General features: G+C 70.6%; 43 protein-coding genes and 2 pseudogenes. 23 read left to right on the top strand and 22 right to left on the bottom strand.

Going from position 1 to position 53968, the window contains the following annotated elements; genetic code table 11:
* The 3 genes and pseudogenes from VGS97_RS18580 to VGS97_RS18590 all read left to right on the top strand — a co-directional run.
* Window positions 1-495, top strand: a pseudogene (locus tag VGS97_RS18580) (hypothetical protein); the annotation flags it as partial.
* Window positions 492-710, top strand: a complete 219-nt coding sequence (locus VGS97_RS18585; RefSeq protein WP_326854842.1) for a hypothetical protein — start codon at window positions 492-494, stop codon at window positions 708-710. The pseudogene VGS97_RS18580 and the gene VGS97_RS18585, both read left to right, overlap by 4 nt.
* A 32-nt stretch (window positions 711-742) precedes the next feature.
* Window positions 743-964, top strand: coding sequence for a hypothetical protein (locus tag VGS97_RS18590; RefSeq protein ID WP_326854843.1), 222 nt, complete (start codon window positions 743-745; stop codon window positions 962-964).
* A gap of 493 nt (window positions 965-1457) precedes the next feature.
* Here the strand turns inward: VGS97_RS18590 and VGS97_RS18595 are convergent, their stop codons facing one another.
* Window positions 1458-1757 carry a hypothetical protein gene (locus VGS97_RS18595; protein ID WP_326854844.1) on the bottom strand — a complete coding sequence of 100 codons (300 nt, stop codon included), beginning with the start codon at window positions 1755-1757 and terminating at the stop codon, window positions 1458-1460.
* Between the two features lie 95 nt (window positions 1758-1852).
* Window positions 1853-2617: a GntR family transcriptional regulator gene (locus tag VGS97_RS18600; RefSeq protein ID WP_326854845.1), complete on the bottom strand. Its 765-nt coding sequence runs from the start codon at window positions 2615-2617 to the stop codon at window positions 1853-1855.
* Window positions 2618-2734: 117 nt separating this feature from the next.
* Between VGS97_RS18600 and VGS97_RS18605 the strand changes: the two genes are divergently transcribed.
* Together VGS97_RS18605 and VGS97_RS18610 are read left to right on the top strand one after the other, a co-directional pair.
* Window positions 2735-3166: an ATP-binding protein gene (locus VGS97_RS18605; RefSeq protein ID WP_326854846.1), complete on the top strand. Its 432-nt coding sequence runs from the start codon at window positions 2735-2737 to the stop codon at window positions 3164-3166.
* Complete coding sequence (locus VGS97_RS18610) at window positions 3163-3360, top strand: hypothetical protein (RefSeq protein ID WP_326854847.1); 198 nt, start codon at window positions 3163-3165, stop codon at window positions 3358-3360. The genes VGS97_RS18605 and VGS97_RS18610 overlap by 4 nt, the downstream gene beginning before the upstream one ends.
* Window positions 3361-3417: 57 nt before the next feature.
* Here VGS97_RS18610 and VGS97_RS18615 read toward each other — a convergent pair whose 3' ends face one another.
* The 7 genes from VGS97_RS18615 to VGS97_RS18645 form a co-directional block, all read right to left on the bottom strand.
* On the bottom strand, window positions 3418-4344 hold the full coding sequence (locus tag VGS97_RS18615) for a tyrosine-type recombinase/integrase (protein WP_326854848.1): 927 nt from the start codon (window positions 4342-4344) through the stop codon (window positions 3418-3420).
* Window positions 4345-4431: 87 nt separating this feature from the next.
* Window positions 4432-4896, bottom strand: a complete 465-nt coding sequence (locus VGS97_RS18620; RefSeq protein WP_326854849.1) for a bifunctional nuclease family protein — start codon at window positions 4894-4896, stop codon at window positions 4432-4434.
* A gap of 156 nt (window positions 4897-5052) precedes the next feature.
* Complete coding sequence (locus VGS97_RS18625) at window positions 5053-6255, bottom strand: MerR family transcriptional regulator (protein ID WP_326854850.1); 1203 nt, start codon at window positions 6253-6255, stop codon at window positions 5053-5055.
* A gap of 116 nt (window positions 6256-6371) precedes the next feature.
* Window positions 6372-6902, bottom strand: coding sequence for an FHA domain-containing protein (locus VGS97_RS18630; RefSeq protein WP_326854851.1), 531 nt, complete (start codon window positions 6900-6902; stop codon window positions 6372-6374).
* A gap of 240 nt (window positions 6903-7142) precedes the next feature.
* On the bottom strand, window positions 7143-7535 hold the full coding sequence (gcvH, locus tag VGS97_RS18635; protein WP_326854852.1) for a glycine cleavage system protein GcvH: 393 nt from the start codon (window positions 7533-7535) through the stop codon (window positions 7143-7145).
* Window positions 7536-7733: 198 nt separating this feature from the next.
* Window positions 7734-10229, bottom strand: a complete 2496-nt coding sequence (locus VGS97_RS18640) for a mannose-1-phosphate guanyltransferase (RefSeq protein WP_326854853.1) — start codon at window positions 10227-10229, stop codon at window positions 7734-7736.
* 188 nt (window positions 10230-10417) lie between these two features.
* The gene (locus tag VGS97_RS18645) at window positions 10418-11008 is read right to left on the bottom strand and encodes a CDP-alcohol phosphatidyltransferase family protein (RefSeq protein ID WP_326854854.1); all 591 of its coding nucleotides are present in this window, start codon (window positions 11006-11008) and stop codon (window positions 10418-10420) included.
* Window positions 11009-11324: 316 nt separating this feature from the next.
* On the opposite strand from VGS97_RS18645, the gene VGS97_RS18650 reads away from it, so the two are divergent.
* The 3 genes from VGS97_RS18650 to VGS97_RS18660 all read left to right on the top strand — a co-directional run bounded on the left by VGS97_RS18650 (window position 11325) and on the right by VGS97_RS18660 (window position 16370).
* A complete protein-coding gene (locus tag VGS97_RS18650; protein ID WP_326854855.1) occupies window positions 11325-12338 on the top strand; it encodes an aldose 1-epimerase family protein in 1014 nt (337 codons plus the stop codon).
* Between the two features lie 311 nt (window positions 12339-12649).
* Entirely contained in the window at window positions 12650-13189 is a 540-nt protein-coding gene (locus tag VGS97_RS18655) for a MarR family winged helix-turn-helix transcriptional regulator (protein ID WP_326854856.1), read from the top strand.
* Between the two features lie 430 nt (window positions 13190-13619).
* Window positions 13620-16370 carry an ATP-binding SpoIIE family protein phosphatase gene (locus VGS97_RS18660; RefSeq protein WP_326854857.1) on the top strand — a complete coding sequence of 917 codons (2751 nt, stop codon included), beginning with the start codon at window positions 13620-13622 and terminating at the stop codon, window positions 16368-16370.
* A gap of 30 nt (window positions 16371-16400) precedes the next feature.
* On the opposite strand, the gene VGS97_RS18665 is transcribed toward VGS97_RS18660, so the two are convergent.
* Window positions 16401-17894 carry a hypothetical protein gene (locus VGS97_RS18665; RefSeq protein WP_326854858.1) on the bottom strand — a complete coding sequence of 498 codons (1494 nt, stop codon included), beginning with the start codon at window positions 17892-17894 and terminating at the stop codon, window positions 16401-16403.
* 385 nt (window positions 17895-18279) lie between these two features.
* Here VGS97_RS18665 and VGS97_RS18670 point away from each other — a divergent pair.
* Window positions 18280-18624 (top strand): annotated as a pseudogene (locus VGS97_RS18670) (RNA polymerase-binding protein RbpA); the annotation flags it as partial.
* A 383-nt stretch (window positions 18625-19007) separates the two neighbouring features.
* Here VGS97_RS18670 and VGS97_RS18675 read toward each other — a convergent pair.
* From VGS97_RS18675 to VGS97_RS18690, 4 genes are all read right to left on the bottom strand, one after another.
* Window positions 19008-19811, bottom strand: a complete 804-nt coding sequence (locus tag VGS97_RS18675) for a polyprenol monophosphomannose synthase (RefSeq protein WP_326854859.1) — start codon at window positions 19809-19811, stop codon at window positions 19008-19010.
* Between the two features lie 24 nt (window positions 19812-19835).
* On the bottom strand, window positions 19836-21548 hold the full coding sequence (gene lnt / locus VGS97_RS18680; RefSeq protein WP_326854860.1) for an apolipoprotein N-acyltransferase: 1713 nt from the start codon (window positions 21546-21548) through the stop codon (window positions 19836-19838).
* A 140-nt stretch (window positions 21549-21688) separates the two neighbouring features.
* Entirely contained in the window at window positions 21689-23419 is a 1731-nt protein-coding gene (locus tag VGS97_RS18685) for an amidohydrolase (protein WP_326854861.1), read from the bottom strand.
* A 130-nt stretch (window positions 23420-23549) separates the two neighbouring features.
* A complete protein-coding gene (locus VGS97_RS18690) occupies window positions 23550-24683 on the bottom strand; it encodes an FUSC family protein (protein WP_326854862.1) in 1134 nt (377 codons plus the stop codon).
* A gap of 142 nt (window positions 24684-24825) precedes the next feature.
* Here VGS97_RS18690 and VGS97_RS18695 point away from each other — a divergent pair, with 142 nt between their 5' ends.
* Window positions 24826-25731: a LysR family transcriptional regulator gene (locus VGS97_RS18695; RefSeq protein ID WP_326854863.1), complete on the top strand. Its 906-nt coding sequence runs from the start codon at window positions 24826-24828 to the stop codon at window positions 25729-25731.
* Between the two features lie 13 nt (window positions 25732-25744).
* On the opposite strand, the gene VGS97_RS18700 is transcribed toward VGS97_RS18695, so the two are convergent.
* Both VGS97_RS18700 and VGS97_RS18705 read right to left on the bottom strand, forming a co-directional pair.
* Complete coding sequence (locus VGS97_RS18700; protein ID WP_326854864.1) at window positions 25745-26494, bottom strand: NAD-dependent deacylase; 750 nt, start codon at window positions 26492-26494, stop codon at window positions 25745-25747.
* Between the two features lie 215 nt (window positions 26495-26709).
* Complete coding sequence (locus VGS97_RS18705) at window positions 26710-27177, bottom strand: Lrp/AsnC family transcriptional regulator (protein ID WP_326854865.1); 468 nt, start codon at window positions 27175-27177, stop codon at window positions 26710-26712.
* 80 nt (window positions 27178-27257) lie between these two features.
* Here VGS97_RS18705 and VGS97_RS18710 point away from each other — a divergent pair, with 80 nt between their 5' ends.
* Window positions 27258-29084, top strand: a complete 1827-nt coding sequence (locus tag VGS97_RS18710) for an HSP90 family protein (RefSeq protein ID WP_326854866.1) — start codon at window positions 27258-27260, stop codon at window positions 29082-29084.
* Window positions 29085-29088: 4 nt separating this feature from the next.
* Window positions 29089-31740, top strand: coding sequence for a tetratricopeptide repeat protein (locus tag VGS97_RS18715; RefSeq protein WP_326854867.1), 2652 nt, complete (start codon window positions 29089-29091; stop codon window positions 31738-31740).
* A 179-nt stretch (window positions 31741-31919) separates the two neighbouring features.
* Here VGS97_RS18715 and VGS97_RS18720 read toward each other — a convergent pair whose 3' ends face one another.
* Genes VGS97_RS18720 through VGS97_RS18730 form a run of 3 tightly spaced genes read right to left on the bottom strand, consistent with a single transcriptional unit; the run spans window position 31920 to window position 34942 of the window.
* Window positions 31920-32432 carry a mycothiol transferase gene (locus tag VGS97_RS18720; RefSeq protein ID WP_326854868.1) on the bottom strand — a complete coding sequence of 171 codons (513 nt, stop codon included), beginning with the start codon at window positions 32430-32432 and terminating at the stop codon, window positions 31920-31922.
* A gap of 11 nt (window positions 32433-32443) precedes the next feature.
* Window positions 32444-33640: an MFS transporter gene (locus tag VGS97_RS18725; protein WP_326854869.1), complete on the bottom strand. Its 1197-nt coding sequence runs from the start codon at window positions 33638-33640 to the stop codon at window positions 32444-32446.
* A 57-nt stretch (window positions 33641-33697) separates the two neighbouring features.
* Window positions 33698-34942, bottom strand: a complete 1245-nt coding sequence (locus VGS97_RS18730) for an FAD-dependent oxidoreductase (RefSeq protein WP_326854870.1) — start codon at window positions 34940-34942, stop codon at window positions 33698-33700.
* Between the two features lie 107 nt (window positions 34943-35049).
* Here VGS97_RS18730 and VGS97_RS18735 point away from each other — a divergent pair, with 107 nt between their 5' ends.
* Complete coding sequence (locus tag VGS97_RS18735; protein ID WP_326854871.1) at window positions 35050-36204, top strand: site-specific integrase; 1155 nt, start codon at window positions 35050-35052, stop codon at window positions 36202-36204.
* A gap of 174 nt (window positions 36205-36378) precedes the next feature.
* On the opposite strand, the gene VGS97_RS18740 is transcribed toward VGS97_RS18735, so the two are convergent.
* The 3 genes from VGS97_RS18740 to VGS97_RS18750 all read right to left on the bottom strand — a co-directional run bounded on the left by VGS97_RS18740 (window position 36379) and on the right by VGS97_RS18750 (window position 40319).
* Window positions 36379-37698, bottom strand: a complete 1320-nt coding sequence (locus VGS97_RS18740) for a DUF475 domain-containing protein (RefSeq protein WP_326854872.1) — start codon at window positions 37696-37698, stop codon at window positions 36379-36381.
* Between the two features lie 192 nt (window positions 37699-37890).
* Entirely contained in the window at window positions 37891-39042 is a 1152-nt protein-coding gene (locus tag VGS97_RS18745; protein ID WP_349262184.1) for an acyl-CoA dehydrogenase family protein, read from the bottom strand.
* Window positions 39043-39230: 188 nt separating this feature from the next.
* A complete protein-coding gene (locus VGS97_RS18750) occupies window positions 39231-40319 on the bottom strand; it encodes a S1C family serine protease (protein ID WP_326854874.1) in 1089 nt (362 codons plus the stop codon).
* Window positions 40320-40560: 241 nt separating this feature from the next.
* Here VGS97_RS18750 and VGS97_RS18755 point away from each other — a divergent pair, with 241 nt between their 5' ends.
* From VGS97_RS18755 to VGS97_RS18800, 10 genes are all read left to right on the top strand, one after another.
* Complete coding sequence (locus tag VGS97_RS18755; RefSeq protein WP_326854875.1) at window positions 40561-41982, top strand: aspartate aminotransferase family protein; 1422 nt, start codon at window positions 40561-40563, stop codon at window positions 41980-41982.
* Window positions 41979-42944 carry a squalene synthase HpnC gene (hpnC, locus tag VGS97_RS18760; protein WP_326854876.1) on the top strand — a complete coding sequence of 322 codons (966 nt, stop codon included), beginning with the start codon at window positions 41979-41981 and terminating at the stop codon, window positions 42942-42944. The genes VGS97_RS18755 and hpnC overlap by 4 nt, the downstream gene beginning before the upstream one ends.
* A 20-nt stretch (window positions 42945-42964) precedes the next feature.
* Complete coding sequence (hpnD, locus tag VGS97_RS18765) at window positions 42965-43864, top strand: presqualene diphosphate synthase HpnD (RefSeq protein ID WP_326854877.1); 900 nt, start codon at window positions 42965-42967, stop codon at window positions 43862-43864.
* Window positions 43861-45267: a hydroxysqualene dehydroxylase HpnE gene (gene hpnE, locus VGS97_RS18770; RefSeq protein WP_326854878.1), complete on the top strand. Its 1407-nt coding sequence runs from the start codon at window positions 43861-43863 to the stop codon at window positions 45265-45267. The genes hpnD and hpnE overlap by 4 nt, the downstream gene beginning before the upstream one ends.
* Window positions 45267-46280, top strand: coding sequence for a polyprenyl synthetase family protein (locus VGS97_RS18775; RefSeq protein WP_326854879.1), 1014 nt, complete (start codon window positions 45267-45269; stop codon window positions 46278-46280). Before hpnE ends, VGS97_RS18775 begins: the two co-directional genes overlap by 1 nt.
* A gap of 23 nt (window positions 46281-46303) precedes the next feature.
* Complete coding sequence (shc, locus tag VGS97_RS18780) at window positions 46304-48265, top strand: squalene--hopene cyclase (RefSeq protein WP_326854880.1); 1962 nt, start codon at window positions 46304-46306, stop codon at window positions 48263-48265.
* Window positions 48262-49962: a 4-hydroxy-3-methylbut-2-enyl diphosphate reductase gene (ispH, locus tag VGS97_RS18785; protein ID WP_326854881.1), complete on the top strand. Its 1701-nt coding sequence runs from the start codon at window positions 48262-48264 to the stop codon at window positions 49960-49962. Before shc ends, ispH begins: the two co-directional genes overlap by 4 nt.
* 5 nt (window positions 49963-49967) lie before the next feature.
* Complete coding sequence (gene hpnH, locus VGS97_RS18790) at window positions 49968-50969, top strand: adenosyl-hopene transferase HpnH (RefSeq protein WP_326854882.1); 1002 nt, start codon at window positions 49968-49970, stop codon at window positions 50967-50969.
* A gap of 253 nt (window positions 50970-51222) precedes the next feature.
* Window positions 51223-52389, top strand: a complete 1167-nt coding sequence (locus tag VGS97_RS18795; protein WP_326854883.1) for a trypsin-like serine peptidase — start codon at window positions 51223-51225, stop codon at window positions 52387-52389.
* Between the two features lie 202 nt (window positions 52390-52591).
* Window positions 52592-53968 (top strand): HNH endonuclease signature motif containing protein, encoded by a 1377-nt coding sequence (locus VGS97_RS18800; RefSeq protein ID WP_326854884.1) that lies wholly within the window; start codon window positions 52592-52594, stop codon window positions 53966-53968.

Consider the following 53968-nt stretch of genomic DNA (forward strand, 5'->3'; position numbering starts at 1 on the left):
CGCGCGGCGTTCGCAGCGCGCGGCGTGCCTGAACCGCACTGGTGGGTGGCCGGGTACGACGGCATCGCTGAGATCCCGGCCGGCGCGATCGGCAAGCAGTACGCGGACAACACGGCGCTCGGCCAGCCGTGGGACCTCTCCGTTGTCGCCGACTACTGGCCCGGCGTCGACCAAGCGCCGGCCGACCCACCGAACCCGACTGTCAGAAGGAACGACATGCATGCCGATCTCCAGCTCAACCACCCCATAGTGCTGACCAACCCGGCCGCGGTGCTCGGCGGGACGTCGCAGCTGCTGCTCGCCTCGGACTTCGGCGACGCCACCGTGCGTATCGCCACGTTCAGCCTGAAAAGCGGGTCGTGGATGGTGCTGCCGCCCGCGAGCATCGGCCGACTGGCGGGCGCGTACAAACTGGCGCTCCCACCGGACACGAACAAGGTCTCAGTGGAGCTGACCAGTGGCACGGGCGCGGTGGGACTGGACGTGTTCGCGTGAGCGCGCTGCCGGCCGCGGACCTGATGCAGTTCAGCGTCCCGTACCCGGTGCTGCTCGCGGAGTATCAGGACCGTGTCGGGGTGCTGACGAACGAGAACGTGATGCTGCGGGCGACGATCGCGCACATGCAGAGGACCGCGACCGCGCAGACGGCGGCGCTGGCCGGCTTGTCGACTGCCGACGTACTGCCACAGTCGGCTGGCTCCGAAGGCTGAGATGAGAGGGGGGTGGGTTGTCCAATGAGCCCGTGCGGCGCTACGAGTTCGATCTTTACCGTGCGGACATCGCCCGCCGCCTTAAGCGCTTGGAGCAGTACGCCGACGACCATGACAAGGAACACGACCAGGACGAGGAAAACGCAGCACAAGAGGCCAGGGAGAAGAGCCGATGGACGCGGTCGCAAATCGTCGCGGTGATCGCCGCGGCGGCCACGCTGCTGGGGTTGTGGTTGCAGGCCACGGCCCGGTGACACCGCGGAGCCTAGTGTTGACGTGGGTGGTTCTCGGCGGGGCGGCGGCAGCACTGTTCGTGTACCAGTGGGCGCACCCCGGCACGGCTGGTATTCCGCGGGCGATGGGTCCCTCCCCGGCCGTCTCGTCGAGCGCCAGACCTATCCCCGTCGTAGTGTTGCCGCGGCCGCGGCCGTCCGGTTCGCCGGGCGCGACCGTGGTGCGCGCCCTGGTTCCCATGGTCAGCGCTGCGGCCCCTGCCGACATGAAATCGGCTGTGCCGGGTTCGCCTGCTGCGTCTGCGAGTCCAACGGGAACTGCGAGTGCGGTCCCCAGCGGCAGCCCTTCGTCCACGCCGTCACCGTCGGCGCCGCGGCCTCCCCTTGTCGCGGGCGTCATCACTGTCGTCGCACCGCTACCGCGCAGCGGCCACCTTGCGGTGAAAACCGCTCTGGTGATCCCCGCGGCGCCCCCGTGGCCCAGCCTCGACATCGAGCTACCGCGACCGGTCGGTTACCGGTAGATGATGGTTTTCTTGCCCTTGATTGCGAGTGGTATCCACACGAAAAGCCACGCGCCACCGGTGAGGATCGTCAGCCAGAAATGCAGCGTGTGGTTGACGCCCTGGCGTATCACGACAGGCCGTCCTCCGGCGTTCTGCACGACGTTGACTGTCACGGGTGGCTGCTGCACGTACACGTACTGCGGCGTCGGCGGCTGCTGGTACGGGTAGTTCTGCGGCTGCTGTCCGTACGCGCGTTGCTGCATGCCGGGATGCTCGTCCTCGGGCTGTTCGTATGGGTACTGCGACATGGTTCCCTCCCCGGGTGATGTGAGGGCACCGTAGCGCAGAGTCCTGATCACGCGCAGCGAAACGCTCCGGACTGGATTGTCCGGGGCGTTCGGCTTCAGGGTGTCTCGCCGACGGGGATCTCGTATACCGCGTGGTAGTTGGGCGGCAGCACGATGTTCGCCGTCTCCACGGGTGTCTGGTTGGCGTAGTAGGTGCGTTCGATCACGATGACGGCGATGCCGGAGCGCAGGCGCAGCTGCTGTGCTTCGGCGATTGTGAGCGTGCGCGGGACTAGTTCCTCGGTGGCCCGGGTGATGTGGATGTCGATGGCGTCGAACCGGTCGACGACGCCCTTGCCGCGGTGGGCGCCCTCTTCGGGGAGCATGATCTCGGTGCCGCTGGTAATGGACAGTGGTTCCCACGAGGTCGACAGGTAGGTCGGGCTGTCGTTGGCGGTAAACGTGTAGGCGGTGCGCATGACCCGTTCGCCATCGGAGATCTGGAGGCGGTCCGCGATGGCCGGAGGCGCGGTTCCGGGTGCGGACGTTGCGCGCCAGGATCCTCGGCGCCCCGCGGCGGCCATCTCTGCGCGCCAGGGTGAGCCTTTGCCGGCGGCGTCGCGGTACCAGTGCCGGACCATGCGCACGATGGAGGGCCGGTCGCGCACGAACGAGCCGGAGCCGGGTTTCGAGGTGGTCAGTCCTTCGTTGAGTAGGACTTTGGTTGCCTCGTAGGCGGTTCGCTCGCTGACCTCGTAGCGGGTCATGAGTTCGGTGAGACTGGGCATTTGGGCGCCGGGCGCGAGTGTGCCGTCGATGATCTGTGTGCGTAGGTCATCGGCGATCAGCTCGTATTTCGGCGTCGTGGCGATCGGTCTCACCCCAGCTCGTGGTGATTTCTCTAGGCATAGCTTGACGCAGTCCTGTACAGGGGTGCAAGCTCTGTACAGGACTGCCGCGCCTATGGCGCAAACGTGGCTTCTACCTGGGGATTCGCCATGCCCGAAAGCTTGTTGCGCACGCTACCCGGCCTTCCGCCGTCGGTACGGGAAGCGCGAAGCGAGCTGCGCGGATTCCTTGCCGACCATACACGAGTGGACGCCGCTGAGCTGATTCTCTCCGAGTTCGCGACCAACGCGGTGCTGCACTCGCGCAGTCGCGAACTCGGCGGCGTCTTCGAGATCCGACTCGAACTGACACCCGGCACGCTGCGGATTGAGGTGCTTGACGAAGGCGAGCCGACAACCGTGGACCTGGCGCCCGAAGACGAGGCGCTCGCCCCGGGTGAAGATCCCTCGTTCCCGTACGGCGAAAGCGGCCGAGGGCTGCTGCTCGTCGACGCCCTCGCGGACAAGTGGGGGCACGATTCCACCCCTGAGGGACGACTGCTGTGGTGGGCCGAGCTGTGGACAACGGAGGAACGACGATGACCGCACTGCTCAAGGCGCACGCCGAGCTGAAGGTGGCGCTGGAGCCGCTGGGGGTGGAGGTGGGTGTGGAGACGCTGAGCATCTGGCGCGACCGGGAGCGGCTCGGCGCGGACCCGCTGCCTGCCGTGGCGTTGCGACGGCTGGCAGCGCTCGCCGAAAGGCTGGCCCAGCAGCACAGTCAGCAGGGGGAGTGAAAAGGGTGCGCTGGCAGCGCTCGATGTTGCACTTGCGCTCCCAAGACTGGCTGAACGCTACAGTTCACCGACATTGAGCCGTCGGGCCTCGTCCAGGGCCCGGCGTGCGGCGCGGGCCTTCGAGTAGCGCTGCACCATCGACGGGTCGGACCAGCCGGCCACACGCATCAGGCCGCCCTCACTGCCGCCCTTGTCCAGCCATCGGTCGGCGAAGGTGTGACGGAACCGGTGGGGGTGGACGTTGGCGACGCCTGCCGTGCGGGCTCGCACCTTGAGCGACTTCCATAGGGCGTTGTAACCGAAGGTGTTATCTCGCTGCCCGAGCCACAACTGGGGGCTATCGGCAAGGGGGTGCCTTCGACGGGCCCGCAAGTATCGGTCCAGCGCCTCGCAGGTGCTGGGGCCGAGCGGGATAAAGCGCTCCTTGCCGCCCTTGCCGTGGACCAGCGCGAGGCCTTCGGCCACGCGCACGTGCTCGCGCTGCATCCCGACGATCTCCTTCGCGCGGCCGCCGCAATCGAGCAGGATGTGCACGATCGCTGCGTCGCGCAGGTCCATCAGGCGCCGCCCCTGGCAGGCCTTGAGGATCAGGGCTAGCTCGTTGGCGGTGAAGGGCTCGACGACCTGTTCGTCGATCTGAGGCCGCTCGATCCCGGCCAGGTCGTACGGGCCAGTCTCGCGCTCCTTCGCGGCCCACTTGGCGAAGGAGCGGATCGCCACCAGGTGGGTTCGTGCGGTGGCTCCGGCGTGCTCGTCGCACAGCTCGGCCAGGTACTCGGTGACCATCGTATGGCCCAGTCCTGGAGCGATGCCGCCCTGTCGGCACCACGCGAGGTACAGCCCGATGTTCTTGCGGTAGGTCTTGATCGTCGCGGGCGATTTCTTCGCCGCGCGCAGCGAGATCTGCCAGGACTCGACCAGCGAGTCCGGATCAGTCAGGGCATGCGGGTCCGTCTCGTCGACATCCGGGTGCTGCGTCTGCATGCACCGACGGTAGCGAATATTTCTACTAGAGGTCCTGTAGTCGCCGGATCTCGGGCTGAGCGATGGCCGATCATGGCTCTGACCTGCCTAAGCCTCGAAATCCTCCGGCGAGATCTGGTCGAGGAACTCGCGAAAGCGCTCCACCTCGTCCTCCTGGTCGTCCGGCAGCAGGATGCCGGCCTCGGCCAGCACCTCCTCCGCGGCGAAGATCTTCGCGCCGCAGCGCAGCGCCATCGCGATGCCGTCGGAAGGCCGGGCGGAGACCGTGACGCCGCCGTCGAACACCATCTCGGCGAAGAAGGTGCCGCCGCGCAGCGAGGTGATCCGCAGCGCGGTGAGCTTGCGGCCGAGGGCCTTGAGGGCGTCCCGGAACAGGTCGTGGGTCAGCGGCCGGGGAGGCGCGGCCCCCTCGAGCGCGGCCGCGATCGCGCTCGCCTCAACCTGGCCGATCCAGATCGGCAGGAACCGCTCCCCCGAGCTCTCCCGGAGCAGCACGATCGGCAGATTGGACGGCAGTTCGACGCGAACGCCGACAACGTCGAGTTCGTTCACGATAGACACCCTAGCGCGCACCGGAGCACACAACCGCTCCGGGGATGTTCCAGTTCGGCGATCATCGGTTGCGGGCCCTTCGAAGTCAACCGGCGAGCAGGCGTGCCTGGTGGCGTGACCGCGCGTTCGCAGCCGGGCAGGCCGCGAGCTGCGGTGTCAGCCCCGCAGCAGGGCGGCCCGGACGAGCGCGGCGTGCAGCCGGACGGCGGCTGCCGCCGCCTCGGCGCCGCGGCCGGACGCGGCGAGCAGCGCGCGTTCCCGGCGGGCCGGGTCGCGGACGGTTCCGGCCGACGTGGCGGCGGCGATCAGCTCGGCGACCCGGGCCGCAGAGGCGGCCACGGCACGCAGATGCCGGGGCTCGACGCCGAACTGGGCGAGCTCGGCCGAGGCGCGGGCGACCAGCAGGTCCGCCCCGCCCGCCGACTCGGCTCCGGGCAGCACGCCGTACTCCACCAGGCCGTCGACCCAGGCGCGATCGGTGCGCGCGGCGGCGGCGAGCTGGTCCCGGTCCAGCGCCACCTCGCCGAGATCGGGGGTGAAGAACTCGGCGTCCGGCCACCGTCGGTCGGCCCGGCGGGTGCCGGGGGACGGTGCTGAAGCACTGTTCGGCGAAGCACTGCCGTTCGATGAGACGCTGCCGTTCGATGAAGCGGCGACAGCCGACGGCACGGTCACGGCTGTCGTCGACACGGTGACGGCTGTCGCGGTGTGGTCGAGCCCCCGCGCGGTGGCCCGGGTTCCAGGCGCCGGGTCGGACCGCTCTCCGGAGCGTTCGTCAGGGTGCTGACCACTGCCCGCCGCGCCCGCCGGGGCGGGGTCGAAAAGCGTCATCGCAGAGGGCTGCGTGCGGCTCGTCCCGGCCGCGCGGGACGCCGGGACGCGGGAGGACGGCATTCGGACCGCACGGGCGCTCGTACGGGCGGCAGCGGGGCGCTGCACGGCGACAGCAGCGGCGTGGGCCTGCGCGCTACCCGGCGCGTAGACCGCCGGATGCGCCAGCGGCGACTCGGCGCCGGACAGGTCCGCCGGATCGGACATGGGCCGCGGCGCCCCGAGATAGTCGGACAGCACGAGCCTGATCAGGTCGAGGTCCGCCTCGGAATACCGGCGGTAACCGGCCGGGCTGCGCCCGGCGGTGAACTTGCCGGCGGCTTCCAGGCGGCGCAGTGCCGGGACAGTCAGGCCGGGGAATTCGCCGGACAGTCGCGCGGCCGCCTCGCCGATCGTCAGCGCGCGCACACTGTTCGGGGGCTGCGTCTGCGCGCGTGTCCCGGACCGCTGCCGCCCGCCCGACCGCCCGCGCAGCTCGGAATCACCGCTCACCCCGCCGCCGTTCGCCGACCCGCGCGCGCCCGCCATGGTGTCTCCCGGTCCTCGTAGTCCCAGGTGTACTCAGTGCCCGTTCAGGCAGCGTCCAGTATGGCCGCCGCCACTGACAAAAAACCGGACCGGTCCGCGGGCGTGTCCCGCCGCGCTCAGCGGGCGCCGGTGAGGAACACCAGGCGGTACTTGCCGATCTGCACCTCGTCGCCGTCGGTGAGCAGGATTTCCTCGATCCGCTCGCGGTTGACGTACGTGCCGTTGAGCGAGCCGACGTCGCGCACCAGGTACCCCTGCGCGGCGCGGGTGAACTCGGCGTGCCGGCGGGAGACCGTCACGTCGTCGAGGAAGATGTCACTGTCGGGAGCGCGCCCGGCCGAAGTGACCTCGGCGTCGAGCAGGAACCGGCTGCCGGCGTTCGGCCCGCGCTGAACGACCAGCAGCGCGTTGCCTCCGGTCAGGCTCTCGGTCACACCCGCCCGCGGCTCGGCCAGCTCGACGCCGATCGGCTCGCCGGAGTCGGTCAGGTTCACTGCGCTCAGCGCGAGCGTGGAGGTGACCTCCGCGGGCCGCTCACCGCCGGGCTGGTCCGCCGGCACCGCCCCGGTCACCAGCGGATTGCCGCAGTTGGAGCAGAAGCGGCTGCCCTCGGAGTTGGCGTGCCCGCAGCGGGCGCACAACGGCATCGATCCGACCTCCCGCCGCGGCTCCGGCGCGGCAACTCGTGGCTGGCTGGGGGCGCCGCCGGGAACAGGGGGCGGCGACGCATCGAAACCTAGGCGTCCGTCCGGTCCCGGGTCAACCGACCCGCCGGGCGCCACGGAGCTCCGGATATCACTCCGGCCGCGTCCGAACCGACCGAACAGCGCCACTCGTCCTCCGCCCGCCTTCCCCGTCCGGCCGACTTCTATTTCTTCCCTGTTTCCCTATTTCGCGACCACGGCGCGATAGCCCGCCGCGTCGAGCAGGCCGTCCAGCACCTCCGGGCCGGACACCTCGACCTCGAACATCCACCCGTCGCCGTAAGGGTCGGAGTTCACCAGTTCGGGGTTCGCGTCGAGCGCGGCGTTGATCGCGGTGACGGTACCGCTGACCGGCGCGTATACTTCGCTGACCGACTTGGTCGACTCCAGCTCGCCGCAGGGCTCGCCCGCCTGGATCTGCGCCCCGGCGTCAGGCAGCGTGACGAAGACGATGTCGCCGAGCGCGTCCTGCGCGAAGTCGGTGATGCCGACGCGCAGCACGGTGTCGGAGGCCGGGTTCACCCACTCGTGCTCGGCGGTGTAGTTGAGGTGCTCGGGAATCTCGGCCGTGGCCACAGTGCTGCTCCGTCGTATCGAGTTTCGGAGGCCGCGTCTTCCGGACACGGGTCTCCCCTGCGCTGAGCTGGTGTCGCGACCATACACGGTGGTCCGTCCGGTCGACCACACGGCTCGGACGCCCGCGCTTTCCATGCCCTTTGCGGTATGGACGCCTGTGCTTCGCCGAATGGTTGACCGGACGAACCGGTCCTTACGTCAGACGCCCGCCTGTTCCACGACGGCTGCCCACAATCCGAGCAGTTCGTCGGCGGACTCGGGGTCGGGCCCCTCGGCCCACAGGTGCGTGACCGCCTCGGCCGGGTCGGGCAGCACTAGTGTCCACCGGCCATCCGACTCCACGATGCGTACGCCGTCGGTGGTATCAAGTGCACGATCCTGTGCTGCCTCGACGACGGTGCGCATAACCATGCCCTTGGCCGCCCACGGCGTCGGTACGTCCATCCGACGTACGTAAGCACGCGGGATACGCGCATCGGCCTGAGACAGCGTCAAATGCGTGCGGGCGAGCAGGCCGAGCAACCGCGCGAACGCGGCGATGCCGTCGAGCGAGGCATGGAACTCGGGGATCACGAAGCCGCCGCGGCCGTCCCCACCGAAGACCACGCCGGGGCTGGCGGCGATCCGGGTCAGCTCGTCGGGGGCGGTCGAGACCCACTCGATGCCGACCTTGTGGAAGTCGGTGACCCGCTGCGCCACGCGCGTCGAGGTCACCGGCAGCGCGATCCTGCCGGACTGCCGCTCGGCCGCCACCAGGTCCATCAGCACCAGCAGCGCCCGCTCGTCGTCGATGCGCGCGCCGGTCTCGTCCACCAGCCAGATCCGCTCGCCGACCGGGTCGAACCGCACGCCGAGCGCGGCGCGTGCGGAGGAGACCAGCTCGCCGAGCCGGCGCAGCGCGGCGGCCTGCTCGGCGGGCGACTCGGTGGGGTGCGCCTCGTCCATGCCGAGGTTGACGGTGAAGGCGTCCACGCCGATCCGGCCGAGCAGCGCGGGCAGCACCAGGCCCGCCGAGCCGCCGCCCGAGTCCACCACCACCTTCAGGCCCGAGTCGGCCACCCCGGACACGTCGACCCGGCTCATCAGCTCCTGGACGTAGCTCTCGAAGATGCGCGACGGGGTGTTGAGGTCGCCGATCTCGCCGGGGAACGCCCGGCGGAACTCGGCGCGCGAGAACACCCGGTCGAGCTTGCGCTGCCCGCCGGGCGAGAGGTCGGCGCCGGTCGAGTCGAGGAACGAGATCTCGACCGAGTCGGGCACGCCCGGGGTGGTCCGGATGGTGACGCCGCCGACCGTGCCGCGCGCCGTTTGCAGGCGGGCCACCGGCATCGGCACGCACTCCAGGTCCCGCACGTTCATGGCGCTGGAGGTCAGCGCGGCGATCACGGCGCGCTTGAGTGCGCGCGCGGCGCGCGAGCCGTCGCGCGCGCAAGTCACCGTCGCGCCCTTCTTCAGCGTGGTGGCGTAGGCGCTGGCGAGCCGGACGGCCAGTTCCGGGGTGATCTCGACGTTGACCACGCCGCTGACCCCGCGCGGGCCGAACAGCGAGCGCTGGCTGCGCTGCTCCCAGATCACGTCGGTGTTGACGACCGCGCCGGCCTCGACCGTCTTGAACGGGTAGATGCGCACCCCGGCGGCGAGGATCGACTCCTCCTCCAGCAGGCACTCGTCGCCGACGACCACGCCGTCCTCGATCCGGGCGGCGCGCATCACGTCGGTGTTCTTGCCGATGACGCAGCCGCGCAGGTTCGTCTGCGGGCCGATGTAGACGTTGCCGTGGACGACCGCGCGGTGCAGGAACGCCCCGGCCTTCACGACCACGTTGGAGCCGATGACGGTGTGCTCGCGGATCTCGACCCCGGCCTCCACCTTCGAGTAGTCGCCGATGTAGCACGGGCCCTTGAGCACCGCCGCCGGGTCGATCTCGGCGCCCTCGGCGACCCAGACCCCGGGCGCGGTCTCGAAGCCGTCGATGTCGACGTCGACCCTTCCGGTCAGCACGTCCGCCTGGGCCTTGATATACGACTCGTGCGTGCCGACGTCCTCCCAGTAGCCCTCGGCGACGTAGCCGTAGACCGGCTTGCCCTCCTTCAGCAGCTGCGGGAAGACGTCGCCGGACCAGTCGACCTGCTCGCCGGGCTTGATGTAGCCGAGAACCTCGGGCTCCATCACGTAGATGCCGGTGTTGACGGTGTCCGAGAAGACCTGCCCCCAGGTGGGCTTCTCCAGGAAGCGCTCGACCCGGCCGTCCTCCGCGGTGATGGTGATGCCGAACTCCAGGGGGTCGGGCACCCGGGTCAGGCAGACGGTGACCAGCGCCTTCTTCTCCCGGTGGTACTCGATCAGGGCGCTGAGGTCGATGTCGGTGAGCGCGTCACCGGAGATGACCAGGAAGCTGTTGCCCGCCAGCTGCGCCTCGGCGTTCTTCACCGATCCGGCGGTGCCCAGCGGGGTGTCCTCGTTGGCGTAGTACAGGTTCATGCCGAGTTCTTCGCCGTCGCCGAAGTAGTTGCGCACCAGGGAGGCGAGGAACTGGACGGTGACCACCGTGTCGGTCAGCCCGTGCCGCTTGAGCAGGCGCAGCACGTGCTCCATGATCGGCCGGTTCACCACGGGGAGCAGGGGTTTCGGCATCGAGGAGGTCATCGGTCGCAGCCGGGTCCCCTCACCCCCGGCCATCACGACTGCCTTCATCGTCGTGCAGACCTCTTTCGCTTTGTCAAGGCGCGCATTGGCGCGCGGGGCGGGCCCCCGTCGCACCCAACCCTTCCCCGTTCGATCTCGGTTAATCAGGGCGGATATGTAGCCAAAATCACGCGGACCGGCCCGGCGTCACGCATTGCGCGGCGCGATGCGCCGTCACTCGGTAACCTACCGGTTACTCATTGCGCAGCGCGCACGACCCGGCGCACTTGAATCACATAGAGCCCGGCGGCCAACCAGTAGAGCGCCGTGCCCCAGATGGCGAACGCCCAGCCGACCTCGCCGGCCACGTCGTGCAGCAGGCCGGTCCCGTCGCCGAGCAGCAGCAGCGGGAAGGCGTAGAGCAGGTTGAAGGTCGCCGCCTTGCCGAGGAAGTGCACCGGCGGCGGGCCGTAGCCGTGCCGCCGCAGGACCGCCAGCGGGATGCCCATCAGCAGGTCCCGGCCGACCAGCAGCGCGGCCAGCCACCACGGGATGATCTGACGCGCCGCCAGGCCCGCGAGCGTGGCCAGGATGTAGAGCCGGTCGGCCGCCGGGTCGAGCAGCTGGCCGATCCGGCTGACCTGGCCGAAGGCTCGGGCGATCTTGCCGTCGAGGTAGTCCGTGGCGCCGCTGACGACCAGCAGCAGCAGCGCCCAGCCGTCGTAGCGCGGCCCGTCGAAGACCGGTTGCAGGATCAGCCAGAGGAACAGCGGCACGCCGAGCAGTCTCAGCACGCTGAGCGCGTTGGGAATGGTCCAGACCTGGTCGCCCGGCGACGGCTCCGTCATGACAGCAGAGTCTAGGGCTTGTCTTCTCGGCGTCACGGAGGCGGTCAGCGCACGTAATGGCGCCGTCGATGGGGTGTCGATGCGGGATGCGGAACACCAAAGGCGGGCAAAGCTTGTGCCAAAGCCCGAGCAATGGGGTTCCGGGCAGACGGGACGGGTCGTAGCGTTATTCCCGAACCGGCCGGCAGATGACACGTCCATCGGCGGTCGCGAGCACAGAGCACAGCCGTCCGCGCGTCCACGCTTCTCCCCCCTTGGCGTGGCCCGCGGGCGGCTGTCGTCATGTCGCGCCCGGGGTGTGGAAGAGTATTCGCTCATGAACGCAGCGAAGACGACGGCCGGGGCGGTTGGAGTCGGCTCGGGGGTTGACATCGACACGGCGGCCGGTGTCGAGCCGCGAGTCGGACCCTCGGGGCGGCAGTTCACGATCGAGGGCGGCGGCTACCGCGCCGTGGTCACCGAGGTGGGCGCGGGGCTGCGTGAGCTGGTCCACCACGGCCCGCAGGGTCCGCGGCCGCTCGTGCTGGCCTACGGGGCGCACGAGGCGGCGCACAGCGGAGCCGGGCAATTGCTCGCGCCGTGGCCCAACCGGGTGGCGGACGGCCGCTACCGCTTCGACGGCGAGGAACGGCAGCTGGACCTGAGCGAGCCGTCGCGGGGCAATGCCATCCACGGGTTGGTGCGCTGGTCCTCATGGCGGGCCGAGCGGCACGACCCGGACCGGGTCGTGCTGGCGCACCGCCTTTTCCCGCATCCGGGTTATCCGCACACGCTCGAACTGACGGCCGCCTACTCGCTGTCCGAAGCAGGGCTCGAAGTCGAGGTCGCCGCGCGGAATATCGGCGCCGCCGCGGCGCCGTACGGATACGCCGCGCACCCTTATCTGATTCCGGCGGTGCACACCGCCGCCGGCGCCGTTGACCAGTGGACTTTGCATCTGCCGACCGAGCATCGGGTGGAATCCAACGAACGGATGAACCCGATCGGCCTTTCGGACGTTGACGCGAGCGGATACGACTTCCGCGCGCCGCGGCAACTCGGCGCCACGGTTCTGGACACCGCGTTCGGAGGCCTGCAACGTGAATTGGACGGCATCGGCCGGGTCCGGCTGAGCGAGCCGGGCGGCGCGGCCGTCACCCTGTGGATGGACCGCGGGCTGGACTGGATCCAGGTGTTCACCGCAGATCCGCTGGCCGGGGACTGGCGCCGGGCCGCCGTCGCGGTCGAACCGATGAGCTGCCCGCCGGACGCCTTCAACAGCGGCACGGATCTGATTCGCCTTGAGCCTGGTGTTGCGGTTGGCCACCGGTGGGGAATTCACGCGGGTTGAGGTGCATCCGCATGTGCACGCCGGGCCGAACTGACGGAGCGTCAGGGTAACAACTCGCAGGCCGTCTCGTCCAGTGTCTTGATCTCATGCTCGCTGATATCAGTGTTTTTTCTGACTATGGTTCCTGGCTGCTCCATTCGGGTTTATCATGGCCTGGAGAGTGAGCGATGGCGCTGCCCAGCGCTCTCCCCCGCACCGCACGGACGGGGCGACTGAGCAGGTGGGCTAGCGGAGCGACGGCTGTCCAGCGCCGTCAAAGCTCTGCGACGACGCTTTCCGGAGTAGCGCATCAGGATGCGAAGGGGTCAGTAATGAGTACAGCGACGAAGAAAACCACCCTGTTACCGGCCTCGGGCGGCCGGTCGGCGCGGCGCGCCAGGGCGGTTGCCGAAGCGGAACAGGTACGGGCGGCGGAGGCTTCATACCGGCCGGCGAACGGCTACCTGTCTTGGTTGTTGACGCGGGCGAACCGGGAGCTGGGCCGGCAGATCGACCGCGTGCTCGACGAAGTGGACCTCACCGAGGCGCAGTACGGGGTGCTCCAGGCGTTGATCCACCTCAAGAGCGCCTCCTCGGCGACGCTCGCCCGCTCGGTGCAGGTCACCCCGCAGGCGATGGTCGGCCTGGTCGCCGCGCTGGAGCGCAAGGGGTACATCGCGCGCACCTCGCACCCGGGCGCCGGGCGGGTCATCACCACCACGGTGACGCCGCTGGGGCAGGAGGCCTTCGACACCGCGAAGCGCCGGATCCGCAGCCTGGAGCGCAACGTGCGCAAGACGCTGACCGACGAGGAGTACGACCTGATCGTCGAGAAGCTGGAGCGGCTCAGCACGATTATCGCCGAGGTCTGATCCACCCGCACCACGCGAGGGCAACGCTTCCGGCCGCGCCGCGCATCGCTCGTCCCCCAGTCGAGGCGATACGCGGCGCGGTCCGCCGTTTCCGGCGCCCCGGGGCCGCCGTCCTGGGAGCTGCCGTCCGGGGATTCGCCGGCCCGCGGCCCCGTTCTCACTTCCGCCACAGGTACCGCCGCGGGTTCACCTGCGATCGCGAATTTTCGCGCTGATCCACTGAAAGCACCTCTCGCCAGGCGCCGCTCGGGCGATGATGATGGGAAGTCCCGCGGTGCCCGTTCGCACGGCGGGATCCGGAGGAGCACGGACACCGGCCACGAGCAGGCGGCCCGCGGCGCGCGCCGGTTGGATCGGCGGCGTCCCGGGAACACTGTCTCCACGTGGCTGTTCCCCGATCGGGCGGAGGCGAGGCGCGCAGGTGGACCCCGTGGCTGGCGGTGTCGGACCCGGAGTGCACCGCGCCGCGCTCGCGGCCCGTTCGCCGGAGGCGGTGTTCTCGCCGGAGCGGATCGCGGCGCTGGCCGCGACCTTGACGCACAGCGGCGACCAGGCGGCGTCGATGGAGGGCGCCGCGCGGCACGCGGTGGCGGCGATCCGCGCCGCCTTCCCGACGCCTGACGGCGAGTCGGCCATCGTCCTGGTGCGGATATTCCAGACCACGATGTGGGAGCAGCTGACCCCGCAGCTGCGCTCGTACGCGATGGCCCGGATCACGCCGGGGGTCACGCCGCAGGGCACCCGGTGTCTCGCGCTGCTGGCCACCATCGGCGACCGGCCGACCTGGTGCGACCGGCACGCCTCACGCGACCACCAGGCGCTGCCGCTGACCGGGACGGACGTGATCCGCCGGGTGCCGCTCGCACTGACCGTGCTGGACCACCTGGTCGGCGCGGACGCGCAGCGTTCCGCTCACCGGGACGCCGCGCGCGTGGCGGTGCACCTGGTTTCCGACGCGGCCGGTTCACCGCTCGTGCCCGCGCAGTGGCTGGTCGACGGGTACGGCGTGACCGCGGCGCTCGGGCTCGGCGGGATCCTGCCGAGCGGCGAGGTGTTCACCACGGTGATCTTCTCGCGGGTGCCGATCGACGCGGCGACGGCGCAGCACTTCGGCACGGCGACCGAGGCGCTGCGCACGGCCATGGCGCCGTTCGCGCACCGGCCGCTGTTCGATCCGGCGCCGCCGGTGGCCCGCGTGGTGCCGCGCGGCGACGGGGACGCGGGCTTCGACGAGCGGCACAGCGCCAGCCCGATCCTGCCGCCGGCCGCGCCGCACGACTCGGCGGGCTGGTCGGTGCGCCCGCGGCCGTCGGTCGAGGCCGCGCTGCGCGAGCAGCGGGAGCGGCTGGTCCAGGAGTCCCGGATCGTCGAGACGCTGTACTCGGTCGGGCAGTCGCTGGCCCGGCAGCTGGATCTCGGCAAGCTGGTGCGACAGGCGATCGAGGCCGCCACGAGCGTCGTGGGCGCGCGCTTCGGCGCGTTCTTCTACACGGTGCGCGGCGAGGACGGCGCGAGGCGTCTGCGGCACGCGCTGGCCGGGCTGCCGCCGCAGAGCTTCGAGCGGCTCGGACAGCCGCAGGGCACTGCGTTGTTCGCGACCGATCCCCCGAGCCGCTCGACGTTCCGCAGCGCGGACGTGACGCGCGACCCGCGGTACGGGATCACCCCGCCGCACCACGGGATGCCGGCCGGCCATCCGCCGGTGCGCTCGTACCTGGCGGTGCCGGTGATCGCGGCCAACGGCGAGGTGCTGGGCTCGTTCTACTTCGGCCATCCGGAACCGGCGGTCTTCACCGAGCGGGACGAGCAGCTGGCGCAGGGCATCGCGGCGCAGGCGGCCAGCGCGATGGAGAACGCGCGGCTGTACCGGCACGAGCGCACCACGGCGATGCGGTTACAGCGCTCGCTGCTGCCCGCCGCTCCTTCGCGGCTCGGCGACCTTGACGTGGCCACCGCGTATCTGCCCGGGGAGCAGGGCGCCCGGGTCGGCGGGGACTGGTTCGACGTGATCCCGCTGTCCGCGGACCGGGTGGCGCTGGTGATCGGCGACGTGATGGGGCGCGGGCTCGGCGCGGCGGCGGTGATGGGGCAGCTGCGCGCCGCGATCCAGGCGTACGCGGTGATGGACCTGCCGCCGGCCCAGGTGCTCGACCAGGTCAACCATCTGGTGTGCCGGCTGCCGCGCGAGCAGATCGCCACCTGTGTGTACGCGGTGTACGACCCCTGCGACGGCACGGTGCGGTGGGCGAACGCGGGGCACCTGCCGCCGGCCCTGGTCTCCCCGGACGGCTCGGTGGCGCTGCTTGAGGCGGATCTCGGCATGCCGCTCGGCGTGGAGGGTGCGGTGTTCGCCGACATGGCCAAGCCCATGCCGGAGGGCGCCAGGCTGCTGCTGTACACGGACGGCTTGGTGGAATGCCGCGACCAGCCGCTCCAGGACCGCCTGACCCGGCTGCGCACGGTGCTCGGCGAGCTGTGCAGACCCGAGTCGGCGGTGAACGTGCAGGACGGCGCGGCACGGCTGGCCGAGCAGATGCTGACCGGTGCGGAGCACGACGACGTCGCGGTGCTGTTCGTCGCGGCGCGTCCCGCGGCGACGCAGAAGGCCGCGGTGACGCTCTCCCCCACGCCCGAAGCGGCCCGCGCGGCACGCCAGTTCGCGCGCCGGACGGCGCAGGCCTGGGGCACGGACGAACTGGTCGATCCGATCCTACAGATCGTCAGCGAACTGGTGACGAACGCGGTGGAGCACGCGCACACGCAGATGGAGCTGCGGATGCGCCTGCGGCCCGGCTCGGTGCTGATCGAGGTGGCCGACGCGGACGGACGGCTGGCCCGGCCGACGCCGACCGGCTCCAGCGACGAGCGGCACCGGGGACTGGTGATCGTGCAGACGTTGTCGGCCCGCTGGGGCGTGCGCTCGACCGGCTCGGGCAAGGTCGTCTGGGCGCAGATCGCGAACCCCTACGAGGACCTGGCAGATGGTCGGCGCGACGTACCCGCCCCGACACAGCCGGTGGATGTCATCACGGTGACCACCGACTCCGCGCACGCCGGCGCGCAGGCGGCCGACACGGCGAATGCCGACGGAGCGGCCACCGCCGGAGACGACGAGGAGCGGCGGCAGGCGGAGGCGGTGGCGCGCACGGAGGCCGAAGCCGAGGCCACCATGGCACGCTGAGGAAGCGGCGCGACGGGACGCAGGGAGCCGTCAGAACTCTGTCGTACCGGCCGGCAGCAGCGGCCGCAGTTCCTCGCGTACGCGGCGCTCGATGACCGCGAGGTAGAGATTGGCGTCCTCGTCGGCGAAGCGGTCGGTGCCGGGCTTGGCCGCGACGGCCTCACGCACGTCGTAGGTCGCTCCGGCCGTCACCGTCAGGCCGGACGCCGCGGCACGCCCGAGCAGCGCCCGGTGACGGCGGCGGCGGATCGGGTCGGCGGCGGTGCGCACCACTGCGCGCGGAGCGGTGAACACGGCACCGGGCAGTTTGCGCACCGCACGCACCGCGCAGGTGAGCGCGGCGGCCCCGCCGAACGGCGCGGTGCGGTCGGGGACTCGGTAACGCTGGGCGATCGGGCCGAGGACGTGGCCGTAGAGCTCGACCTGGAGCAGACCCGCGCCGGCGGTGGCATGGATGAAACCCGTGACGGTGAGGCCCGCCGGGTCGCCGCCGATGCGGACCCTGCGGAACACCCGCGGCCCGGCGCCGCGGCGGACCGCGTCCGGAGCGTCGGGCAGCATCCGCACCTCGTTGCCGGCGGTCCGCGTGGCCAGCGCGGGGACGGTGGATATCGCGCAGTCGTCCACGGTGACCTCGCCGCCCTTGTCGGACGGATCGGCCGGATCCAGCGACCCGAGGCCGTCGGCGAGCCGCTCGCCGATCCGGTCGAGCAGGTCGGCGACGTCGAAGGAGGCCGTGCGCGAGGCGGCCGGACCGAGTTCTATCAGCCAGCGGCGGCGCAGCACCTGCGGGCCCGCGCCGATGAACGGGTTCTCCGGGTCGGCCACCGGGTGGTGTTCGAGGCGGCCGTCGGCCAGCCGCTCGCCGAGCACGGCCAGCGCGTGCTGGGCCCAGGCCGGTTCGGCGGACAGCCAGCGGCCCGGGGTGAACCGGTCGCGGCGCAGCCGCTCCGCCACCGTGATGTAGGCGGCGATCTCCTCGGCGGCCACGGCCAGCCAGCTCACCAGGGCGGCGGCGAGCGGCACGCCGAGCCGCACGGCCACGCCGGTGTCGGTCGGCCTCGACAGGTGCCACGCCTCGCGCAGCCCGAACGGGTCGGCGGTGGTCGCCGCGAGCGAGATCAGCACGAGCGCGGCGAAGCCCCACACCAGCGCGGCGAGCAGGCCGACGTTGCGTGCGACCGTTCCGGCCGCCGGGCGGCGCGCGGCCCGCAGGATCAGCCACAGCCCGGCCAGCGAGGCGTACCACGCGGCCGCGCTCCACCCGGAGACCGCGACGGCGAGCACGAGGACGGTGACGATCACGCTGTCGCGGTAGAGCCGCCGGGCCCGCGAGGCGATGGCGTGGCGCACCACGGTGGGCAGGTCGAGCGACGGGTGCGGGACCGGCAGCCGGTGCTCGGCGACCAGCAGTTCGCGCACCACCCGGCGGGCGAACTCGGCATCGACGTGGGCCGCGGCGCACACGTAGCGGGTCGCGTCCTGCTCCGCGGGCCGTCGCGGCTCCACGGGGGCGCCGCTCATCGGCTCGCCCTTCTACTCCTGGGGCAGGGGGCCCGGCGGGCGGACGTGGTTGAGCACGGGGTGTGGCCGAACCGGACGGGGTCGGACAGGTTTCGTATTCTGCCTGGCCCGAGCCGTCTAAGCGGCGTTTTCCAATGGTTTTGACCAACAGTTTGCCACTCGGACGCACTGCCGTGTCCGCGCCCGCTTCCGCACTCGGCCGAGCCACCCGAAGGCGTGAATGATTTGGGCGTTTTTATTCGGGTATGGCCCAGCTGTCGACGGTTCGCTGCGCGTTGCGGCACCTGCGGGGGAACAAGGCGGCGCCCCGAGACGTTGTGCTCACACGGACGGACGGATGCGGTCGGCGCTGCGGCGCGTGCCGCAGGCAGGAGGACAGGGGACGATGAGCGAGCGAGCGCTACGGGGCACGCGGCTCGGCGCGACCAGCTACGAGAACGACGACGGTATAGATCTGGCGCCCCGGCAGGATGTGGCTTACGGGTGCCCGAACGGCCATCGCTTCGACATCCCGTTCGCACTGGAGGCGGAGGTTCCGGCGACCTGGGAGTGCCGGATCTGCGGCGCGCAGGCGGTGCGGGTGGACGGCGAGGCGCCGGAGCAGAAGCCGGGTAAGCCGAGCCGTACGCACTGGGACATGCTGCTGGAGCGCCGAACGGTCGCGGACCTGGAAGAGGTGCTGGCCGAGCGCCTTGAGGTGCTGCGGACGGGTGGCATCCGGCACGCCATGCTCGGCGGGCCGGCGACGTTGGTCGACACCAGGACCGGGACCGCGGCAGTGCGTCCCGCCCCCGCGAAGAACACGGCAGCGAAGAGCGCGCCGACGAAGAAGAGCGTGACCGCCAAAGCCGCCCCGGCGTCGAAGTCACCGACCACCAAGGCCACCGGTCGGCCGGTGAAGCGGACCACGGCCGACAAGGCCGGCACCGCGACGAAGTAGTACGCCGTGACGAGGCGTGCCCGGACGGGGCGCGCCACGACGGCTCATGCCGCGATGGCACAGACCGCAACGAAACAGGTCGTGCGCACCCGGGCCGTCCGTGCCCGGTTCCCGCCCCGCACTCATGTGACGGCCACCCGACCGGGTGGCCGTTTTCGTTCGTCGCGGCCGGCTTACTGATGGCTCTGCTGATTCTTCGCGCCGCGGCCGGTGAGCTTCGCGGTGCGGTCCTGGAAACCCCAGACGGTGCTGCGCCACAGGGCTTCGACGACGATGTTGCCGGACATCTTCGAGACGCCGAACTCCCGCTCGACGAACGTGATCGGGACCTCGACCACCTTGAAGCCGGTCTGCACGGCGCGGCGGGCCATGTCCACCTGGAAGCAGTAGCCGGCCGACTCGACGTTGGAGAGCCCTATCCCCTCAAGCGTGGCCCGACGGAACGCGCGGAAACCGCCGGTCGCGTCGTGCAGCTTCATGCCGGTGGCCACGCGCACGTACAGGTTGCCGCCACGCGAGAGGATCTCGCGCGACGTGGGCCAGTTGACCACGCTGCCGCCCTTGACCCAGCGGGAGCCGAGCACCAGGTCGGCGTTCTGCTCGTGCAGCGCGGCGAGCAGCTTGGGCAGGTCCTCCGGGCGGTGCGAGCCGTCGGCGTCCATCTCGACGATGACCGCGTAGCCGGCGTCCAGGCCCCAGGCGAACCCCGCCAGGTAGGCCGCGCCGAGCCCCTCCTTGCCCTTGCGGTGCAACACGTGCACCCGCTGGTCCTTGGCGGCCAGCTTGTCCCCAATCTCGCCGGTGCCGTCGGGGCTGTTGTCGTCGGCGACGAGGACGTGCACCTCGGGGTTGTGCTCATGCAGCCGGGTGACGATCCGCTCCAGGTTCTCCGACTCGTTGTACGTCGGGATGATCACGAGGACCGGGGCGAGTCCGGCGGCGCTCGCGTCGTCGGCCGGGCTGGTCGGGGCGGTCACTTGCGGGCCTTCCTTGCTGGTGACTTATGACTCGGTGGGGCTCAAGGCCGCGGACAGGCTACCGGAGCCGCCGCCAGGCCCTTCCCCCGAGTGCGGTCGTACTGACTCAGGTGACTGAACCGACTGCGATCCGCCCGAATCCGGTTGCACTGTCGGTTGCACTACCGGTTGCACTGTCGCCGGACGCCGGCGGCCGACCCGCACGCCCGCCGCCCACGTGAGCAGCGCCCCGGCGGTCATCGCCAGCTCCGGCCACACGCCGACCCGGTCGGCCAGGGTCAGGCCGGTGCGCGGCGTGACGTCGGCCGCGATGATGGCGGGGGTGAACTGGCGGGTCTCCTGCTGCACGTTGCCGTCGGCGGTGATGTAGCCGGAGATGCCGCTGGTCGCGGCGATCAGCACCGGGCGGCCGTGCTCGACCGCGCGCAGCTGCGTGATCGCCAGCTGCTGCTCGGGCTGGCCGCTCCAGCCGTAGGTGGCGTTGTTGGTCTGCACGACGAGCACCCCGGTGTCGGAACGCACCGAGTCGCGCACCATGTCGTCGTAGGCGACCTCGAAGCAGATGACGTCGGCGATGTGCACGCCGCCGATGGTGAGCACGCCGGGCGCGTTGCCGGGCACGTAGTCGCGCGGGACGCGTGAGAGCTCTGAGATGTACTTGCTCAGCTCCGCACGCCACGGGATGTACTCGCCGAACGGGACCAGGTGCCGCTTGGTGTAGCTCTGGCCGGGGCCGGTGGCCGGGTCCCAGACGATGCCCTCGTTGCGGGCCTGCTGCGGCCCGGTTTCGACGATGGCGCCGACCAGGATCGGCCTGTGCACTGCCTGCGCCGCCTGCATGAGCTTCGCGTACGCGACCGGGTCCTGATACGGATCGACGTCGTCGGAGTCCTCGGGCCAGAAGACGGCGGCCGGCTGCGGCGTCTTGCCCGCGGCGATCTGCGCGGCGTACTGCTCGGTGACCGCGACATGGTTGTCCAGGACCGCGGAGGCCTGGCCGTACGCGTCAAGGCCGGTGCGCGGCACGTCGCCCTGGATCGCGGCGAGCTGGACGGGCTTGCCGGCGGTGGTCTGCAACGGCACGAGCAGGCCGACGGTCGGGACGGCGGCGGCCAGCAGCAGCCAGCCGCCGGTGGCGAGCCAGGCGAGGCGGCCGACGCGCACTCTCGACCGGTACACCGTGAGCAGCAGGGCGGCCAACGCCGTGCCGACGAGCGCGGTGGCGAAGCTGACCAGCGGCGCGCCGCCGAGCGCGGCGAGCGGGGTGAACGGGGTGTGGCTCTGGCTGAAGGCCAGCCGCCCCCAGGAGAAGCCCTGGAGCGGCCAGCGGCTGCGCAGCGCTTCCTCGGCGATCCACAGCAGCGCCTGCCACAACACGGCGCCGCGCAGCCGGCTGACCGCGGCCGTCCCGGCGCCGAGAGGCATGAAATAGAGCGCCTCGATGATGCTGAGGATGATCCACGCGTCGGTGCCGACGGTCGTGAGCCACTTGAACGAGAAGACGCAGAAGCCGAGGCCGAACCAGAACCCGGCCCAAGCCCCGGCGACGGCCGGTCTGCGCAGGCCGCGTCGCTCGCGCATGGCTGAAGCGGCACGTGCGCTGAGGGTGAACCCTGCGACGCTCAGCGGCGCCAGCCACCACCAGCCGATCGGCGGGAAGGCGGCGACGAGCAGCAACCCGGACACGGCTGCGGCGATCTGCGGGATCCAGTGCACGCCGGGACGTGGGCGACGCAAGCCGCGAAGTCGGGGTGGAGGCGAACTGGATGTGTTATCCGGCGCCTGGAATGAGTCGTCGTCGGGGCGCTCGACCGACACCGGCAGGGTATCCACCCTGCGAAACTATACAGTTGGATCCTTAACGGCCAGGCTGCGGCCTATGCCCACCGCCCCGGCAGCAGATCATGGACCGGTCGGCCGCGCACGGCGGTGCGCAGGCAGCGCGGAGGGGCGACGCCGGGGGTCAGATCCGGCAGTCCGGGCACGCCCGCACGCTCGTCAGCGGACACGGCCGTCGACGACACGTCGGGGGCTTGCGCCGCTGCGTAACCTTCACTGACATCCCACACCGCGTACGTTGCCGGAGCGCCTGGCATCAGAGCGCCGGTCTCGTCGCCAGGAACGCCCGGGGCCTTCGTGTTGAGCGCGCGCCAGCCCCCGCGCGTGTGCGCGGCGAACGCGGCACGCGCGGACACCCGCGAGGCCGGGACGTGGTGGAAAGCCGCCGCGCGCACCGCCTCCCACGGCCCCAGCGGGATCACCGGCGAGTCCGACCCGAACGCGAGGACCACCCCGGCCGCGACCATCGCGGCGAAGGGATTCATGCCCAGCGAGCGGCCGGGGCCGAGGCGCTGGGCGTACATACCGTCGACGCCGCCCCATGCCGCGTCGAAACCCGGCTGCGCGGAGATGATCACGCCGTGGTGCACGAACTTCTTGATGTGTTCGTGGTCCGGCAGTTCGGCGTGCTCGGCACGCACCCGCGCGGCTCGCAGCCGCTTCTCACCGAGCACGTCGTGCGCCAGGTCGAGCCCCGCGACCAACAGGTCGAGCCCGTAGTCGCCGATGACGTGGAACCCGGGCTGCACCTGCGCCTCGATGCAGGCGATCAGGAAGCCGCCGATCTGCTCGGTCGTCAGATACGCCGCCCCGGCGTATCCGGCCGTGCTCGCCGCACCGAGGCCGGACTCGGCCGCGTCGGCGTAGGCCTCGCGCATGCAGGCGGTGTGCGAGCCGATCGCGCCGTCGATGAACAGGTCGCCGCCCGCGCCGACGCCGCCGAGTTCGACCGCCTTGACCGGATCGGTCAGCTCGCCCCAGTACCCGAACACGTACGGCGTCGGGACCGCCGGATCGGCGGCCAGCGCGAGCAGCCCCGTGAAGTCGTCCTCGCTGGAGATCTGCGGGCCGCCGCACTCGTGCACAGCGCCGATGCCGAGTTCGGCGGCGCGACGCAGCGTCGCGCGCTGCGCGGTGGCCCGCTGAGCCGGGGTGACCGAGGCGAGGGCAGCAGACCGGACAGCGTGGTGGGCGTCACGGGAGACGGGCCCGTCTTCGGCGTAACCGGCCGCTGAGCGTGCCTCAGGCGCGGCATCGAGCAGAGTGCTGGAGACGATGGCGCTGTGCACGTCCACGCGGGACAAGTACGTTCTGCGTCCGCCGACGGCACGATCGAGTTCCGGTCTCGTCGGAGGCCGCCGACCGTCGGACGCAGCGCGATCCCACGTGGTCTCGTCCCAACCGGTGCCGAGGACCACAGCATCTTGAGGCAGACTCGCGGCGTAGGCGCCGATCCGGTCCAGCGCCTCGACGCGCGACGCACAGCCGGACAGGTCGAGGCCGGTCAGCGCGAGCCCGGTGGAGGTGGCGTGGACATGGGCGTCCACGAACGCCGGTGTCACCAGGGCTCCGCGCAGGTCGATCGTCTCGGTGACCGAGTCCGTGTGCGCGTCGGCCTCACCTTCCGAGCCGACCCACGCGACGGTCCCGTTCTCCACCACCATCGCGGTGGCGAAGGGCTCGGCGGACGTGTAGATGGCACCGTTGCGCAGCAGGGTGGTGGTACGTACCGAGCCCGGGTCGTCACGGACTGTCTGCTCAGCCGTCATGAGGTCTATCTCACCCGACGGGCCGCTCCTAAGCCAGTTTAGGGGGTGTTTGAGAAGCGGAGCCGGGGTCGCGGCGCCTGCCGCGCACGTTCGCCCCTGTCCGGGCCTCTCGTGCGCCAAGACGGCGCATTCAGCCCTGCGGCGACCGCGCCGGACGGACGTGCGACGCGACCAGCGCGATCACGCCGCCGAGCAGCGTCGCCAGCAGCCGGGGGCCGACCGTGTGGCCGGCGGTCTCGCCGAGCAGGTCGAGCAGCACGACGACGAAGCCGGTCAGGAACACCGAGAACAGGAAGTAGTTCGCGGCGAAGACGGCGTAGCCGAGGGCGACGGCCAGTGCCGCGCCGAGCAGCAGCGGCGCGGTGCCGAAGTGGGCCAGCGCGGCGAGCGGCAGGCCGAGCAGAACACCGACGGCGGTGCCCCCGATCCGGTCGAGGCTGCGCCGCACGGTGAGCACGTGGTCTGTCTTGAGCACCAGGACGGCGGTGAGCGTGGCCCAGTACGGATGCGGTAGCCCGATCAGAAGAGCGGCGCTCTCGGCGACCGCCGCAGTACCGGCCAGGCGCAGCGCGTGCTGGCCCTGCTCGGTGCTCAATCCGAGGTGCGCGCGTACGGTGCCGACGAGGTGGCCGGCGAAGGCGCGCGGGCTGCGGCGTGAGCGCGGCGATGATCCGCCATCAGCCGAATGAACCGACTCGCCACGTATGGCAATAGCAACTGCGACCAACGCAGCCTGGCCGAGCCCTCCGGCCAGCACCAGCACGCCACGCACGGCTGCCTCGCGCGGGCCGTCCGCAGTGGCCGTGGCGATCAGCAGCGCGCCGGGCCACTGAAGCGCGGCGACGGCGACACGGTCGCTGAACGCGCCGACTATCCCGGCCGCGTAGGCGAAGATCGCGGCGAGCAGAACCAACAGCAGCGGGCTCCCGGCCGCGAGCGCTCCGACGAACGCGCCGACCGCCATGCCCACCGACGCGAGCGCCACGGCGGCGGGTCTCTTGCGACCCTCGCCGAACATCGCGGCGAAGCCGGAGGGCAGCGCGCCAAGGGCGGCGAAGACGCCGTACTGCGCGTGCCCGAGCGCGACGCCGAGGGACAGCGGCAGCATGACCCCGGACGCGAGCAGGGCGCCGCGCAAAGGCGCGAGCGCGGCCAGCGGGGTGTGCGTCACCCTGCGCGGCGATCGCAGTTCTCGAACAGTGTCGCTGTAGGTGGACACGGCGGCTTGAGCCTCCCCCGAGGACGCGCCAGTGGATGTGGACACGGCGACGCGTCATCGGGCCGTCCCCGCCGCGTCCCCTGCGGGACGCGGTCGAGGCACATCTATGGTGACGCACGCTGGCGTGATGCGTCCAATAACCAAACATGCCAGTTTCGATGCGTGTCACGCATGTAAGAATTAATGTATGCAAATCGAGGAATTGCACTGGTTCACGGTGCTGTGCGAGACGGAGAACGTCGGGCGCGCCGCCGCCGAACTCGGTTTGTCGCAGCCGGGCCTCTCCCGCGCACTGGCCCGGCTCGAAGCGGAAATCGGCGCACCGCTGTTCGACCGCAAGGGCCGGGTGCTCACGCTGAACCGCTATGGCGAGGCGTATCTCGCACACGCCCGCCGCGTGCTCGGCGAAGCCGAGGCGGGCCGGCGCGCGGTGGCCGAGTTGGCCAGTCCGGAGTCGGGCACGGTGGCGATGGCGTTCCTGCACACGGTGGGCACCTGGCTGGTGCCGCGCCTGCTGCTCTCGTTCCGGGCCGAGTATCCGGGGGTGCGCTTCCAGCTCATCCAGGGCGGATCGGCGACCAATCTGGCCGCGCTGGAGCGCGGCGAGGTCGACCTGGCGATCACCTCGCCGCGTCCGGCGGGCCCGAAGCTGGCCTGGCGGTCGCTGCGCCGGGAGCGGCTGTACCTGGCCGTGCCGGTCGGGCACCGCTTCGCGCAGCGCCGCCGGGTGCGGTTGACCGAGGCCGCGGCGGAGACGTTCGTCGCGAACAAGCCGGGTACCGGGCTGCGCGAATCCAGCGAGGAACTGTGGCGGGAGGCGGGGATAACGCCGGCGATCGCGTTCGAGGGCGACGACGTGGCGACGCTGCGCGGGATGGTCGCGGTCGGCCTCGGCGTGGCGGTGCTGCCGCGTGCCCGCACGTACGACGGCGGCGTGGACCACGGCGGCGACCCGTGGCTGCGCTACGTCCCGCTGGCCGGGACCGGCGGTTCACGGGAGCTCGGCCTGGTGTGGCGCGCGGACCGGTGGGCCTCCCCCGCCGTGGCCGCGTTCCGCGAGTCGGTCCTCGCGACCGCCCCGGAGCTGCCGTGACGGGACGCCGGTCTCAGACCGCGGCGATGAGCTCGGCGACGATACGCGGCAGCGCCTCGGAGATCGGCTCGCGGATCACCTCGGTGGCCAGCTCGTCGTACGGCGTCGGCTCGTTGTTGACGATGACCAGGTCGGCCCCGCTTCCGACGGCCAGTTCGCAGAGCCCTGCGGCGGGATGCACCCGCAGCGAGGTGCCGACGGCCAGGAAGATGTCGCATTTCTGCGCGTAGACGGCGGCTTCGCCGATGACCTGCTCGTCGAGCGGCTCACCGAACATGACCACGGCCGACTTGAGGATCCCGCCGCACTCGACGCACGCCGGGTCGGGCTCGCCGGCCGCGACCCGGTCGAACGTCTCCCGCATCGGTGCGCGTGCATCGCAGGACACGCAGACGACCTCAAGCATGTTGCCGTGCAGTTCGAGCACCTTGCGCCCGCTGGACCCGGCGCGGTGATGCAACCGGTCGATGTTCTGGGTGAGGATGCGTACGGCGCGGCCGGAGCGCTCCAGGTCGACCAGTGCGCGGTGGCCCGCGTTGGGCTCGGCCTTCCACGCCGGATTGTCCCGCCGGGCCTGCCAGGCGCGCACGCGCAGCTGCGGATCGGCCACGTAGTTCTGATACGTCGAGGCCAGCTCGGCGATCGGATTCCTCGTCCAGAGGCCCCGCGGCCCGCGGAAGTCCGGGATGCCGGAGTCGGTGGAGATCCCCGCGCCGGTGAGCACGGCGATCGGTCCGGGGCGCCCGCGCCAGTCGTCAGCCATGCCTCTACGGTACGGGGTGTCGCGCATGGTTAGGACTCTGCGACAGTGAACGCATGACGCGGGACGGCTTGCTTCTCGGCTACCAGTACCAACCGGTGAGCGACAACAACCAGCTCGGCGTGATCGCCGCTCCCGGCTGGGCGGCGTGGGGCTGATCGTGTTGGCCGTGTCCCTCATCGTCCCCACCGTCACCGGCCTGGCCTGACAGCCCTGCGCTACGCCACCGGGTCCGGGTCCGGGTCCGGCAGCTCCGGCATGCGGCCGTCGAACGGCGTCGAGAGCACGATCGTGGTGCGGGTCGAGACGTTCGCGGCCGAGCGGACCCTGGCCAGCAGCCCTTCGAGCGCGCTCGGCGTGGCGACGTGCACCTTGAGGATGTAGTTCTCGTCCCCGGCCACCGAGTGACAGGACTCGATCTCGCCGAGCTCCTTGAGGCGGTCCGGCACGTCGTCCGGGGCGGCCGGATCGAACGGTTTCACGGAGATGAAGGCGGTCAGCGGCAGGCCGACGGACTCGGCGTCCACCACGGCCCGGTAGCCCTTGATCACGCCGCGCTGCTCCAGCCTGCGGACCCGCTGGTGCGCCGCCGACGTGGAAAGCCCGGTGGCCCTGCCCAGGTCGGTATAGCTCATCCGGCCGTCGGCGAGCAGCAGCCGCACGATCCGCCGATCGATCTCCTCCATCCCCCCACGGTAGCCGGTTCGGGCCGGAGTCTTCGAAACACGGCAGCACAGTGTCCTGCCCCTCCCCTACGATCGGGCGCATGTCCGACAACGCTCCAGCCGACGTACATGCGTTCCAAGTCGACCTGCGCGGCCTGGTCGACCTGCTCTCGCACCACCTCTACTCGTCGCCGCGAATTTACATTCGCGAGCTGCTGCAGAACGCGGTGGACGCGGTGACCGCCCGGCTCGGCACGGACCCGGCGGCGCCGGTCTCGATCCGGCTGGCCGCCGACGGGGAGTCGGTGCGGATCGACGACCCGGGAATCGGGCTGACCGTGGCGGACGTGCACCGCTTCCTGGCCACCATCGGCCGCTCCTCGAAGCGCGACGACCTGGCCGGGGCGCGCCGGGAGTTCCTCGGCCAGTTCGGCATCGGGCTGCTGGCCTGCTTCACCGTCGCGGACACCATCCGGGTGACCACGCGTTCGGCCGTCGACCCGGACGCGCTCCCGGTCGAGTGGCTGGCGACGTCGGACGGCCGCTACACGATCAGGCAGCTGCCCGCTTCCGACCGGGCCGAGCCCGGCACCAGCGTGCTGCTGACGCCGCGTCCGGGCGCGCAGCGCTGGTTCGCGCCGGACCGGGTCGCGGCGCTGGCCCGGGACTTCGGCTCGCTGCTGCCGTACGAGGTCGTCGTCGAGACTCCGCAGGGCGAGGTGCGCACGACGGACAGCCCGCCGGTCTGGGATCGCGATTACGCGTCGCCGGCGGCGCGGCGGCTGGCCCTGTTCGAGTACGGCGAGCAGACGCTGGGCTTCGCCGCGTTGGACGTGATCGAACTCGACGTGCCGGTGGCCGGGGTGCGCGGGGTGGCGTACGTGCTGCCGTCCGCGGCGAACCCGACCGAGGCCGGTCGGCACCGAGTGCACCTGAAAGGCATGCTGCTCTCCGACGCGGCGACCGGGCTGCTGCCGGAGTGGGCGTTCTTCGTGCGCTGCGCCATCGACACCGACACGCTGCGGCCGACCGCGTCGCGCGAGGGACTGTACGAGGACGAGACGCTGTCAGCCGTGCGCGAGGCGCTCGGCGTGCGGATCCGCGACTGGCTGACTGGACTGGCGGCCGAGGATCCGAACCGGCTGGCCGCTTTCCTGTCGGTGCACGCGCTCGGGGTCAAGGCCCTGGCCCGGCACGATCAGGAGCTGCTGCGGATCATGCTGCCGTTCCTGGAATTCGAGACCACCGACGGCCGGGTGCCGCTGACCGAGTTCGCGCGCAACCATCCGGCGATCCACGTGGCCCGCACCGTGGACCAGTTCAGGCAAGTCGCGCCGATCGCAGCGGCGCAGGGCATCGGCGTGGTGAACGGCGGCTACACCTACGACGCGGAACTGGTCGAGCAGCTGCCGCAGGTGATGCCGGGCGTCGTGGTCGGCGATCTGGGCGCGGACGTGGTGACCGCGCACCTGGATCTAGTGGACCCGGCGGAGGAACTGGCCCTGGCCGGGTTCCTGTCCGCGGCACGGGCGATCCTCGACCCGCTGGACTGCGACGTCGTGCTGCGGGCGTTCGCCCCCGTCTCCGTGCCCGCGCTGCACCTGGACAGCCGGGATGCGCGGCACGAGCGCAGCCGGGCGCAGACCGAGGCGGCGGCGGACGAGCTGTGGGCCGAGATCCTGGGCGCCTTGAAGTCGTCGGCGCCGCGGGCGCAGCTGGTGCTCAACCACCACAGCCCGGTAGTACGCAGACTGACCGGAATCAGCGACCGAGCACTGCTTACCACCGCCGTGGAGGCGTTGTACGGCCAAGCGCTGCTGATGACGCACCGTCCGCTGCGCCCGGCGGACACCGCGCTGCTGAACCGAGCCTTCGGCGACCTGTTGGCCTGGGCCTCGCTGGCCGCGCGGGCCGGGGACGGGGTCTGAGCCGATGTCGATGATGACGGTGGAGGAGATCCGGGCGGCGCTGGCCGAGAACGGGCGCGCGCCGAGCGGCCCGGTGAAGATCGCGCGGGCCGAGTATCTCGTGGACGCCGCGGAAGCAACCGGCGACGCGTCGCTGCACGCGCATGCGCTGCTCGACGTGATCAACGCCTACGAGTTCGGCGCCGAGCAGTCGAAGCTGCTGGTTCCGTTCGCTCGGCTGCTGCGGCTGTGGGACGGCGACGCCGCGGCGTTCGACCAGCACCGCAGGCACAGCCTGTTCTGGTGCTTCAAGTGGGCGACCAGCGGGATGGTCTCGGTGCCGCAGGTCCCGCTGGCCTCGGTCGAGCGCTGGCTCGGCGAGATGGAGTCGCGCTACCGGCAGGCGGGCCATTCGCCGCGGCCGGTGCACATGGGACGGCACCGGCTGGCGCACGCGACCGGCGACACGGCGACCGCCGAGCGGGAGTTCGAGGCCTGGCTGGACGCGCCGCGCGACACGATGGCGGACTGCAACGCCTGCGAGGCCGGCAGCCAGGGCGGCTGGCACGCGTTCCACGAGCGTGACGAGCAGGCGCTGGAGCTGTGGCGTCCGGTACTGGACGGGCAACTGGTGTGCGCCGAGGAGCCGCACCGGGTGCTCGCCCGCAGCCTGCTGCCGCTGGTGCGGCTCGGCCGGTACGACGAGGCGCGGGCGAACCACCTGCGCGGGTACCGGATGGCCCGGGGCGTGCCGAACCTGCGCTCGACGCTCGCGCGGCACATCGAGTTCTGCGCGCTGACCGGCAACGAGGCGCGGGGCCTTGAGATCCTGACCGAGCACGCGGCCTTCCTGGCGCCGGGCGCGGAGGACGCGGACTCGCGGCTGTCCTTCCTGAGCGGGACGCAGATCCTGCTGCGCCGGCTGGTCGGCCTCGGCCTCGGCGGGCTGGAACTGGGCGACTCCACGGTCGCCGACACCGCGCAGTCGGTGCAGGCGCAGATCTCCGGGCTGTGCGCGCTGTTCGACAAGCGCAACGGCAACGACGTCGTCTCCCGGCGCACGACGCAGCAGCTTGAGAGCGAGCCGCTGGTCGCATCGCTGCCGCTGGGTTCGTCGACGGTTCTGCCCCACGCCACGCTGCGCGACGGCGAAACCCGGGCCTCTGACACGCCGTCGCCCGCACCCGGGATCTTGACCGGCTCGGCCTCGATCCTCGACGAGCTCGTGGCGGAGGCGACGCGCCTCACCGACCTGCGTCATCCGCACGCGCGGCAGGCATGGGAGCGCGTCGCGGCCCACGGCGCCGAGCTGCCCGCCGGGATCACGGCGCGCATCGAGCGATCGCGGGCCGGCACCCGGATGGAACAAGAACCGGCCGCGACCCGCACCGCGCTGAGCGCGATAGCCGCGCGCTTCGACGAACTCGGCGAGCCGGCCGAGGCGCGGGAAGCTCGCGGCGCCGCCGCCTTCGCGGCGTTCCTCACCGGGGACCGGGAGACGGCCGAGGCAGAGGCGGCGGTGATCGGCGCACAGGCCGAGGCGGCTTTCGCGGCCGGTGAGCTGACGCCGCGCCAGTACCTCGGCGCGCGCGGCCTGCCCGCCTATCTCGCGTTCAACGCGTTCGCCCGGCAGCAGGACCCGGCTGCGGCGCAGAGTGCCGCGCTACTGGTCGGCGCCGAACTCGAACTCGCCGAAAAGCTCGGCGAGCCGGGCCGCGCGGCCGTCTACCACCGGATGCTGGCGCAGCTGGCGCTCTTCCGGCAGGAGGCCGCGCAAGCGTCCGTGCACCTTGAGGCGTCCCGCGACGGTTTCCTCGCCGCCGGGCAGACGTGGGACGCCGCGGAGCCGGAGGGGCTGCTCGGACAGCTCGCGATGCAGGCTGGGGACGGCGCGATCGCAGAGCTCCACGTCCGGGCCGCGCTCGTCCACGGCGGGGACGTGATCAGCCCGCAGGAACGTGCGCAGCTCGGTTCGCTGCTCGCCGAGACGCTGTCGCGGCAGCAGGATCGTCGGCTCGACTTCATCGACGCCGCATTGCGCGCCGCCGACCTGTGGGAAGGGCTGAGCGAGCCGGACACGTTGCACAACCGCTTCACCGCCGCTCGCGCCTACGCCGCGCTTGAGCGGTACGGCGAGGCCGCGGCGCTCTTCGACGAGCTGATGCCGCGCGTCCACGTGCCGTACGACGGCCCGGTCATCGCCATGACGCGCGAACAGTACGGCGACTGCCTCGCCCGGCTGAACGAGCACCGCAAGGCCGCCGAGCAGTACCTCGCCGCCGCCGAATTGGTGCAGGACGACCCGCGCAACCAAGTCGCGCACGCCCGCGTGGCCTGGTCCGCAGCGCAGGCGTTGCAGAGCGCAGGGCTCTTCGACGAGGCGCTCCCCGCGTATCGGCGGGTCGCCGAGCTGTGGGGCGCGCTGGGCAACACGACGGCGCGTGTGCGGTGTCTGCGTTCAGCTGCCTGGCTGGTGGGCTGGTCGGACGACGATGGGACGGCAGCGTCATGGACGGAGGCGCTGTCGCAGATGCACGCCGTTCTGGCCGAGCTGAAAGCCGTGCCGGAGGATCAACGCCCGGAGCCGATCCAGGCCGAGATCGCCAACACGGTCGAGCAGATCGACCAGATGCTCACCTACCTCCACGAGGCCGAGCAGGACGCGGCCGGCGAGTGAGGGTTCGAAGTCAGGGCGTGTTGTGAGAAGCAGGGTCGGGGCCAGGGTCGGCGCCTGTCACGCCCGCCCGCCGCGTTGTCGCGCCGTGCCCGAAATTCCAGTATGGACGCGACCCTCCGCCTTGCGATCGCACGCGCCAGACACTGCGCCCCGATCCGACCCTACTTCTCGAACCCGCCCTAACCCCTCCGCCGGTCCAGCACGCCACGGATGTACGCAGCCTGACCGCCGTGCTGGAACCCCTCGGAGACCACCGTGATCAGCCGGGCTCCGAGGGTCACCGGCGGGTCCCAGTTGCGGTCGACGATGCGCGCGAAGTCCTCATCGGTCACCGGCTCGACGAGCCGCACCGTGTGCTCGTGCACCGCGTCGTGGTATCCGATCAGCAGTTCCGCCTCGACGCGTACGAGCGCGACGTCCCGCGGCTCGTGCCCCCAGCCGGTGTCCTCGGCCTTGAACGGCAGGCCGAAGCGCTCGTGCCAGCCGTCCGTCATCCACACCTGCTCGGCGTCCAGCGCCTTGGACCAGTGGTCGTCCTGGATCCGCGTCAGATGCCACAGCAGCCACGCGATCGAGTTCGATCCCTCATCCAGCCGTTGCGCCAACTCCTCAGGCGTCAGGCCCCGCGAACTCTCGTGCACGATCTCCCGGACCCGGCCCAGCGCGTCGACGAGCAACTCAGCGCCGCTCATGGCGCTCCTCCCTACCCGACGGTGACGGTTTGTCGCACCAACCCTAGCTGTCTGGCCAGCCGCCACCAGATCAGCAGGAGCAGCGCGGCCAGTGTGACGCTGAAGGGGATCAGCGCCGAGACGCCCGCGGATTCGGTGATCGTGCCGGCCAGCCAAGGCAGCACACTGCCGCCGATGACGGATACGCCGTTGATCACGCCGATCGCGGTGGGCACCCGCCGCTGCTCGGTCAGGCGCGGCGTGATCGCCATCGTGGTCGGGAAGACCGGGCCGAGGAAGAAGCCCAGCAGCGCGAAACTCGCGCTGTCCATCACGGGCCCGGACGCCAGCCAGATCAGCCCGATCACCGCCGCGATCCCGGTCAGGCAGGCGAAGGTCATGCCGAGCTCGCTCAGCCCGATCCACGAAGCCACGGGACTGATCACGAACCGGCCCGCGGTCAGGCCGAACCAGAATCCGCTGACCGCGTACCCGGCCAGCAGCCGCGACTGGCCGCGCCCGTCCACCAGGAAGCTGAATCCCCAGTTGCCGACGCTGATCTCCAGGCCGACGTAGACCGCCAGGAACAGCGCCCCCAGTTGCACGGAGCGGTCGCGCACGGTGTCGGTCAGCAGGCCGCGGCGCTCGGTTCCGGGGGCTGGGCCGCTGGACGCGCCGAGGGGAAAGGCCAGCAGGATGCCGATCAGCAGCGGCACGAGCAGCACGGCGATCACGAGCCACACGCTCGTCCACGACCGCGAACTGAGCATCCACGTCGCCAGCAGCGGCCCGACCAGCGCGCCGACCCCGAAGAACGCGTGCAGCCAGTTCACCCGCCGCGCCGCTCCCGACAGCTGGGCGAGATAGGTGTTGAGCACCGCTTCGAGGACACCGATGCCGTAGCCGAGCGCCACCTGCACGACGACGAGCCCGGCGAACGTAGGGCGGGTGGCCGTGTAGAAGGCCGACAGCGCGAAGACAGCGGTGCCGGCGGCCAGCGCGACGCGCGTGCCGAGCCGGTGCACCAAAGCGCCGGTGCTCGCCCCGGCCAGCATGAAACCCGCGGAGAACACGAAGAACGTGATTCCGATCTTCGCCCGGTCCACGCCGTAATCGCTCATCTGCGCGGGCAGCAGCACCCCGCCCACGCCGGCGCTCACCCCGACCAGGACGAACGCGCAGTACGCCACCGCGACCGCAAAGCGGCCACGCTCCCCCGCTACCGCCACGCGACCTCCTACGATCATCAGCCTGCGTCCGAGTATCGCCGACCTTCCGGCGCGCAGTCACCCGACCGTCGTCAGGGCTTCCAGCCGAACACGGGATCGAAGGTGCGCAGGAGCAAGCCCGACGGTCCGTTCGCTGCTGCTCAGCTTCAGCGCCTGGTCGCGCAGGGCCATGCCGAGCGGCGTGGAGGCGTGATGGAACGTCGCCATGCGCTTGGACCGCTTGACCATGCCCATCGTGCGCGGCAGCCGCGCCGCCGTGTAGGCGGCCAGCGCACCGGACAACGGCCCGCTCCCGACCTCAGCGAGCAGCCTCGCCAGCACGACCGCGTCCTCGATCGACTGCGAGCCGCCCTGACCGAGGTCCGGGGTCATCGGGTGCGCGGCGTCGCCGAGCAGTGCGACACGCCCAACGTGGTAGGCAGGCAGCGGCGTACGCATCCAGCGGGCGTCGTCCCGGTAGACCGACGCGGGGTCCACCGCGTCGAGGATGCGGCGGATCTGCGGATACCAGTCCGAGAAGTACACGCGCAGTTCGCTGAGCGGATCGCCGACACCAGCCCGCTCGCTCGCCCGCTCACCGTTCTCCACGCCATCCCGGATGCGCTTGAGCACCGTCGCATAGGCGTAAATACGTCCGTCGTTCAGCGGCCACGTCCCCCAGACCGCGCCCTTGCCCATGGCCTCGCTCGCGATGACCTCCTCACCGTCGTCGAGACCAGGGGCGAGCATCCACCAGATCGTGTAGCCGCCGTCCGCCGGGTCGGGGTGATCCGGGAAGAGGACACGACGCGCGGCCGAACGTCCGCCGTCCGCCGCGACCACAAGGTCCGCCTCGTAAGCACGGCCACCCGCCGTCTCGACGCGGGCGGGCCGATCAGCCGAGCCGGGGTCGATCGTCAGCGCCTCAGTCTGAAAACGGATCGTGTCCGCAGGCAATTGCACGGCGAACGTCGCCAGCAGCTCAGTACGCACCAGCGAATAGACGGGATAGCCGAATCGCCGGCCAACTGGATCACCGCTCGGCCGGAAGATCCAGCGACCGTCCGGCCGCCGCGCGCCGATCGCACCCCCAGACGCATCGCCGACCGCGCGGACTCGCGCCCCGAGCGTCATCCCGTCGGCGTCCACGGCATCGAGCGCGTACATCGCATTGGGCGGCACAGCGATTCCAGCTCCGATAGGGCGCAGCGCGTCGGCCCGCTCCAGGACGGTCACCCGCCATCCGGTGCGGTACAGCGCATTGGCCGCAGCCAGACCGCCGACCCCCGCCCCGATGATCACAACCTCGCGGTCAGTCCCCATACCCGGCCTCCAACTTCTACACTGTGTAGAGAATAGCCACCCCGCCAAAACACCGCTATCAGATGACCGCTATCACTTGTCGGTAGCGGCCGGTATCTTGATCGTTCGTGACGGAGCGTCAACCGGACGGTAGCCATGTCGCGCGTATCGCCATCGCGCAGATCGAGGCTGCGGTAGAGCGGCTGTGCCTGCGCGAGAGCACGAGCGCGGCGCGGGCGCGGCAACTGCGCTGGGTCGCGAAGGAACTGCGGATCGTCAGCGCTCACCCGGATTTCCGGCCCGGCGGCCTGGTGCACGAGGCAGCCGCCCTGCTCAGCCCGCAAGCGCTCACGTCGTATCTGCGGCTCGCGCAGAATGGCGAGCTGCGGCAGCGGCCCACGAGCAGCGGGGATGGCACGTCGAGCGCCTCGTCGATGCGCATCCGCGAGGACTGCCTGCGGTTGATCTGCCAGGAACTGGCGCTGCCGCTGGTGATAGCCGAGCGGGCACCGCTCCCCGCGCCGCGCGAGGTGGTCAACGGGCCGACGCGCTCCCAACTGCGCGCGTACCTGGCACAGAAGGCGCAGAGCCCGCCGACCCGGCCAGGGCGCATCAGGCTACTGGCCATCATCGGCACGGTACTGGACACCGGCGCGCGGGTCGGCGAGCTGTGTGCGCTGCGCGTCGAAGACCTCGACCTCTCCGGACCCGAGGTGGTGCTGACGCTCGTGCGGCGGCCGCAGGCGAGATCGGTCTCCGAACCGGCCACCGAGCGGATCGTGCTTTCCCCGGGCACCGCAGTGGCGCTGCGGCACTGGCTGGCCGCGCGTGAGGAGATCCTGACGCCGCTGCACATCGGCGTGAAGTCGCTCTGGGTGTCAGTCGCGGGCAACCACGCGGGCCTGCCCGCCGCAGACGGCCATTCGATCCGCCGGCCGGCCGGGATGCCGCTGCGCCCCCGAGGACTGCAACGCGCGTACACGCGTACCGTCGTGGAACTGAACGCGGAACTCGCCGGCTCACCCGGTTGGCTCCCGCTCCCCTACCGCCTGGAACAGCTACGCCGCGCGGTCGAGGTCAAACCCTCCCGGATCCTCGAAGACGACCATCAGTCCGCCGGTCACCAACCCACCGGCCATCAAACCACGGATCACCAAACCGCAGATCGCCAAACGGTCGATCATCAGGCTGCCAATCCTCAGACTGGCGATCCTCAAACTGCCAATCTTCAGGTTGGCGATCATCACACTGAAGAGCCCACCAGCACCACCACAGTCCGATAATCAGACTTCAGAGTCCGCACGAGGGATCGCTGCCTGATTAGATCGCCGCCCGATTAATAGTTGGAACCGATAATCGGATTGCCATCAGCCCGCGGCCCAACTCACAGCTCAACCACGGCTCAGCCCACAGACCAACCCACGGCCCAACTCACAACTCACAGCCCAGCCAACAGCTCAGCCCACGGCGCGGCCGCGGGCGTGGTTTTGGTGGCTCTCATGATGGTCCCGTTCCCGTTCCCGTTCCCGCGCACGCTCTCGCTCCCGGTCGGCGTCCCGGTCCTGTCGCCGCTCGGAGCCGGTGGCACGAGTCCCGGCGCCGGGACCGGAACGTTCAGTAGACCCCGCGTGACGCTCACGGTCGCGTTCGTACTCGGCGATGTGGCCGGGGCCTGCGTGCACCTCGGCGTCAGGGCCGTCGCTGTACTGTCCGCGCCGCCGCGCCAGATCCTGGCGCCTGCGCGCGGCCAGCGAGGAGGCCACCGCCGCGATGATCAACGCGGCGCCCGCGCCCGCGGTCAGCACGTCCGGCACGTCGCGCCAGACCTCGACCATCAACAGCACCGCGAGCATGCCGATCGCGTAGTACGCGCCGTGCTCCAGGTAGCGGTACTGGTCCAGTGTGCCGCGGCGCACGACGTACACCGTCAGGGCACGGATGTAGGCCGCGCCGATCGCCAGGCCGATGGTGATCAGCGAGATGTCCAGGGTCACCGAGAAGGCGCCCATCACCGAGTCGAAGGAGAACGTCGCGTCGAGCAGTTCCAGGTAGCAGAACAGGAAGAAGGCGCCCTTGCCGTTCACCGTGGCCCGGGGGCGGGAGGCGCCGTCCGCGTCCGCCTGTTCGGCGATCAGCTGGCTGATCCCGTTGACCAGCAGGAACGATCCAAGGCCGGCGACCGCGCCGACCACGACCTTCATCGAGATCGTGCTGTCGACGGTGCCGGCCGCGATCACCGCGAAGGCCAGCACCAAGACCTCGCCGATGTGCGGCATCCGGCCGAGCCGGCGCAGCGGCCGCTCGAACCAGCCGACCCACACGTCGTCGCGCTCCTCGAACACGAAGCCGAGGAAGATCATCAGCAGGAACGCCCCGCCGAAGGCCGCGATGCCGGGCTGCACGGCGAGCAGCAGCTGGTGGTAACGCTCCGGGTTCGAGTACGCCAGGTCGATCGCGGAGGTCGGGCTCATCCGCGCGCCGATGCTCACGATCGCCAGCGGTACGAGCAGCCGCATGCCGATCGCCGCGACCACGATGCCCATGGACAGGAACATCCGCTGCCAGAACAGCCCCATCCGGGCCAGTACGGTGGCGTTGACGATCGCGTTGTCGAAGGAGACCGCGACCTCAAGGACGCCGAGCAGCGCCGCGACGGCCAGGCCGTGCACTCCCTCGATCATGTACGCCGCGGTGAGACAGCCGATCGCGACGAGGTGCGCGACGCCGAACACCCGCAGACCGCCGCGCTGCTTCGAAAGGCCGATCGCGCCCGCCATCGCCAATCCGCCTCCCGCCAGGGACCCGCGCCGTGAGCGCCCTGCAACGAAAGCTACCCGACCACGGCCGGGTACGAGACGCGAATTCGTCCTACGTTCCGGTGAAATGAATCACGCTGGTGTTCGATCCTGCCTCGTGCGCCGGAGCATGTGACGTTTGCGATGGCTACTGACTGATTTGTCGTGCGCAGGTCAGGCGCGGGTGAGCCCGCGGGCGATGACCATGCGCTGAATCTGGTTGGTGCCCTCGACGATCTGAAGCACCTTGGCCTCGCGCAGGTACCGCTCGACCGGGAAGTCCGCCGTGTAGCCGTATCCGCCGAGGACCTGGACCGCGTCGACCGCCGTCTGCATCGCGGCGTCGGTGCAGTAGAGCTTCGCCGCGGCGGCCTGCATGCTGAACGGCAGGCCCCGGTCACGCAACCGTGCCGCGGCCAGGTAGGCGGCCCGGCCGACCTCCAGACGGGTGGCCATGTCGGCCAGCAGGAAGCCGACGCCCTCGAATTCGAGGATCGGCTTTCCGAACTGCACCCGGTCACGCGCGTAAGCCACCGCGACGTCGAACGCGGCCTGCGCCAGCCCGACCGCGCAGGCGGCGATGCCGAGACGGCCGCCGTCGAGGGCCTCCATCGCGATGGCGAACCCGTCACCCTCCGCGCCGAGGAGGCGCGCGGCCCCGATCCGTGCGCCGTCGAACCGGACCTGAGAGGTCGTCGACGAGCGAAGGCCCATCTTCCGTTCCGGCGGCGCGGCGCTCAGGCCCGGACTCTGCGCGTCGACGAGCAGGGCGCTGATGCCGTGGGCCCCCGGGCCACCGGTGCGTACGAGCACGGTGTAGAAGTCGGCCTCACCACCATGGGTGATCCAGGCCTTTGTACCGTCCACGACGTACGCGTCACCGTCGAGGACCGCGCGGGTGGTCAGATTCGCCGCGTCGGAGCCGTGCGCGGGCTCGGACAGGCAGTAGGCGCCGAGCAGTTCGCCGCCGATCATGTCGGGAAGCCAGCGTTCTTTCTGCGCCGCGTCGCCGTGATAGGCGAGGGCGTGACAGGAGAGCGTGTGCACCGAGGCGCCGATGCCGACCGCAAGCCAGTTGCGGGCCAGTTCCTCTATGACCTGAAGGTAGACCTCATACGGTTGCCCGCCACCGCCGTACTCCTCCGGATACGGCAGGCCGAGCAGCCCCGAGCGTCCGAGGACGCGGAACAGTTCACGGGGGAAGCGGTGCGCTTCTTCGTACTCGGCGGCGCGAGGAGCGAGTTCCTTCTCGGCGAGCTCGGCGGTCAGTTCGAGGAGCTCGACGGCTTCCTCGGTGGGCAGCAGCGCGCGGCGTGCGGCGTCCATTTCGGCCTCCCACGGGTCGGTGGAGGTCGGTGGCGGCAAGGGCGTGATCTTGTGGATCCGCGCCCCGGAACGCGCCACCGGCGTGCCGGGATGGTTCCCCGCACGCCGGTCACTGTAGCGCCCTGCGACCACCCGGGCACCAAGCGCTCGGACACTGGCCGAGAGCGTTGCTCCCGGCGGGTGGCCCGTCAGGAACTCGTCGCGGAGGAATCGCCGCCGCCGTTCTCGATCTTCTGCATGTCTGCGGACACGGTGTCGGCCGGGATCGCGAAGCCGAGGCCGACCGAACCCGAGTCCGACCCGCTTGAGGACGAGGAGTAGATGGCCGAGTTCATCCCGATCACCTGTCCGGCCGTGTTCAGCAGCGGGCCGCCGGAGTTGCCGGGGTTGATCGAGGCGTCGGTCTGGATGGCGGAGTAGGTGACCGTGGTGGTCGAGCCGAGGCCGCGCCAGCCGAAGCCGGGGAAGCCGCCGCCGTTGTTGGTGGACTCGCTCACCGAGACCTTGCGGTTGAGCGCCGAGACGATGCCGCTGGTGACGGTGTTCTGTAGCTGGTCGGGCGAGCCGATGGCGACGGTCGCGTCGCCGACCTGGACCTTGGACGAGTCTGCGAAGGTGACCGGGGTCAGCCCGGAGACGCCTTCGGCCTGGATGACCGCGATGTCGTCGGCCGCGATGTATCCGATGACCTTCGCGTCGTAGTTCTTGCCGTTGTAGAGCGTGACGGTCAGCTGGCCGCCCTCGGCGACGTAGTCGGCGATCACGTGGTTGTTGGTGACGATCTTCCCGTCGGACGAGATGATCATCCCGGAGCCGACGCCGGAGACCGCGCCGGTGTTCTCGTTGACCTGCACCACACTGGGCAGGACCGCGCTGGCGACCTTGCCGACCGTGGAGGTCGTGCTCGAAGTGCCGACTCCGGTGATCGAGGTCACCACGGAGCCGGAGCCGGAGTTGTGCGAGCCGACGTACGCGCCCGCCACTCCGCCGACGGCGGCCGCGGCGAGGACGAACGCGCCGACCACCCCGAGGCCGAACTTCATCGGGGCGCGGCGACCCGGAACGATGGAGGCGGCCGGATCAATGGTCTGGGTGACCTGGGACGGATAGGGACCGCCGGTCCAACCCGGGGGCTGACCGACGGGCTGCGGCTGACCGGAGCTCTGCCAGGCGTAATCACCCTCGTGAGCCTGGACGGTGCTCTGGCCGTACGGGCGGGGAGCCGTCCACTGCGGCTCCGCCTGGGCGGCGTTGGGTTCGTGCTGCGTCTCGGTCATGGTTCGAGAGTGCCCAGGCTCCTTGAAAGACATCTGAGACTAAGGTCAGACGACCTCAAGAAACCCACCCCGGATTTCGTAAGAACACCGGGCCGACCGCCACACGGCGCGCCGGCTCAACCGTCCGGCGCACAATATCCACTGTTCCCGGGAAACCCGCCCGGTGAGCCGCCGCCCACCAGTGATCGCCACCGTAATATCTGCCCCACAGGCGACGGGCCGAAAGGGCGGTATGACGTCTATGGGCAGTGTCATCGAGAGCGGCGGGCCGGTCGAGGACTCCGGCGGGCTGGACCTGGCCGGGCTGATCCGTGAGCACACCGGACAGGCGCACGACCTCCAGGCCCGGATGCTCAACCCGCAGCTGCCGCGGATGCTGCACACGATCGGGTTCGACCGTACCTACGTGCGCGCCGAGGGCGCCTACTTCTACGACCAGGACGGCAACGAGTACCTCGACTTCCTCTCCGGCTTCGGGGTCTTCGCCGCGGGGCGCAACCATCCCGCGATCCGCGCCGCGCTGCACCAAGTGCTCGACGCGCAACTGGCCGACCTGATCCAGTTCGACTCGCCGCTGCTGGCCGGGCTGCTCGCGCAGCGGCTGCTGGCCCACGCCCCGCACCTGGACCGGGTGTACTTCGGCAACAGCGGCACCGAGGCGGTGGAGGCGGCGCTCAAGTTCGCCCGTTACGCCACCGGCCGCACCCGGATCCTCTACTGCGACCACGCGTTCCACGGCCTGACCACCGGCTCGCTGTCGGTCAACGGCGCGGCCGAGTTCCGCCAGGGCTTCGACCCGCTGCTGCCGGACACCGTCGTACCGCTCGGCGACCTGGACGCGCTGGAGCGCGAACTGGCCCGCGGCGACGTCGCCGGGCTGCTGCTCGAACCGATCCAGGGCAAGGGCGTCAACATCCCGCCGCCGGGCTGGCTCAAGGCGGCGCAGGAGCGGCTGCGCGCGCACGGAGCGCTGCTGATCTGCGACGAGGTGCAGACCGGCATCGGGCGTACCGGCAAGTTCTTCGCCTACGAACACGAGGAGGGCGTCGAGCCGGATATCGTGACCGTGGCCAAGGCGCTGTCCGGGGGCTTCGTGCCGGTCGGCGCGACGCTGGCCAAGGGCTGGATCTTCGAGAAGGTCTACTCCTCGATGGACCGGGTGCTGGTGCACGACTCCACCTTCGGCTCCAACGCGATGGCGATGGCCGCCGGACTGGCCGCGCTCCAGGTCGTCGAGGACGAGAAGCTGGTGGCGAACGCCGAGCGGATCGGCGGCCTGCTGCAAGCGCGGCTGGCCGAGCGGATCGAGCGCTACGAGCTGCTGACCGAGGTGCGCGGCCGGGGGCTGATGATCGGGTTCGAATTCGGCAAGCCATCCTCGCTCAAGCTCAAGGCCGGCTGGAGCACCCTCCAGGCCGCCCGGCGCGGGCTGTTCGCGCAGATGGTGGTGGTCCCGCTGTTCCAGCGGCACCGGATCCTGACCCAGGTGGCCGGGGACCACATGGACGTGATCAAGCTGCTCCCGCCGTTGAACATCACCGAGACCGAGGTGGACCGCTTCATCGAGGCCTTCGACGACGTGATGCGGGACGCGCACCGCGGCACCGGGCTGATGTGGGACTTCGGGCGCACGCTGGTCAAGCAGGCGCTCCAGCGGCGGTGAACGGCGAAGCGGCGGCAGACGACGGAGAGAAGGGCGGCGAGGACATGACGCAGAGCGCAGTCGAGGAGAGCGCGGTCGCGCAGAACACCGCCCTTGAGGACACCGCCCCCAAAAACCCGGTTCCGGACGCTGTGCGCGACCCGGACCGGGCCGTGATCGCGGCGAAGGAGCAGGCCGAGAACTTCCCGGTGGCGCTGCGCGTCCTGCCGCGGCGGGTCCGGGAGGACCTGGGCGCGTTCTACACCTTCGCCCGGTACGTGGACGACCTCGGCGACGAGTACGCCGGGGACCGGATAGCCGCGCTGCACGACGTGGACGCCGACCTCGACCGCCTCGCCTCCGGGGCGACGCCGCTGCTGGAGCCGGTGCGCGGGCTCGCCCGCCTCACCGCACGTGTCCCGATCGATCCCTTCCACAACCTGGTCGCCGCGAATCTGATGGACCAGCACAAGCCGCGGTACGCCACGTTCGCGGAGCTGGTCTCCTACTGCAAACTGTCGGCGGATCCGGTTGGCCGGGTGGTGCTTTACATCGCCGGGCAGGCCACCGAGCAGAACATCGCCGACTCGGACGCGGTGTGCACCGGCCTACAGGTCATCGAGCACTTGCAGGACGTCGCCGAGGACTACCGGGCCGGGCGGATCTACCTGCCGCGCGAGGACCTGACCGCGTTCGGGGTGACCGAGCGCGACCTGGCGGGAGGACACGCCGACGAAGATCTCAAAGCGCTGCTGCGCTGGGAGGCGGGCCGGGCCGCGGTGCTGGTCGGCCGCGGCGTGCCGCTGACCAAACGGCTGCGCGGCTGGGCCAAGCCCGCGGTGATCGGTTACGTGGCCGGCGGCCGGGCGACGCTCGCCGCGCTGCGCCGCGCCGACTACGACGTACTGGCCGCCACGCCCAAGCCCACGACCGGCGCAACGCTGCGCGCGGCCGCGGGTGTCTTCCTGGGCCGACGGCGCTGACAGCGGATTAGGTTGATCACGTGACGAGCGATCAGAACCCGCCCCCGGACATCGCCGAAGCGTACGCGGCCTGCGAACGCATCGTCGGCACCGAGGCGCGCAACTTCTCCTATGGCATCCGCCTGCTGCCCAAGCCCAAGCGGCACGCGCTGTCGGCGGTGTACGCGTTCGCCCGACGTGTGGACGACATCGGCGACGGCGACCTGTCGTTGGACGAGAAGTCCGCAGCACTCGACGAGACGCGCAAGCAAGCCGCCGCGCCGGGCGACTACCCGACGGATCCGGTGCTGGTCGCCCTGGCCGACTCCGCCACGCGTTACCCACTGGACCTCGACGCGTTCGGCGAACTGGTCGACGGCTGCGAGATGGACCAGCGGGACACCGTCTACCGGACCTGGAACGAGCTCGCGGTGTACTGCCGCTGCGTGGCCGGCTCGATCGGACGACTCTCGCTCGGCGTGTTCAATCCGCCCTCGCTGCACACCGACCCGGACGCTCCAAACGCACTGGCCGACACCCTCGGTTTGGCGCTGCAACTGACCAACATCCTGCGGGACCTGCGCGAGGACCTGACGAACGGCCGGATCTACCTGCCGCGCGAGGACCTGGAAGCGCACGGCTGCGAGCTCGTGCTGGACGCCGAGGGGAACCTCGATCCGCAGGGCGGGCGGCTGGCCGCGCTGATCCGGGACGAGACCGACCGCGCCGAGAAGTTGTACGCCGAAGGGCTCGGCCTGCTGCCGCTGCTGGACCGGCGCTCGCGTGCCTGCTGCGGCGCGCTGTCCGGGATCTACCACGCCCTGCTGCGGCGGATCGCGGCCGAACCCGAGGCGGTGCTCTCCAGCCGGGTCTCGGTGCCCACGCCACAGAAACTGTCCGTCGCGCTCGGCGCGCTCCTGCTGCCGGCGCCGCGCTCATGACCGCTAAGGACGAGATGACCTTCGACAGCCTGCCGGCCGGCCCGCGGGACGGCGTGGGACGGCACGCGGTGGTGGTCGGCGGCGGGCTGGCCGGGATCACCACGGCGCTCGTGCTCGCCGAACGCGGCTGGGCCGTGACGCTGGCCGAGGCACGCCCGCGGCTCGGCGGGCGCGCGACGTCGTACCGGCGCGGCGAGCTGACCGTGGACAACGGGCAGCACGTCTTCCTGCGCTGCTGCACCGCGTACCGCGGGCTGCTCGCCCGCCTCGGAGCCGGGCCGGAGACCGGCCTGACGCACCTTCAGCAGAAGCTGGACATCCCGCTCAAGTCGGCCGTCGACGCGACCACCACCCGGCTACGGCGCAACCGGATGCCGGCGCCGCTGCACCTTGCCCTGTCGCTCGGCGGCTACCGCCTGCTGCCGCTGCGCGACCGGGCCAGGCTCGCCGGTCCGGCGCTGGCGCTGCGCTTCACCGATCCGGCCGATCCGGACGTGGATCAGCAGGGATTCGGACCGTTCCTGCGCAAACACGGGCAGTCGAAGGCCGCGGTCGATCGGCTCTGGTCGGTCATCTCCACCGCGACGCTGAACATCAACGCTGACGACGCGTCACTCGCGCTGGCCGCCAAGGTGTTCCGCACCGGGCTGCTGGAGCACGCCGACGGCTCGGACCTCGGCTACGCGAAGGTGCCGCTCGGGCAGATCCACGACGAACTCGCCCGCAAGGCCCTCGGCGCGGCGGGTGTGACGGTGCTCGACTCCACGAAGGTCGAGCCGCTGGCGGCCGGCAATGACCTTTCGGTCACGGTGACCGACCGCTCCGGGCAACGGACGCGGCTTAATGCGGATGCGGTCATTCTCGCGGTCCCCCACGATGCAGCTGCGACGCTGCTGCCGCAGCCGCACCCGACGGGCTTCTCGCGGCTCGGGCACAGCCCGATTCTCAACATCCACGTGCGCTACGACCGGCCGGTCATGGACGAGCCGTTCCTCGCCGCGGTGGACTCGCCCGCGCAGTGGATCTTCGACCGGACGGCGGCCAGCGGCGTCGGCGGACCGCCGGGCAGCTACCTGGCGATCACCGTTTCGGCCGCGGACGAGTTGGCTGACACGCCGACCCGGGACTTGGCCGTGCTGTTCGAGGCGGAGCTCGGCCGACTGCTGCCCAAGGCCCGGGACGCCCGGGTGGAAGAGATCTTCGTCACCCGCGAGCAGCACGCCACCTTCCGCCAGGAGCGCGGCTCGGCGGCGCTGCGCCCCGGCCCGCGCACGGCCGTGCCAGGGGTCTACCTCGCGGGCGCTTGGACCGCCACGGGCTGGCCGGACACGATGGAAAGCGCGGTGCGCAGCGGTATCAACGCTGCCAGGCTGGTTGTTGATCAGACGACTGGAGAGGGCTGATGGGCGCACAGGCTCCGCATGTTCTGGCCGCGATGAAAGGGCTCGTCGACCCGGCGCTGCGGGGGTACGTCGACGGGCTGCACCCGAAGATGCGCGAGATCTCCCGGTTCCATTTCGGCTGGGACGACGGCGCGGGCTCGGGCAAGGCGGTGCGCCCCGCACTCGCGGTGCTCGGGGCGCGGGCGGTCGGCGCGTCCGGCGACGAGCCGGCGGTGGTCGACGCGGCCTGTGCGGTCGAGTTCATCCACAACTTCTCCCTGCTGCACGACGACATCATGGACAAGGACCGCACCCGGCGGCACCGGCCGACGGCATGGACGGTCTACGGCACGGACCAGGCGCTGCTGGCCGGCTGCGCACTGCACACCCTGGCCTTCGAGCTGCTGGCCCGGCACGGCGCCGCGGCCGCGCTGGACGCGCTGGCCCGCTCGGTGCAGGTGCTGATCGCCGGCCAGTCCGACGACCTGTATCTGGCGGACCGTCAGGACGTCACCCTCGACCAGTGCCTGGAGATGGAGGCGGGCAAGACCGCCTCGCTGCTGTCCGCCTCCGCCTCGCTCGGCGCCATCGCCTGGTACGGCGACGCGCTGGGTCAGGACGCGCGAGCCAAGACCGACTTGCTGGCCGAGTACGGTCACCACCTGGGCATGGCCTTCCAGATGGTCGACGACCTGCTCGGGATCTGGGGCGAGCAGGACCGCACCGGTAAGCCGGTGGCCGCGGACCTGCGGGCCCGCAAGCGCTCCGCCCCGGTGGTGGCCGCGCTGGCCTCCGGCACCCGGGAGGGTGAACGGCTCGGCGCGCTGCTGGCCGCGCCCGGCGAGTTGTCCGAGGAGGACGTGGCGCTGGCCGCCAAGCTCGTCGAGGAGTCGGGCGGCCGTGCCTGGGCCCGGGAACGCGCCGACGTGCACACCTCGGAGGCGCTGGCCCGGCTGGACCGCTTGGCGCCCGATGCCGCGGCCTTCGGCGACCTGACCGAAGTGACCAGGTTTCTACTGTCCCGGGAGTGGTAGGGGCGGGCACGAGGAGGACCCACATGACGGCAATCGCGGATCGGCCCCTGACGGCGGGCGCCCAGCCCGGACCGGCCATCCGCCACGCCGCCGTCCGGGCACGAGATCACCTGCTCTCGTTGCAGGACCCGGCGGGGTGGTGGAAGGGAGAGCTGGCGACCAACGTCACGATGGACGCCGAGGACCTCCTGCTGCGCGAGTTCCTGGGGATCCGCACGCCCGAACAGAGCGAGGCCGCGGCCCGCTGGATCCGCTCCCAGCAGCGGGAGGACGGTACCTGGGCCGCCTTCCACGGCGGCCCGCCCGAGCTGTCCACCACGGTCGAGGCGTACGTCGCGCTGAAGCTGTGCGGGGACCCGGCGGACGCGCCGCACATGAAGCTCGCCGTCGGGTGGGTTCAGGCGAACGGCGGCGTCGAGCGCGCCAGGGTGTTCACCCGGATCTGGCTGGCGCTGTTCGGGCTCTGGGACTGGGAGCGGCTGCCGGTGATGCCGCCGGAGCTGATCTTCCTGCCGCCGAGCGTGCCACTGAACATCTACGACTGGGGCTGCTGGGCCCGCCAGACCGTGGTCCCGCTGACCGTCGTCGCGCACTTCCGGCCGGTGCGGCCGATCGCGATCGGCATCGACGAGCTGCGCACCGGGGCCGGCGATCCGCCGCTGGAGCCCGCGCTGAGCACCGCAGGGTTCTTCCAGCGCGCCGACATGGTGCTCCACCGGTATGAGCGACACCGCGTCAAGTCACTGCGTAACGCCGCGCTGCGGCGCGCGGCTGCCTGGATCGTCGCCCGGCAGGAAGCCGACGGGGGCTGGGGCGGCATCCAGCCGCCGTGGGTCTACTCGATCATGGCCCTGCACCTGATGGGGTATCAGCTCGACCATCCGGTCATCCGTGCCGGGCTCGACGGGCTCGAAGGCTTCCTCGTGCACGAGGACAGCCCGGATGGACCGGTACGGCGGCTTGAGGCCTGCCAGTCGCCGGTATGGGACACGGCGCTGGCCATGGTCGCGCTTACCGATGCGGGCGTGCCGGGTGACCATCCGGCGATCGTGAAGGCGGCTGACTGGCTGCTGGCCGAGGAGATCACGGTCAAGGGCGATTGGGCGGTGCGCCGCCCGGATCTGGCGCCGGGCGGGTGGGCCTTCGAGTTCGCCAACGACGGCTATCCGGACACCGACGACACGGCGGAAGTCGTCATCGCGTTGCGGCGGGCCGCGGCCGGGGCCACGGCCGAGCGGTTCGCCGCGCTGCGCGGCGCGATCGACCGCGGCGTGCGGTGGATGGCCGGCATGCAGAGCAAGGACGGCGGCTGGGCCGCGTTCGACGCCGACAACACTCGCTACCTTATCAATGACCTGCCGTTCTGCGACTTCGGTGCGGTGATCGACCCGCCGTCGGCCGACGTCACCGCGCACATCGTCGAGGCGATGGCTCTCGACGGGCGGGCGGACGACCCGCGCGCGCTGCGCGGCGTGCGCTGGCTGCTGGAGCATCAGGAGAAGGACGGGTCCTGGTTCGGCCGCTGGGGCGCCAACCACGTCTACGGAACCGGGGCGGCGGTCCCGGCGCTGGTCGAGATCGGCGTGGCCCGCGACCATCCGGCGATCCGCCGGGCCGCCGCGTGGCTGATCGACCGGCAGAACCCGGACGGCGGCTGGGGCGAGGACCTGCGCTCGTACGTGGACCCCGCGTGGATCGGCCGGGGCGAGTCGACCGCCTCACAGACCGCGTGGGCGCTTCTCGCACTGCTGGCAGCACAGGAGCCGGGTGAGCACGCGAGGTCGGTGGCGGTACGGGAGGCCGCCGATCGAGGCGCGTCGTATCTGGCCGCCACCCAGCGCGCCGACGGAACCTGGGACGAGGACCTGTTCACCGGGACCGGTTTCCCCGGCGACTTCTACATCAACTACCACCTGTACCGGCTTGTCTTCCCGCTGACCGCGCTCGGCCGCTACCTGGCCGACCGTCTCGTGGAGTCCCCGTGAACGCCGCAACCGGGACGTACGGTCCCGCACAGGACGAGCGCCCGCCCAAGCTGACCATCGCCGCCGCCCTCGCGATCGAGGCCCGCGCCCTGGAGAAGGGGCTGACCGGCACTCGCGACGTCCGGGTGGTGCGGGTCGGGCAGCGCGCGCGCAACGCCGTGCGGGTGCTGCCGCGCGACGACGACGCGCTGATCGTGGCCGGCGTCGCGGGCGGCGTGGCCCCGCACGTGCGCGCGGGCGACATCGTGGTGGCCACCGAGGTGCGCGGGCCGGAGGGCTCGGTCGTGCGCAGCCCGGCCGCGCCGCTGCTGGCCGCCGCGCTGCGCGCGTTGAAGCTGACCGGCCCGAATTCGGCGCCGGTGAAGGTGCACCTCGGGCCGATCGCGACCACCGACCGGCTGGCGCTCGGTTCGCGACGGCGCGTGCTGGCGAGTGAGGGTGTCGCTGCGGTGGATCTGGAGTCCTCCTGGCTCGGCACGCTGGCCAACCGGCCGTTCGCGGTGGTCCGGGTGATCGTGGACGACTCGGAGACGGGTTTGTATCATCCGGCGACCGTGTCGCGGGGGCGGGCCGCGATTCAGATGCTGAGCAGGATCGTGCCGGCGCTGGAGCGCTGGAGTGATGCGATCAGCGGGCGGCGGGTCGTGCTCGCCTCGCCGCGCTCGTTCTGCGCGGGGGTGGAGCGGGCCATCGAGATCGTCGAGGAGGCGCTGGAGCGCTACGGCGCGCCGGTCTACGTGCGCCGGCAGATCGTGCACAACGCGTATGTGGTGGCGGATCTGGAGCGGCGCGGCGCGGTCTTCGTCGAGGAACTCGACGAGGTGCCCGACGGCGTGCCGGTCGTGCTCTCCGCGCACGGCGTCGCCCCGGCGGTGCGTGAGGACGCGGCGCGGCGCGGGTTGGCGGTGGTAGACGCGACGTGCCCGCTGGTGGCCAAGGTGCACACCGAGGCGCGCCGGGCGCTGCGTGACGGCAACGCCGTCGTCTTCATCGGGCACGCGAACCACGACGAGTCCGAGGGCCTGCTCGGCGAGGACCCGGACCCGGTGAACCCGCGCATCCACCTGGTGCAGACCGCGAAACAGGCGAAGGAACTCGAAGTCGAGGATCCGGCCAGGCTCGCCTACCTCATGCAGACCACGCTGGCGGAGGACGAGGCGCAGGACATCGTGACCGCGCTGCGCGCCACCTTCCCCGGCATCATCGAGCCGCCGTCGTCCGACATCTGCTATGCCACCACGAATCGGCAGCGGGCCATCCGGGACATCGCCGCCGAGACGGACGTGGTGCTGGTGGTCGGGTCGCAGAACTCGTCGAACTCCAAGCGGCTGGTCGAGGTGGCCGAGCGGGCGGGGGCGGCGGCGTACCTGATCGACGGCGCGGACGAGATCGACCCGGCCTGGCTGGTCGGGGCGCGCTCGGTCGGGCTGACCGCCGGGGCCTCCGCGCCGCCGAAGCTGGTGGACGAGGTGGCCGACGCGCTGAGCGGCCTCGGCCCGGTGCACCGGGAAGAGCCCCCCGGGGTGGAGGAGTCTTACAAGTTCGCCCTGCCGCCCATGCCGCCGCTGACCGCCGCTCGGCGCAACGCGGACCCGGACGCGCGTTCCGAGGTCGATGCGGACCTTGATACTGGAGTTTCAGAAGTTTCTGGTGTTACCGGAGTTGTCAACGGGCCTGAAGTGAGCGCTGGGAGCTGATCGTCTTGTCCATTCCCCTGCGGCAGTCCGCGCGGATCGGCGCGTACCTGTTCAAGCAGCGGCTGAAGGGAGTGAAGAAGTTTCCGCTGATCGTCGAGCTCGAACCGCTGTTCGCCTGCAATCTGGCCTGCCCCGGCTGCGGGAAGATCCAGCACCCGGCCTCGGTCCTGAAGCAGCGGATGCCGGTGGAGCAGGCGATCGGGGCGATCGAGGAGTCCGGCGCGCCGATGGTGTCCATCGCCGGTGGCGAGCCGCTGATGCACCCGCAGATGGACGAGATCGTCCGGCAGCTGATCAAGCGGAAGAAGTACGTGTTCCTGTGCACGAACGCGCTGCTGCTGCCCAAGCACATCCACAAGTTCAAGCCCTCACCGTACTTCTCGTGGGTCGTCCATATCGATGGCCTGGAGAAGCGGCACGACGAGGCGGTGGACAAGGAGGGCGGCTTCAAGGGCGCGGTCGAGGCGATCAGACTGGCCCAGTCCAAGGGCTTCAAGGTCAACACGAACTCGACCTTCTTCAACAACGACTCGCCGCAGGCCGTCATCGACGTGCTCAACTACTTGAACGATGAGCTCAAGGTCGACAAGATGATGATCTCTCCGGCGTATGCGTACGAGAAAGCGCCGGACCAGGAGCACTTCCTCGGCGTGACGCAGACGCGTGAGCTGTTCAAGAAGGCCTTCGACAACGGCAACCGCAAGCGCTGGCGGCTCAACCACTCGCCACTGTTCCTCGACTTCCTTGAGGGCAAGCAGGAGTTCGAGTGCACCGCCTGGGGTATTCCGTCCTACTCGCTGTTCGGCTGGCAGCGGCCCTGCTACCTGATGAACGACGGGTACGTGAAGACCTACCGCGAGTTGGTCGAGACCACTGACTGGGACAGTTACGGCCGGGGCAAGGACGAGCGCTGTGCCAACTGCATGGCACACTGCGGCTACGAGCCGAGCGCCGTGCTGGCAACGACGGCTTCACTGAAGGAGTCGCTGCGCGCGATGCGTAGTTAGTCAGCCCTCGGGTTAGTCGACCTTCGGGTTGGTTGACCGTCGGATTGGTTGACCGTCGGGTTAGGCTGTCGAAGGCGCTCGCTTCCCGAAACACGACTGAACCACGACTGAACCACGGCTGGACCGCAGCTGAATCACAGCTGGCTGGCAGCTGAATCGCGACCGAACACAGCAATAGAGCACAGCCATAGAACGAGTACAGCTACTGAACAACCGCCATTGAACACAGCATGCACAGCATGACGAGAGATCGATGCGCGTAACCGGCCCGGACACGCAACGGCACAGACAGCGGCGGCGACGACTCGCTGCCGCTGTCTCGTGCCTCGGTACGCTGGCCGTCGCCGCGATCGGCACGTTCGTCGTCGAGCAACGTGCCGTCGGCGCCCAAAGCGCGTCGAACGCACTCGCTGCTACGGCGCCCGGCCCGCAGTCGCTGGCCAGCCAGCCGGTCGCGTATCGGCTCGGCCCGGACGGAGGGCTCACGCCACAGCAGGCGAGGCCACGCCCAACCAGCTCCGGCACCGCGGTCGCGCCCGTAGGCACCGGTACGGGCACGGGCATAGTCACGGATGGCTCGACAGCACACACACCCAGCCCGAGTGCCATCGGCAGCGCCGTCGGCGCTGATGGCGCGAATGGCGCTTACGGTGCGAACAGTGCGGATGGCGCAGACGGGACAGCACCTCCACCCGCCGGGCCGGTCTCGCCGACCGACTCGGCACCGGCGATGACCGCCTCGAACCCGCTGACGGCAACCACGTTCGCCGGGTTACCGCAGGTCGGCGCGATAGTCGACTACTCCAGCGGCACGACCGGTTCGCACTTCTGCACCGGCAGCGTCGTGTCCAGCCAGTCCGGCGACATCGTCATCACGGCGGCGCACTGCGTGTACGACACCTCGTCGGGCGCATACGTCAGCAGCATCGCGTTCGTGCCCGGATACCACGACGGCCAGCAGCCGTATGGGATCTGGACGCCGACCAGGATCCTGGTGCCACAGCAGTGGATCAACAGCGGCGATCCCGACTACGACGTCGCGTTCCTGGTCGTCCACCAGCCCGGTTCGGCCCAGCGAATCCAGGACCAGGTCGGCGCGAACCAACTCGGCCTAAGCCCGTCCTATACGGGAATGGTGCAGGTCGTCGGCTACCCGAGCACCACCGACAAGCCGGTCACGTGCACCAACGACACGAAGCAGTTCAGTCCCACTCAGTTGGAGTTCGACTGCCCCGGTTTCCCGGACGGCACCAGCGGCGGGCCGTTCATGGCCGACGTGGACCCGCAGAGCGGCAGCGGCACAGTGGTAGGCGTGATAGGCGGCTACGAAACCGGCGGCGACACCCCAGACATCTCGTACAGCATGTACTTCGGCAACGCGGTCGCCGACCTGTTCAGCCAGGCCGAGGCAGCAGGGTAATCGGGGTAATCGGGGTAGTCGCAGTAGTCGTAGTAGTCATAGTAGCCGCGGTCATCGCAGCAATCGCGGTAGTCGCAGTTACTGAGGCAGCGAGACAGCGCCTCGCACATGCATTCACGCACACATGAACTCGAACACGTAGTCGAATATATGACTTACCATTTTCCACGCCGCATGTCTGCCACCTTCTATAGAATGGAGTATGAGCAAATACGCTACCAACTGCACCGAAACGACAAAGAGATCCACCATGAACACGACAGAGATTACCTCCCCATCCACTATGGACCTGAATGCCTTGGCCGTGCGGCTCGCCAACGCGGCTCCCAGCGCCGGCCAGCTGGACGAACTGGTGTTCGATGATCTTTCGGCAGCTGGTTGCCTGGATGCGGTGCTCGCGTGGGAGCGGCTGTTGCGTCACGCGCATGCCGGGTTGGTGCGTGGCCTGGCTGCCCTGGCCCGTCACGAGCCGGAAACCGGTGGCGGTGGCGATAGGGGTGGGGGTGGCGGTTGGTTGTGGCTGGTGGAAAGTGAGCTGTGTGCCGCCCTGGCCTGGTCCCCCGCCACCGCCCAGGCGCGGCTGGCCGACGCCCACGCCCTCACCCGCCTGTTCCCCGACACCCTGCACCAACTCTCCCAGGGCCAAGTCTCCATCGAGCAAGCCCGCGCCCTGACCCAACTGACCGCCGGCCTCGACGACCTGGCCGCCCGGGCCGTCGAAACCCGCGTCCTACCCCGGATGGCGGGCCAGAGTGCCGCGGTCACCCGTCAAGCCATTCGCCGCGCCGTCCTGCGCGCCGACCCGGACGCCGCTGCGAATCGTCACCGTCACGAGCGTGCTCGCCGCCGAGTCGAACTGCGCGCCGAAGACGACGGGATGGCCACGTTGAGCTTCTATCTACCGGCCGATGTGGCGCAGATGGCCATGCGCACCCTCACCACCCTCGCCCAGGGTGCGAAGCGCAAGAACAACAACACTCCCGCCGACACCCGTACCCTCGACCAGCGCCGCGCCGACCTCCTGCCCGCGCTCCTGCACCACGCCGCAAGCGGCGCCAACCCGAGCCCCGCAACACTCTCCGCCCTGCCTGCCGCCCCCGCCCACATCAATGTCGTGGTGAGCATCGAAACCCTCCTGGGGCTAAGCCACGAGCCCGGTCACCTCACCGGCTACGGCCCGCTCTGCCCCGAACAAACCCGCCGCATCGCATCAGCCCACACCGCCCAATGGCGCTTCCTGCTCACCTCCACCGATGGCACCCTCGTGGACGCCTCGCCCCGCACCTACACACCCCGCGCCGCCATCAAACGCCTCACCCAGCTCAAGCACACCACCTGCGTGTTCCCGCACTGCCACATGCCCGCCGACCGCTGCGACCTCGACCACAACCAACCCTTCAACCAGGGCGGACCCACCACCCCCGAGAACCTCACACCACTTTGCCGCCGCCACCACAACCACAAAACCCACAACCACTGGAAACTCAACCGCACCAACGACACCCTCGCCTGGACCTCACACCTCACCGGACGCGACTACACCACCACACCCACCCGCTACCCCGTCGCCGCCGCCTGA

Source organism: Actinocrinis sp., from assembly GCF_035946395.1.
Taxonomy (GTDB): Bacteria; Actinomycetota; Actinomycetes; order Streptomycetales; family Catenulisporaceae; genus Actinocrinis.

What these genes read in the sequence shown, in the direction of transcription:
- VGS97_RS18595 (WP_326854844.1), bottom strand. Translation starts at nt 1,757, where the DNA reads ATGTCGCAGTACCCATACGAACAGCCCGAGGACGAGCATCCCGGCATG.
- VGS97_RS18605 (WP_326854846.1), top strand. Translation starts at nt 2,735, where the DNA reads ATGCCCGAAAGCTTGTTGCGCACGCTACCCGGCCTTCCGCCGTCGGTA.
- VGS97_RS18610 (WP_326854847.1), top strand. Translation starts at nt 3,163, where the DNA reads ATGACCGCACTGCTCAAGGCGCACGCCGAGCTGAAGGTGGCGCTGGAG.
- VGS97_RS18615 (WP_326854848.1), bottom strand. Translation starts at nt 4,344, where the DNA reads ATGCAGACGCAGCACCCGGATGTCGACGAGACGGACCCGCATGCCCTG.
- VGS97_RS18625 (WP_326854850.1), bottom strand. Translation starts at nt 6,255, where the DNA reads ATGGCGGGCGCGCGCGGGTCGGCGAACGGCGGCGGGGTGAGCGGTGAT.
- VGS97_RS18630 (WP_326854851.1), bottom strand. Translation starts at nt 6,902, where the DNA reads ATGCCGTTGTGCGCCCGCTGCGGGCACGCCAACTCCGAGGGCAGCCGC.
- VGS97_RS18640 (WP_326854853.1), bottom strand. Translation starts at nt 10,229, where the DNA reads ATGAAGGCAGTCGTGATGGCCGGGGGTGAGGGGACCCGGCTGCGACCG.
- VGS97_RS18645 (WP_326854854.1), bottom strand. Translation starts at nt 11,008, where the DNA reads ATGACGGAGCCGTCGCCGGGCGACCAGGTCTGGACCATTCCCAACGCG.
- VGS97_RS18650 (WP_326854855.1), top strand. Translation starts at nt 11,325, where the DNA reads ATGAACGCAGCGAAGACGACGGCCGGGGCGGTTGGAGTCGGCTCGGGG.
- VGS97_RS18655 (WP_326854856.1), top strand. Translation starts at nt 12,650, where the DNA reads ATGAGTACAGCGACGAAGAAAACCACCCTGTTACCGGCCTCGGGCGGC.
- VGS97_RS18665 (WP_326854858.1), bottom strand. Translation starts at nt 17,894, where the DNA reads ATGAGCGGCGCCCCCGTGGAGCCGCGACGGCCCGCGGAGCAGGACGCG.
- VGS97_RS18685 (WP_326854861.1), bottom strand. Translation starts at nt 23,419, where the DNA reads ATGACGGCTGAGCAGACAGTCCGTGACGACCCGGGCTCGGTACGTACC.
- VGS97_RS18695 (WP_326854863.1), top strand. Translation starts at nt 24,826, where the DNA reads ATGCAAATCGAGGAATTGCACTGGTTCACGGTGCTGTGCGAGACGGAG.
- VGS97_RS18700 (WP_326854864.1), bottom strand. Translation starts at nt 26,494, where the DNA reads ATGGCTGACGACTGGCGCGGGCGCCCCGGACCGATCGCCGTGCTCACC.
- VGS97_RS18705 (WP_326854865.1), bottom strand. Translation starts at nt 27,177, where the DNA reads ATGGAGGAGATCGATCGGCGGATCGTGCGGCTGCTGCTCGCCGACGGC.
- VGS97_RS18710 (WP_326854866.1), top strand. Translation starts at nt 27,258, where the DNA reads ATGTCCGACAACGCTCCAGCCGACGTACATGCGTTCCAAGTCGACCTG.
- VGS97_RS18715 (WP_326854867.1), top strand. Translation starts at nt 29,089, where the DNA reads ATGTCGATGATGACGGTGGAGGAGATCCGGGCGGCGCTGGCCGAGAAC.
- VGS97_RS18720 (WP_326854868.1), bottom strand. Translation starts at nt 32,432, where the DNA reads ATGAGCGGCGCTGAGTTGCTCGTCGACGCGCTGGGCCGGGTCCGGGAG.
- VGS97_RS18730 (WP_326854870.1), bottom strand. Translation starts at nt 34,942, where the DNA reads ATGGGGACTGACCGCGAGGTTGTGATCATCGGGGCGGGGGTCGGCGGT.
- VGS97_RS18740 (WP_326854872.1), bottom strand. Translation starts at nt 37,698, where the DNA reads ATGGCGGGCGCGATCGGCCTTTCGAAGCAGCGCGGCGGTCTGCGGGTG.
- VGS97_RS18745 (WP_349262184.1), bottom strand. Translation starts at nt 39,042, where the DNA reads ATGGACGCCGCACGCCGCGCGCTGCTGCCCACCGAGGAAGCCGTCGAG.
- VGS97_RS18750 (WP_326854874.1), bottom strand. Translation starts at nt 40,319, where the DNA reads ATGACCGAGACGCAGCACGAACCCAACGCCGCCCAGGCGGAGCCGCAG.
- VGS97_RS18755 (WP_326854875.1), top strand. Translation starts at nt 40,561, where the DNA reads ATGGGCAGTGTCATCGAGAGCGGCGGGCCGGTCGAGGACTCCGGCGGG.
- hpnE (WP_326854878.1), top strand. Translation starts at nt 43,861, where the DNA reads ATGACCGCTAAGGACGAGATGACCTTCGACAGCCTGCCGGCCGGCCCG.
- VGS97_RS18775 (WP_326854879.1), top strand. Translation starts at nt 45,267, where the DNA reads ATGGGCGCACAGGCTCCGCATGTTCTGGCCGCGATGAAAGGGCTCGTC.
- shc (WP_326854880.1), top strand. Translation starts at nt 46,304, where the DNA reads ATGACGGCAATCGCGGATCGGCCCCTGACGGCGGGCGCCCAGCCCGGA.
- VGS97_RS18795 (WP_326854883.1), top strand. Translation starts at nt 51,223, where the DNA reads ATGCGCGTAACCGGCCCGGACACGCAACGGCACAGACAGCGGCGGCGA.
- VGS97_RS18800 (WP_326854884.1), top strand. Translation starts at nt 52,592, where the DNA reads ATGAGCAAATACGCTACCAACTGCACCGAAACGACAAAGAGATCCACC.